Annotated in this window: 45 protein-coding genes and 1 tRNA gene (2 of these 46 running past the window's edge); 12 read left to right on the top strand and 34 right to left on the bottom strand. The window is 63.2% G+C overall.

What is annotated here, in order from left to right; genetic code table 11:
- The 4 genes from LAN61_00735 to LAN61_00750 all read left to right on the top strand — a co-directional run.
- Positions 1 to 13 carry the 3' portion of a cytochrome c gene (locus tag LAN61_00735; GenBank protein ID MBZ5539022.1) on the top strand. The gene continues 467 nt to the left of window position 1, outside the view, so 13 of the gene's 480 nt are visible here — the last part of the coding sequence; its start codon lies beyond the left edge, outside the window; it ends in the stop codon at positions 11 to 13.
- Positions 14 to 179: 166 nt separating this feature from the next.
- Positions 180 to 269: transfer RNA gene (locus tag LAN61_00740), tRNA-Ser, on the top strand.
- A 244-nt stretch (positions 270 to 513) separates the two neighbouring features.
- Positions 514 to 2,322, top strand: a complete 1,809-nt coding sequence (locus tag LAN61_00745) for a HAMP domain-containing histidine kinase (protein MBZ5539023.1) — start codon at positions 514 to 516, stop codon at positions 2,320 to 2,322.
- Positions 2,323 to 2,387: 65 nt separating this feature from the next.
- Positions 2,388 to 4,598, top strand: a complete 2,211-nt coding sequence (locus LAN61_00750; protein ID MBZ5539024.1) for a M20/M25/M40 family metallo-hydrolase — start codon at positions 2,388 to 2,390, stop codon at positions 4,596 to 4,598.
- 9 nt (positions 4,599 to 4,607) lie between these two features.
- On the opposite strand, the gene LAN61_00755 is transcribed toward LAN61_00750, so the two are convergent.
- The 6 genes from LAN61_00755 to LAN61_00780 form a co-directional block, all read right to left on the bottom strand.
- Complete coding sequence (locus LAN61_00755) at positions 4,608 to 5,702, bottom strand: glycosyltransferase (protein ID MBZ5539025.1); 1,095 nt, start codon at positions 5,700 to 5,702, stop codon at positions 4,608 to 4,610.
- Positions 5,699 to 6,388: an FkbM family methyltransferase gene (locus LAN61_00760; GenBank protein MBZ5539026.1), complete on the bottom strand. Its 690-nt coding sequence runs from the start codon at positions 6,386 to 6,388 to the stop codon at positions 5,699 to 5,701. Before LAN61_00760 ends, LAN61_00755 begins: the two co-directional genes overlap by 4 nt.
- Positions 6,389 to 6,500: 112 nt before the next feature.
- Positions 6,501 to 8,177 carry a carbamoyltransferase gene (locus LAN61_00765; GenBank protein MBZ5539027.1) on the bottom strand — a complete coding sequence of 559 codons (1,677 nt, stop codon included), beginning with the start codon at positions 8,175 to 8,177 and terminating at the stop codon, positions 6,501 to 6,503.
- Between the two features lie 6 nt (positions 8,178 to 8,183).
- On the bottom strand, positions 8,184 to 8,960 hold the full coding sequence (locus tag LAN61_00770) for a class I SAM-dependent methyltransferase (protein ID MBZ5539028.1): 777 nt from the start codon (positions 8,958 to 8,960) through the stop codon (positions 8,184 to 8,186).
- A gap of 349 nt (positions 8,961 to 9,309) precedes the next feature.
- On the bottom strand, positions 9,310 to 10,374 hold the full coding sequence (locus tag LAN61_00775; protein ID MBZ5539029.1) for a glycosyltransferase: 1,065 nt from the start codon (positions 10,372 to 10,374) through the stop codon (positions 9,310 to 9,312).
- Positions 10,375 to 10,396: 22 nt separating this feature from the next.
- Complete coding sequence (locus LAN61_00780; GenBank protein MBZ5539030.1) at positions 10,397 to 11,830, bottom strand: NAD-dependent epimerase/dehydratase family protein; 1,434 nt, start codon at positions 11,828 to 11,830, stop codon at positions 10,397 to 10,399.
- A 53-nt stretch (positions 11,831 to 11,883) separates the two neighbouring features.
- Here LAN61_00780 and LAN61_00785 point away from each other — a divergent pair, with 53 nt between their 5' ends.
- Complete coding sequence (locus LAN61_00785) at positions 11,884 to 12,234, top strand: hypothetical protein (protein MBZ5539031.1); 351 nt, start codon at positions 11,884 to 11,886, stop codon at positions 12,232 to 12,234.
- A 183-nt stretch (positions 12,235 to 12,417) separates the two neighbouring features.
- On the opposite strand, the gene LAN61_00790 is transcribed toward LAN61_00785, so the two are convergent.
- The 15 genes from LAN61_00790 to LAN61_00860 all read right to left on the bottom strand — a co-directional run bounded on the left by LAN61_00790 (position 12,418) and on the right by LAN61_00860 (position 35,758).
- Entirely contained in the window at positions 12,418 to 13,308 is an 891-nt protein-coding gene (locus tag LAN61_00790) for an FkbM family methyltransferase (protein MBZ5539032.1), read from the bottom strand.
- A gap of 187 nt (positions 13,309 to 13,495) precedes the next feature.
- Complete coding sequence (locus tag LAN61_00795) at positions 13,496 to 14,758, bottom strand: ABC transporter ATP-binding protein (protein MBZ5539033.1); 1,263 nt, start codon at positions 14,756 to 14,758, stop codon at positions 13,496 to 13,498.
- Positions 14,759 to 14,805: 47 nt separating this feature from the next.
- Complete coding sequence (locus tag LAN61_00800; protein ID MBZ5539034.1) at positions 14,806 to 15,651, bottom strand: ABC transporter permease; 846 nt, start codon at positions 15,649 to 15,651, stop codon at positions 14,806 to 14,808.
- Positions 15,652 to 15,820: 169 nt separating this feature from the next.
- Positions 15,821 to 17,203 carry a hypothetical protein gene (locus LAN61_00805; protein MBZ5539035.1) on the bottom strand — a complete coding sequence of 461 codons (1,383 nt, stop codon included), beginning with the start codon at positions 17,201 to 17,203 and terminating at the stop codon, positions 15,821 to 15,823.
- A gap of 275 nt (positions 17,204 to 17,478) precedes the next feature.
- Positions 17,479 to 18,486, bottom strand: coding sequence for a GDP-mannose 4,6-dehydratase (locus LAN61_00810; protein ID MBZ5539036.1), 1,008 nt, complete (start codon positions 18,484 to 18,486; stop codon positions 17,479 to 17,481).
- A gap of 9 nt (positions 18,487 to 18,495) precedes the next feature.
- The gene (locus LAN61_00815; GenBank protein ID MBZ5539037.1) at positions 18,496 to 20,841 is read right to left on the bottom strand and encodes a polysaccharide biosynthesis tyrosine autokinase; all 2,346 of its coding nucleotides are present in this window, start codon (positions 20,839 to 20,841) and stop codon (positions 18,496 to 18,498) included.
- Positions 20,842 to 20,846: 5 nt separating this feature from the next.
- Positions 20,847 to 22,103 carry a polysaccharide biosynthesis/export family protein gene (locus tag LAN61_00820; GenBank protein ID MBZ5539038.1) on the bottom strand — a complete coding sequence of 419 codons (1,257 nt, stop codon included), beginning with the start codon at positions 22,101 to 22,103 and terminating at the stop codon, positions 20,847 to 20,849.
- A gap of 49 nt (positions 22,104 to 22,152) precedes the next feature.
- On the bottom strand, positions 22,153 to 23,394 hold the full coding sequence (locus tag LAN61_00825) for an O-antigen ligase family protein (GenBank protein MBZ5539039.1): 1,242 nt from the start codon (positions 23,392 to 23,394) through the stop codon (positions 22,153 to 22,155).
- On the bottom strand, positions 23,391 to 24,428 hold the full coding sequence (locus LAN61_00830) for a hypothetical protein (GenBank protein MBZ5539040.1): 1,038 nt from the start codon (positions 24,426 to 24,428) through the stop codon (positions 23,391 to 23,393). The genes LAN61_00825 and LAN61_00830 overlap by 4 nt, the downstream gene beginning before the upstream one ends.
- Before the next feature lie 352 nt (positions 24,429 to 24,780).
- Entirely contained in the window at positions 24,781 to 25,401 is a 621-nt protein-coding gene (locus LAN61_00835) for a hypothetical protein (protein ID MBZ5539041.1), read from the bottom strand.
- A 281-nt stretch (positions 25,402 to 25,682) separates the two neighbouring features.
- The gene (locus tag LAN61_00840; protein MBZ5539042.1) at positions 25,683 to 26,372 is read right to left on the bottom strand and encodes a hypothetical protein; all 690 of its coding nucleotides are present in this window, start codon (positions 26,370 to 26,372) and stop codon (positions 25,683 to 25,685) included.
- A 1,522-nt stretch (positions 26,373 to 27,894) separates the two neighbouring features.
- The gene (locus LAN61_00845; protein ID MBZ5539043.1) at positions 27,895 to 29,370 is read right to left on the bottom strand and encodes a sigma-54 dependent transcriptional regulator; all 1,476 of its coding nucleotides are present in this window, start codon (positions 29,368 to 29,370) and stop codon (positions 27,895 to 27,897) included.
- The gene (locus LAN61_00850) at positions 29,363 to 32,194 is read right to left on the bottom strand and encodes a PAS domain-containing protein (GenBank protein MBZ5539044.1); all 2,832 of its coding nucleotides are present in this window, start codon (positions 32,192 to 32,194) and stop codon (positions 29,363 to 29,365) included. The genes LAN61_00845 and LAN61_00850 overlap by 8 nt, the downstream gene beginning before the upstream one ends.
- Before the next feature lie 252 nt (positions 32,195 to 32,446).
- Positions 32,447 to 34,189 carry a carboxypeptidase-like regulatory domain-containing protein gene (locus tag LAN61_00855; GenBank protein ID MBZ5539045.1) on the bottom strand — a complete coding sequence of 581 codons (1,743 nt, stop codon included), beginning with the start codon at positions 34,187 to 34,189 and terminating at the stop codon, positions 32,447 to 32,449.
- 6 nt (positions 34,190 to 34,195) lie between these two features.
- Positions 34,196 to 35,758: a GWxTD domain-containing protein gene (locus LAN61_00860; protein ID MBZ5539046.1), complete on the bottom strand. Its 1,563-nt coding sequence runs from the start codon at positions 35,756 to 35,758 to the stop codon at positions 34,196 to 34,198.
- A 534-nt stretch (positions 35,759 to 36,292) separates the two neighbouring features.
- Here LAN61_00860 and LAN61_00865 point away from each other — a divergent pair.
- Positions 36,293 to 36,748 carry an energy transducer TonB gene (locus LAN61_00865; GenBank protein MBZ5539047.1) on the top strand — a complete coding sequence of 152 codons (456 nt, stop codon included), beginning with the start codon at positions 36,293 to 36,295 and terminating at the stop codon, positions 36,746 to 36,748.
- A gap of 152 nt (positions 36,749 to 36,900) precedes the next feature.
- The gene (locus tag LAN61_00870; protein ID MBZ5539048.1) at positions 36,901 to 38,268 is read left to right on the top strand and encodes an RHS repeat-associated core domain-containing protein; all 1,368 of its coding nucleotides are present in this window, start codon (positions 36,901 to 36,903) and stop codon (positions 38,266 to 38,268) included.
- A 723-nt stretch (positions 38,269 to 38,991) separates the two neighbouring features.
- Here the strand turns inward: LAN61_00870 and LAN61_00875 are convergent.
- The gene (locus LAN61_00875) at positions 38,992 to 39,246 is read right to left on the bottom strand and encodes a hypothetical protein (GenBank protein ID MBZ5539049.1); all 255 of its coding nucleotides are present in this window, start codon (positions 39,244 to 39,246) and stop codon (positions 38,992 to 38,994) included.
- Positions 39,247 to 39,511: 265 nt separating this feature from the next.
- On the opposite strand from LAN61_00875, the gene LAN61_00880 reads away from it, so the two are divergent.
- The gene (locus tag LAN61_00880) at positions 39,512 to 39,979 is read left to right on the top strand and encodes a PCYCGC domain-containing protein (protein ID MBZ5539050.1); all 468 of its coding nucleotides are present in this window, start codon (positions 39,512 to 39,514) and stop codon (positions 39,977 to 39,979) included.
- Positions 39,980 to 40,081: 102 nt separating this feature from the next.
- Here the strand turns inward: LAN61_00880 and LAN61_00885 are convergent, their stop codons facing one another.
- The 5 genes from LAN61_00885 to LAN61_00905 all read right to left on the bottom strand — a co-directional run bounded on the left by LAN61_00885 (position 40,082) and on the right by LAN61_00905 (position 47,751).
- Positions 40,082 to 40,609, bottom strand: a complete 528-nt coding sequence (locus tag LAN61_00885; GenBank protein MBZ5539051.1) for a hypothetical protein — start codon at positions 40,607 to 40,609, stop codon at positions 40,082 to 40,084.
- A 315-nt stretch (positions 40,610 to 40,924) separates the two neighbouring features.
- The gene (locus LAN61_00890) at positions 40,925 to 41,296 is read right to left on the bottom strand and encodes a cupin domain-containing protein (GenBank protein ID MBZ5539052.1); all 372 of its coding nucleotides are present in this window, start codon (positions 41,294 to 41,296) and stop codon (positions 40,925 to 40,927) included.
- Positions 41,293 to 42,627 carry an amidohydrolase family protein gene (locus LAN61_00895; GenBank protein MBZ5539053.1) on the bottom strand — a complete coding sequence of 445 codons (1,335 nt, stop codon included), beginning with the start codon at positions 42,625 to 42,627 and terminating at the stop codon, positions 41,293 to 41,295. Before LAN61_00895 ends, LAN61_00890 begins: the two co-directional genes overlap by 4 nt.
- Before the next feature lie 121 nt (positions 42,628 to 42,748).
- Positions 42,749 to 43,933, bottom strand: coding sequence for an aminotransferase class I/II-fold pyridoxal phosphate-dependent enzyme (locus LAN61_00900; GenBank protein ID MBZ5539054.1), 1,185 nt, complete (start codon positions 43,931 to 43,933; stop codon positions 42,749 to 42,751).
- A gap of 218 nt (positions 43,934 to 44,151) precedes the next feature.
- Entirely contained in the window at positions 44,152 to 47,751 is a 3,600-nt protein-coding gene (locus LAN61_00905; GenBank protein ID MBZ5539055.1) for a carboxypeptidase-like regulatory domain-containing protein, read from the bottom strand.
- 323 nt (positions 47,752 to 48,074) lie between these two features.
- Between LAN61_00905 and LAN61_00910 the strand changes: the two genes are divergently transcribed.
- Positions 48,075 to 49,697, top strand: a complete 1,623-nt coding sequence (locus tag LAN61_00910; protein MBZ5539056.1) for a FecR domain-containing protein — start codon at positions 48,075 to 48,077, stop codon at positions 49,695 to 49,697.
- A 128-nt stretch (positions 49,698 to 49,825) separates the two neighbouring features.
- Here LAN61_00910 and amrB read toward each other — a convergent pair whose 3' ends face one another.
- Genes amrB through LAN61_00925 form a run of 3 tightly spaced genes read right to left on the bottom strand, consistent with a single transcriptional unit; the run spans position 49,826 to position 51,388 of the window.
- A complete protein-coding gene (gene amrB, locus LAN61_00915) occupies positions 49,826 to 50,632 on the bottom strand; it encodes an AmmeMemoRadiSam system protein B (protein MBZ5539057.1) in 807 nt (268 codons plus the stop codon).
- A gap of 16 nt (positions 50,633 to 50,648) precedes the next feature.
- Positions 50,649 to 51,038 carry a hypothetical protein gene (locus LAN61_00920; GenBank protein MBZ5539058.1) on the bottom strand — a complete coding sequence of 130 codons (390 nt, stop codon included), beginning with the start codon at positions 51,036 to 51,038 and terminating at the stop codon, positions 50,649 to 50,651.
- Positions 51,035 to 51,388 carry a hypothetical protein gene (locus LAN61_00925; GenBank protein MBZ5539059.1) on the bottom strand — a complete coding sequence of 118 codons (354 nt, stop codon included), beginning with the start codon at positions 51,386 to 51,388 and terminating at the stop codon, positions 51,035 to 51,037. Before LAN61_00925 ends, LAN61_00920 begins: the two co-directional genes overlap by 4 nt.
- A gap of 200 nt (positions 51,389 to 51,588) precedes the next feature.
- Here LAN61_00925 and LAN61_00930 point away from each other — a divergent pair, with 200 nt between their 5' ends.
- The 3 genes from LAN61_00930 to LAN61_00940 all read left to right on the top strand — a co-directional run bounded on the left by LAN61_00930 (position 51,589) and on the right by LAN61_00940 (position 54,163).
- Positions 51,589 to 51,840 carry a hypothetical protein gene (locus LAN61_00930; protein ID MBZ5539060.1) on the top strand — a complete coding sequence of 84 codons (252 nt, stop codon included), beginning with the start codon at positions 51,589 to 51,591 and terminating at the stop codon, positions 51,838 to 51,840.
- A 24-nt stretch (positions 51,841 to 51,864) separates the two neighbouring features.
- The gene (locus LAN61_00935; protein MBZ5539061.1) at positions 51,865 to 53,490 is read left to right on the top strand and encodes a methylmalonyl-CoA mutase family protein; all 1,626 of its coding nucleotides are present in this window, start codon (positions 51,865 to 51,867) and stop codon (positions 53,488 to 53,490) included.
- A 97-nt stretch (positions 53,491 to 53,587) separates the two neighbouring features.
- Positions 53,588 to 54,163, top strand: a complete 576-nt coding sequence (locus tag LAN61_00940; GenBank protein MBZ5539062.1) for a Maf family protein — start codon at positions 53,588 to 53,590, stop codon at positions 54,161 to 54,163.
- A 77-nt stretch (positions 54,164 to 54,240) separates the two neighbouring features.
- Here LAN61_00940 and tatA read toward each other — a convergent pair whose 3' ends face one another.
- The 4 genes from tatA to LAN61_00960 all read right to left on the bottom strand — a co-directional run.
- Positions 54,241 to 54,447: a twin-arginine translocase TatA/TatE family subunit gene (gene tatA, locus LAN61_00945; GenBank protein MBZ5539063.1), complete on the bottom strand. Its 207-nt coding sequence runs from the start codon at positions 54,445 to 54,447 to the stop codon at positions 54,241 to 54,243.
- A gap of 116 nt (positions 54,448 to 54,563) precedes the next feature.
- Positions 54,564 to 56,489: a selenocysteine-specific translation elongation factor gene (gene selB, locus LAN61_00950; protein ID MBZ5539064.1), complete on the bottom strand. Its 1,926-nt coding sequence runs from the start codon at positions 56,487 to 56,489 to the stop codon at positions 54,564 to 54,566.
- A gap of 143 nt (positions 56,490 to 56,632) precedes the next feature.
- A complete protein-coding gene (pyrF, locus tag LAN61_00955; protein MBZ5539065.1) occupies positions 56,633 to 57,373 on the bottom strand; it encodes an orotidine-5'-phosphate decarboxylase in 741 nt (246 codons plus the stop codon).
- Positions 57,370 to 57,671, bottom strand: the 3' portion of a protein-coding gene (locus tag LAN61_00960) for a septal ring lytic transglycosylase RlpA family protein (protein MBZ5539066.1). 121 nt of this gene lie beyond the right edge of the window; 302 of the gene's 423 nt are visible here — the last part of the coding sequence; the start codon falls outside the window, past its right edge — the gene reads right to left on this strand; its stop codon occupies positions 57,370 to 57,372. Before LAN61_00960 ends, pyrF begins: the two co-directional genes overlap by 4 nt.

Genomic DNA, 57,671 nt, shown 5'->3' on the forward strand with positions numbered 1-57,671 from the left:
ACCCGAACACTGAGGCAGATGAACAGCGAGCGCGCTATTCTTATCATCGAACCGGTCCGGTCACTTCCAGCTCGGCACACCATGCAATCCAGCTACACCCCTGCACCAAAATGCAGCAGTTCGAATCCAAAGTGCAGCAAATTGGCCGCTAACTCGAAGAATACGCTAGAATTAAAAACGGAGGAGTGGGTGAGCGGTTGAAACCGGCGGTCTTGAAAACCGTTAGACCCGAAAGGGTCTCGGGGGTTCGAATCCCTCCTCCTCCGCCAGAATGCACAGAGAGATCCCTCGAGGCACCCGCCTGTGGCGGGCTCTCTGGGGATTCCGGCAGCGGGCGCCCGCGGCACTCCTGCCCGCTACATGCCGCAAATCCGCATCGCGCGTCCGCCGCCCGGCGATTGCAGCGATTCGCAAAGGCCGCGTATACCTTTTTCGTTTATCCTTAGGCCATAGCGCGAGAACAGTTTTCTTGGATTTCCCCGCAGACGAATAGAATAGGGCACAAGGTCATTCTTGATGGCTTCGGCCCGCTCATACGGCTGGTTGATCGGCGCCTGGGTTGTGGTCCTGGGGGGGTACACCGCTGCCTTCCTGACGATCAAGCCCGGGTATTCGCTGACGGCGTTCGGGGATCTGACGCAGTGCGTTCTTCCGCTGCTGGTGAATGGCTGCCTGCTGCTCAACGCCGGGACGTCGCAGTGGCGGCGCAATATTTTCTGGATGTTGCTGGCGCTGAGCTGCACGCTGTGGATGTTCGGGCAGTTTCAATGGGCGTATTTCGAAGTCTATCTGCGGGAGCCGCTCCCGGACCTTTTCCCTGGCGACATCATCTTCTTCCTGCGCGGGGTACCGCTGATGGCAGCGCTGGCCCTGCAGCCGCACTGGCGGCGCGCGGAGCCGCAGTGGCGCTACGGATATCTTGATTTCGGGCTGCTGCTGGCCTGGTGGGTGTTTCTCTACGGGTTTGTCGTGCTTCCCTGGATGTATGCCGCGCCCTTGATCGGACAGTACAACTTCAACTACAACCTGCTGGCGAACATTCAGAATCTGTTGATTGGGGGCGGCCTCGGGTATCTCTGGCTGCGCACGCGCGGTTCCTGGCGGAAGATCTATGCGCATCTCTTCGCGGGCACCACGCTGTACATGCTGGCTTCCCTGGTGATCAACGTGGCCATCGACGAACACAAGTACCACACCGGCAGCTTCTATGATCTGCCGCTGCTCGCCTCCTTTCTGTGGCTGGGAACGGCGGGCCTGGTGGGCTACCGCCACCGCGCCGAACTCGAAGCGCCCGGGGGGGAAGGCGATGCAGACAGGAACAGCGAACTGCATCGCCGCGAAAATGTGGTGATATCGCGCCTGGCGATTGCTACCGTGCTTTCGCTGCCGCTGTTTGCCATCTGGGCTCTGCGTTTCAGCGAAGATCCCGGTCCGGTAATTGATTTTCGCCTGATGGAGGTGCTGCTGGCTTCTATGCCTCTCGGGGTTCTCGTTTTTTTCCGGCAACACCTGAGCGAGGCCGATCGCTCTCGCCTTCTGTCCGCATCCCAAAATTCCGTCGCGGATCTGCAGCGGATGCAGGCGCATCTGGTGCAGTCGGAGAAGCTGGCCTCGCTGGGCCAGCTGGCCGCGGGCGCTGCGCACGAAATCAACAATCCGCTTACCGCCATCCTGGGTTTTTCCGACCTGCTTGCCGAGGACACCACGCTGCCCGAAAAGCCGCGCCTGATTGCGGGCAAGATCCGTGAACAGGCGCGGCGCACCAAGACGCTGGTGGCCAATCTGCAGAGCTTCGCACGGCAGGTGCCCAGCGAGCGCGTGCTCCTGGACATCAACACCATCATCAGCAATGCCGTGCAATTGCGCGCGCTGGACTTATCCGCCTCCACACGCATCGACCTGCAGCTCGAACCCGTCCTCCCCGGCGTGCGCGGCGACGGCAATCAACTGCTACAGATTTTCTTCAACATCCTGAGCAATGCCTTGGATGCCATGGAGGCCGCCGGGGGCGTCCTGACCATCAAGAGCATGCGCGAGCGCGGCAACGTCGTGGTGCTCTTCTCCGATACCGGCCCCGGGATGCGGGAGCCGAATCGCGTTTTCGATCCCTTCTACACCACCAAGCCCGTGGGCAAAGGCACCGGGCTGGGCCTGAGTATCTGCTACGGATTCGTGCAGGAGCACGGCGGCACGATCACCTGCGCCAACCGCCGGGAGGGAGGCGCGGTCTTCCGCGTCGAACTGCCCGCGGTCCTGGCCTCTTTCCCCGTGCGCGATCACAACACGCCGGTACCGCTCCCGCTGGTGCCAAAGAAGTCCTGACGGGCGCTCCCGCACACTATCTCTCATGCCGGACCTCGCGTACAATTCCGGAAAAGGAGATTCCCTTGCGAAACATTCAATGGCCGCTGGTTTGTCTGCTCTTCCCGGTTCTGTTGCTGGCGCCGCGGGCCGCCGCCCAGGACCCCTTGGGGAGCCTCGGGAAAATGCAGGGCACGCCGGCCGTGGCGGGGTATGAGCAGGAGCTGGCCGCGGAACTGCGCGAGAAATTACAGGAATTTTCGCCGCACACGGACAATCTGGGCAATGTCTACGTCACGCTGGGCAGCGGCGCGCCGCACCGGCTGATCGTGACCGCAGTGGACGAGCCGGGCTACGTCGTCAGTGCCATCACGCCGGAGGGGTTTCTGCGCGTGCAGCGGCTGCCGCAGGGCGCGCCGAATGCGGTGTTCGATCTGCTGCATGCGGCGCAGCCGGTGTGGGTGATGACGCGCGGCGGAAAGAAGATTCCGGGCGTGTTCGCGGGGCTTTCGGTGCACCTGCAGCCGGCACGGCAGAACGCGCCGAAGATGGCGCATCCCGATGAGATGTACGTGGACATCGGCGCGGGCAGCGCGGAAGAGGTGCGCGCCGCCGGGGTGGACGTGCTCGATCCGCTGGCCCTGCAGCGCAGCGCGTTCTCCGTGGGCGCGACCTCCCTGGCCGGGCCGGCGCTCGGCGACCGCGCCGGCGCCGCGGCACTGGTGGCTGTGCTGGAGAGCCTGGACCGCAGCCACGTCCACGGCACGCTGACAGTTGCGTTTGTCACCCAGCAGTGGACCGGCGGCCGCGGCTTGGAGCGTCTGCTGAACGAATTTCATCCCGACGAGATGATCTATGTGGGGCGCTTGTTTCCGCCCAAGGCGAATCCGGCCTCCGGAGCAGCCGCGTCTCCCGGCAGCGGGGTGCTGCTGGGAGTGGCGGACGCGGGGGCGCCGCTGGCGGATTTTCCGGCCGCAGTCAAGCAGCTCGCCGAAGCCAATCACATCCCCGTGCACACGATGACCGCGGCTCCTCCGCGCATCGCCGGCTACGCCAAGGCCAGCGCTTTTCCTGCGCGGTTCGCGCAGGTTTTCGTCCCCACGCTTTGGGCGGTCACGCCGGGCGAAGTGTTGAATTCTGGGGACCTCGCGCAGCTTGCGAACCTGCTGGCGCTGTATGCCGGATCCGCGCAGCCGCATGTCCTGCTCGGCAGCGGGCCGGCTGGGCTGGATAGTCCCGCGGCATTCTCCCTGCCGGCGCTGGTGCGGGCCTACGGGGCAAGCGGTCATGAAGGGGCGGTGCGGGAAAAGGTGAAGCAGCTTCTGCCCAAGTGGGCGAAGACGGAGACGGACGCGGCGGGAAACTTGGTCCTGCATCTCGGCGACGCCAAGGGGAAGGCCAGTGCGAAGACGCCGCGCATCGTGTTCGTGGCGCACATGGACGAGATCGGTTACCAGGTGCGGGCGATCGAGCCGGACGGGCGGCTGCTGGTGGACGTGCTGGGCGGGGGCTTCACCGAATATTTTCTCGGGCACGTCGTGCTGGTGCACAAGGCGGACGGTAGTTCGGTGGGCGGGGTGCTCGAGTTGCCCGCCGGCTGGGATCAGCCGGGGTTCGAATGGCCGCGCGGGATGAAGGCGATGGACGAGCCGTCGCATGTCTATGTGGGCACGAAATCGGCGGAGGAGACGCAGAAGCTGGGAATCCAGGCCGGGGACTGGATCACGATACCCAAGGAGTACCGGGCGTTGCTGGGGACGCGGGCGAATGGGCGCAGCTTCGACGATCGCGTGGGCTGCGCGGCGCTGGTGGAAGCGGTGCGGGCGCTGGGGCCGGAGCTGGTAGGACGCGATGTCACGTTCCTCTGGTCCACCGAAGAAGAGGTGGGACTGAAGGGGGCCGCGGCCGCTGCGGAGCGCATGGAGAAAGAGGGCCGGGCTCCGGATTTCATCTTCGCCATCGATACCTTTGTGAGCTCGGATTCGCCGCTGGAATCGAAGCGCTTTGCCGATGCGGAGACCGGCAAGGGCTTCGTGGTGCGCGCGGTGGACAATTCGAATATCGTGCCGCGGGAGTACGTGGACCGCGTTTTGGCGCTGGCGCGGGAGAACCAGATAGCGGCGCAATACGGAGTGACCGGGGGCGGGAACGACGGCGCGGTCTTTACGCGCTACGGAACGGTGGATATCGCGCTGGGCTGGCCGCTGCGCTATTCGCACTCGCCCGCAGAGGTGATCGACACGCGCGACGCGGACGCGCTGGCGCGGATCATCGCAGTGCTGGCGAAGAGCTGGTAGGGGAACTCGTCAACCAGAGTTGCGCAGGGCTTCGGCATAGCGGGCGGCGATGGCGCTCCAGGAAAAATAGTTCTGCTGGGCACAGCGGCTGCGCTCGCGCAGGGCGCCGCGCAACCGCGCATCGCTGAGGACGCGCTCCAAAGCGGCGGCGAGACCTTCGCTGTCGCCTTCCTTTACCAGGACGACTCCGGCTTCGGTGATGGGCGCGGTGGTGTCCGGGCCGCTGTAGGCGACGACCGGGAGGCCGCAGGCAATGCCCGCCAAAGCGCTGCTGCGACGCGTGGAGACCTGCCCGCGCGCAAACAGCAGCACATCCGCTTGCGCCAGCGTGCGCGCTACCTCCTCTGCGGGCAGCACGCCCAGCGTTTGCAACTCAATGCGGGAAGCGTCCAGCTCCTTTTCGAAGGCGCTGCGGGCTTCCTGGGAGTGGCGGCCGAGGACCACGAGGCGCAGGCGTCCCGCCGGCGGGGTGGCAAACCGCACGGCCTGGGCGATCACACGCGCTTCCCGCGCAATGTTGGCCCCGCCGGTCACGCCGAAGACGGCCACGCAGAGCGGCGCAGCCGGATCTTTTTCCGCGGTGCACCAGAAACGTTCCGGCGCATGCAGATTGGCGCCCACGGGAATGAAGAGCGCTTTGTGGGGCTGATCCGGAACCCACGCCAGGGTTTCCGGGAGAATCGTGAAGAAGGCGAGATCCGCGAGGCGAAAAGTTTCGCGCATGGCATGGTGCTGGAAAGTCTGGCGGATGCTGTCGACCACCCGGCCGCCGGAATAGGGGTGGACGTCGTGGAAGACCACGCCGCAGCGCGCGCCGGATTTTTTCAGTAAGCGCAGGAGGCGCGGCACACGCAGGGGAAAGCCGTGGCGCGACCAGGCGAGAGCGGTGTATTGAAGAAGGACCCAGGCGCCGCGCCACCCGGCGGCCTGCTGGCGCAGTTCCGCGAGCGCGGCGGACCAGCCGCGTTCCGCCCACGGCACGCGCACCATCTCGCAGGCGAAGCCGTGCGGCTGCAGGGCCGCGCCAAGATAGCCGCAGTACTCCTCGATGGCGTCGGTCGGCGCGTCGCGATGGCCAAGCAGCGCAATGCACTTTTGTGTCATCGAGGAAGCGCCAGTACATGGTGTTCGCCGCAAGGCTGGCAGGCATAACCGTGGAGGGAAAATTCTCCGAGTAGGATGCGGCGATTCTCTTCGCTATGCATTTCGCACAGAATTCCAGGGCGCCTCTCCTGCAGCAGGTTCTGTGCGCCGCGGAAGACTTCGACTTCGGCGCCTTCGACGTCACATTTCACAAAATCCGGAGGTCCGGACGTCCGCGCATATTCATCCAGGGATACGGCGTTCACCGGAATCGTATTTCCGGCGCCGGCGCTAACGACGCGTCCGAGACCCCGATCGGGTGAGCTGCGCGGATCCGTGCGCTCAAATAAAACCCCGCATGACTCCGACCAGACGGCCCTCTGCTCCACGGTGACCTGAGCGCAAGCGTTGCGTGCAACATGTTCGCGGAGTCGTGCGGCAACCTCGGGATCAGCTTCGAAAGACGTGACGCGGCCTTCCGGACCAACAAGGCGCGCAGCGAGGATCGTGAAGAAACCCACGTTTGCACCGATATCGTAAAACACCATCCCGGGACGCAATTGCTGCTGGAGGACGCTTTGTACTTCTGGCTCGACTTGACCCTCAAAATAGGGCCGGCCGGTGCGCGGATTCAAATGAAGCCAGAGTCCTGCGGCCGGACCGCGCTGAACCTGCACCCAGGTCCGCGCATTGCGCGGGACAAACATCCCACTTGCCCAGCTCACACACGGGCCGATCAGAGGAAGACGCCGAAGCCCCGCGAGCGGCGAAGCGTATCGCAAGAAAAGCCGCGCCAGCCGGTCGCTCGAAGCACTCACGTTATTTCTCCACCAGGAAGCTGCCGATGAGCAGCGCATCCATGCCGGAGCTGAAGAAAGTGCGGATGGCATCGGTCGGCGTATGCACGATGGCTTCGCCGCGCAAATTGAAGGATGTGTTCATCACCACGTAGACTCCCGTGCGCTTGCCGAATTCGTCGATCAGCCGCCAGTACAGCGGGTTGATCGCCTTCTCCACGGTTTGCGGGCGCGCGCTGCCGTCCACGTGTGTGACGGAGGGAATGACACAGCGCTTTTCGGGCTTCACCTGCGCGGTCAGGATCATGAACGGAGAATCGGTGGCGCTTTCGATGTATTCGGAGGCTTTCTCGGCGAGCAGGGAGGGCGCAAAGGGCCGCCACCATTCCCGGAACTTCACGGCGTTGTTGACCTTGGCGTTCATCTCCGGATCGCGAGGGTCGGCCAGGATGGAGCGGCTGCCCAGGGCGCGCGGGCCAAACTCCATGCGCCCCTGAAACCAGCCGAGAATCCGGCCCTGGGAGAGAAGCTCGGCGGCGGTGAGTGCGGGATCGGCCAGGGCGCGGTAGCGCAGCTTGTAGGTGCGCAGCGCGGCTTCGATCTGCGCGTCGGTAAACGCCGGCCCCAGGTAGGCATGCCGCATGGGCTTGTTGGGCAGGCGGCCGCCGTTCTCGAGGTACGGTGCGAGGGCCGCGCCGAGCGCCACGCCGTCGTCGGCCGCGGCGGGCTGCACGAAGATTTTGTCCACGAGGCCGGAAGCGGCGATCTTGCCGTTGGCTTTGGAATTGAGGGCCACGCCGCCCGCGAGGCAGACGTTGCGGCTGCCGGTTTTCTCCACGGCCATGCGCACCAGGTTGAGCATGGCGGTTTCGCAGGCCTCCTGCACGGCGTAGGCGACGTTCTTGTAGTGGTCGTCAATTTCGCTCTCGGGGATGCGCGCCGGGCCGAGGCGGGTGACGATGCCGTCAAGCGAACCGGAAGCGCTCTCCTGGAAGAGTTTGGTATGCACGCGGTATGGCGCAGCGTGGAGGTCGATGAACGCGCTGAGGTCCACGCCGGGCTTGCCGTACGGCGCCAGGCCCATGACCTTCCATTCGTCGCTGTATTTCTGAAAGCCCAGGTACTGCGTGAATTCGGCGTAGAAGAGGCCGAGCGAATTCGGCCAGAGGATGGTGAGCACGTGCTCGAGGCGGCCGTCGCGGCCGTGCCAGAGGGAGGTGGCTTCCCACGCGCCGCGCCCGTCCATGACCACCACGGCGGCCTCGCCGTAGCCGGAGTAGCCGAAGGTGCTGAGGGCATGGGCGAGATGGTGGTCCACAAAGCGCATGCGGGCCCTGGTGCGGCCGAAGTGCTGGGTGAAGCGCTTGGCGCCGCCCTGCTGGTGCCACATGCTGAGGAAATAGCGGGTGGAATTGAGGAGATTGAGATAGGTGAGGGGCTGGCGGCCGGTAGCGTAGCACTTCAGGTCGTGCCGGTAGAGCGGCCCCGGCGCCTGCCAGCCGAAGCACACTTCGTCGAGGTCGCCCGGCTGGGCCTGGGTGAAATCCAAGCAGGCGCGAATAGCCAGGTGCGGGAAGCCCGGGTCATGCTTGAGGCGGCTGAGGCGCTCTTCGGCGACGGCGAAGAGCAACTCGCCGTCGCGCACGATGCACGCCGAGGAATCGTGCATCTGCGAATAGTTGATCCCCAGGGTCAGCATTTGGTCTCAGGCCTTTCCCGCGGCTTTCACGCCGCAGCACCACGCCATGGGAGTATTCTCCCCGGCCATCTCCCGGACCTCGCCGCCCGCGGCGCGCACCAGCTCGGCAATGCGCGGTGCGGCGATGGCCGCGCCGCGCCAGCTTTTGCCGGCCGCGCTGGAGTCCAAGCCGAGGGCGGAGGCCGCGGCGCGGCTCACGGCGCCCAGATTTGCCGACCACAGGGCGTCCACGATGCCCCAGGCCAGGCGCCCGCGCCAGTTCATGGTGGGGGCAAAGCCGCCGTTGAACTGGAAGAGGATGGTGCCGCCGGGGCGCAGCACGCGCAGCATCTCCCGGATGTACTGGAGAACGAGGGTTTCCTCGGGGAGATGTTGCAGCACCAGATAGCTGAAGACGAAATCCATGGAGCCGGAAGCGACGCAGGAGAGATCGGAGCCGTTGCTGAGCAGCCAGAGGATATTTTTCTGCTCGCTGTGAATCTGGCGGGCGCGCGCGAGCATTTCGCGGGAAAGGTCGAAGGCGTAGACGCGCGTGAAACGGCGCGCGAAGCTGTGAGTCATGCGCCCCGCGCCGCAGCCCAGCTCGAGCATCCGCTGGCCGGTGGCGGGCAGGCCGCAGCGCGCGAGCGCGGGCACGACTAGCCGCTGGAAGTCCTCTTCGCCGGAGGCCAGGAAGGAGGCCAGGTCCCATTCCTTGCGCCAGGAAGCGATGTAGTGAAAGGCGTTTTTCCGGGCGCGTTCGTCCCAGTCCCGGCGCATCGTCTTGGTCACGGGTGAACTCACCAGCGATTCCTTTTCTGCACGAGCTCTGCACGGCCGGCGGTGCATCCCGGAAGCTCTTCAAAACGGGAAGTTGCGCCATCCCAGGTGTTCCGCCGCCGGCGCGCCTGCGCGGCCCGCCCGGGGCACTCGCTCAGTTCGCACGAAGCACTCACGAGGGTCAGGCGGAGTGGCTCCGCTACCGCCTGCACGATTTCCGTAACACAGCTCACCGCTTCGGCTGGAATGCCGCGCGCCGGAAGCCAGCCAGAAAGAGCCGCGGCGCAGACCAGGAAGCGGTGCTGGCCTGAAAACGGCGGCAGCGCTGCGCGCACTCCACTTACCCGACCGAAACACCCGGCTCCGAGCCTTTTCACGTGTCCATCCATTTTTCCAAAACAGGCGCGGCGGGCGTTGCTTCTCCGAATAAACTCCTGATTCTGCTCAGGCCCTTCACCGTGTACCAATTTCGCAGGCGATAGAAGCTGCGTGGCGGGAGAAGCAAAGAAATTCCGAGCGCCATCGCCTGAAAAACGCGGTAGCCCGCACTGCACTTCCGGTAGGACAAGCGGTAAGCCGTGCGCTCTGCTTGAAAGGTCCGCCACGTCGCGCCGCCGTCGAGCGAGAGCCGCATGCGCTCGGCATCCACCCAGATGGATTCCAGCACAGCACGCACGACCGTCTCCGGACATCCGGCTTCGGCTAACTTGGGTGGAAGGACGCGCAAGAGGGCCGACAGCACGGCTTCCTTCCGGCGAAGTTTGGCAGAGTCCTGTGAATTGAACTGGTAAAGATTCTCGGAATGCATGCGGTAGTAAAACAAAGGTGCGTCGAGAACCAGCACCGTGCCGAGGGCCGTAGCCAGGGTGAAGAGGAATTCATCCGCTTCAATGATAAGTTCTTCCGGCACGGGCAGGATGCGTTCCAGGAGGCTGCGGCGGAGCGTCAGCCGGCTGGTTCCGAGAAAGGCGCGAAGGTGCGAGAAAAGACGCGCAGCCGTCACGTCCTTCAAGGACAAGCGAACCGTTTTCTCCGGTACGACGAGAAGGGGCGCCCGCTCATCCGGAAAAACTTCGTAGAGACCGTGACCCACGGCACCGAGGCCGGGATTCGCTCGCAGGCATTCGCAGACTGTGCGCAGCTTCCCGGGGGCCCACCAGTCGTCTCCGTCGAGGAAGGCGATGATCTCGCCGCGGCACTCGGCAATGCCGGCATTGAAGGCCGAAGCCTGGCCGCCGTTAGCTTTGCGCAGGACGCGAATTTGCGGCGCAAAGCGGCGCAGGATCTCCGGCGTGCGGTCGGTCGAGCCGTCGTCCACGACGAGAATTTCGCGGTCTTCGGCGGGAAAATCCTGGTCCAGGACGCTGCGCAGCGCCTGCTCGATGAAGCGCTCGTGATTATAGGTGTCCACCAGGACGGAGACGAACGGCCGCGTCATTGCTTTGCCTTCTCCATGTTGTTCATCGCGCGCCGGGCGCCGCGCGCAGTTGCTGCTCCTGGGATTCGATGATCTGCTGCAGGATCTCGTCGAGCCCCACGGTAATGCGCCAATTCGGGTAATCACTCTGGAACTTCTTCAGGTTCGAGATGTAGCAGATGTGGTCGCCCTTGCGCGCCTGGTCCACGTAGTTCCATTTCAGCTTCTTGCCGCTCATTCGCTCGATGCGCGCGATGGCCTCCAGCATGGAGACGCTGTTGGCACGCCCGCCGCCCAGGTTGTAGACCTCGCCGGGGCGGGGATTGGCGGCAAACTCCTCGATGGCGCGCACCACGTCGTGGCTGTGAATGTTGTCGCGCACCTGCTTGCCTTTGTAGCCGAAAACGGAATAGGTGCCGCCGGTGAGCGTTACTTTCACCAGGTAGGAGAGAAAGCCGTGCAGCTCCACCCCGGAATGCGCCGGCCCGGTCAGGCAGCCCCCGCGGAAGATGCCCACCTTCATCCCGAAGTAGCGCCCATATTCCTGCGCGACGAGGTCCGCGGCGGCCTTGGAGGCGCCGAAGAGCGAGTGCAGGGTGCGGTCGATGCGGCAGGTTTCGGCGATGCCGTCGTAATCTTCCGGGCGCGCGTAGTCGTAGCGGGTCTCGAGCTCTTTCAGCGGCACCTCGTTGGGCGCGTCGCCGTAGACCTTGTTGGTGCTGAGGAAAACGAAGACCGCCTCCGGGCAGTGCTGGCGTGTGGCTTCCAGGAGATTCACCGTGCCCATGGCGTTCACTTCGAAATCGAGCAGGGGGATGTCGCGGGCCTTGTCGTGCGAAGGCTGCGCGGCGCAGTGCACGATAAGGTCGAAGCGGTGCGCGCGGAAGAGCTCGCCGAGCGCGTCGCGGTCGCGGATGTCCAGGTCCGCGTGCGTAAAATTCTTTGTCGCCCGTTTGAGCCGCTCGAGATTCCAGGTGGTGTCGCCGGGCGCGCCGAAGAAGACCCGGCGCATGTTGTTGTCCACGCCCACGACGCGGTGCCCCTGGCGGTCGAAATGCTCGACCGCTTCCGAGCCGATCAGCCCGCTGCTGCCGGTGACCAGAATGTTCCGGGCGCTCAACGCGTGGTTCCTCCTGCGTCGCCGGACCTCAGTCCCAAGCGGTGACGGATGGGGCGAGTCAGATCCAAGAGTGAAAACCACGCCTTGCTTGCCAGGGCCGCTGCTTTTTTCTTTCCCCCGGCCCAATGCCGCCAATAATTGCGGCGCAACCCGCGCGCCGACAGGCGGTGTGTAGCGTCCTCCATGGTGCAGAACTTTCTGCCGCGGTCCAGCAGAGCATAATTCTCCTGGGCCTCCTGGCCCTGCCACACGCCTTTTTCGCCATCCGGATGATAGGAATAGTCGTGATTTTGATGGACGGCGAGAACGGCGCTGGAAGCGTCCACCACCGGCGCGCCGGAAGCGCGGGCAAACCATACGAGCCAGTTATCCCAACCCGGCCGGCCGATCACAAAGGGCGGAATTCGGTTTTGATAGAGCCCGCGCGCAAAAACGAAATAATCGATCCACTGTGGCGGGCGCCGGCGATTGGCAGCCAGAGCGCGGCGACGGATGCGCTCCCGGCAATCGGGCTGGGCAAAATCGAGCGGCTCCACGATGTCCGTATCCCAGCGCCGGCCGATCATCAGGAACCGTGCGTGCTGCGCGAGCAGGGCCTCAAGCGCCAGCCGGAAATCGGCGAGCAGCAAAATGTCGCAATTGACGTAGCAAAGCAAGTCGTGCCGGGCAACCTCCTGTGCGCGGTCGAAAATCGAGCTCAGATACTTCGTGCCGTGCGCGTTGCGCCGCACCTCGGGAATGTAGGACACGCCAAGGGCTGAGGCGGCCTCCGCTGCTCCTGCCTCCTCTCCAAAAAGCAAAACCTCGGCATCGGGGTGCATGGATTTCCAGCTCTGGATGGCGTTGCGCTGGATCACGCCGATGTGCCCGGCGAAGGGTTTCGGTGTCGAGAAAAACGTCAGCATGGTGGTCCTATGGGCTCCCTGCGCATCATGGGCGCGCGCTCAGCCAAAACGAGCGCGCATCTCCGGGAATCGTTCTTGCGGCACAGCAACAAAATTCCCGTCGTACGAATCGCGATCCGCATCAACGGGCGACAGCCGGCCTTCTCCGTCCGGGGAGAACCACTCATAGCCCCGCATGGACAAGAACTGAATTATCTCTCGAGCGGGGTAACCCCACGCTTGTGTACGAAGATCCTGCACCTCGCATAGAACGAGTGGCCGCGGACGGCGATCCAGCAGCCGCACGGCGCCTTCCAGCACCCGGCGCTCACCCCCTTCGACGTCCATCTTGATAAAATCCACACGGTCAATCTGGCGCATCTCTAGAAAAGCATCGAGTCTGTCCTGCTGTACACGCAATTGGGACACGGCCTGGTTCACCCGTGGAGGTCGCAGGCTGTTGCAACCGGTTTCCGATCCGTCCACAACAAAGAGTGTCTCCTCTCCGTCATTGCTTCCCAACGCAACAGATTCCACGTGGACGTTCTGGCATCGGTTGAGGCGCAGATGAGCAACCAGCTTCTTTCTCTCGCGCGGGGACGGTTCGAAGGCAAAGACGATGCCTCCCGGCTGCACTCTTTTTGAGGCAAGAACAGCGTAGAAGCCGTGGTGGGCACCGATGTCCAGTACCACCATTCCCGGCCGAAGGAACCGGTCGGTGAAAGTAACCTCGCGGGGTTCGAAACTGTCGGACAGAAGAGCAAGGCCGCAGAAATCCGCCCGCGCCAGCCACCAACCGCCGTAGGGGAGTCGCAGGGGAAGTACGGCTCCGGGAAACCATCGGAAATAGCGAAAGCCAAACGACGCTCGTTGCTCTGGCCATGATTTCTGAAAGAACTGAATGAGCCGCCTCGCCATACCAGACTGCCGTACTGACAATTCTCGAATCATTGGGGGCTCCGCGCCGACCGTCGGCGGTAGAGGGTTCTCATTTGCGCGCGGGTCTCCCACGATGCGGCAAGCGTGTTCGCTCTATGTCGCCTCTGCACACTACGCGTTTGCGCGAGCACTCCCTCTCCGCCGGCATACCAGCAGTGAAATTCGGCCGAGCCTGTTCCGTTGAGTTGCCGCTGCCTGGTCATGTCCGCTTTCCGCCGGGAGGAGAAACCGCCGCGAAGTTCGGTTCGGCACACGCACCAATCTTCAAAGCGATAGGAATATTCATGATGCCACTCCACTCGTCGCGCGCATGCTGGTAGGACTCCGTGGCCACCAACATATCTGGGACGCTCTCCCACAGATCCACCTCGCCGGAGTCATCCCACAAGGTAACCAGCCAGGAATAGATCCCGGGCCGCAGTGGTAGCGAGGGGAATTCATAGACCACCTCGTGCAGGCCCGCTTCCAAGTCGAGATTGTCCGTGCCATAACCCCACATCAGCTGGCGTTCCGCGTTGTAGAGGGCGATGCCGTGGTGCGCGTGGCAGATCGGCTTATGAACTTCGAGCAGGAAGCGAACTTTTGCGGGACCCAGCGTCTGCAAGGCGTGGGGAGAGCTTCCTTGCGGTTCGGCAATGTCCCAGCGGACGAAGCGCGCCTTTTGCGTGGCACTATTTCCGCGGGCCGAAGACATGCGGTCGCCGGCGGTCATGGCCGCTTCGTAGGCGCTCACCACTCCCGCAGCCGGGCCGTTCTGGCGTACTGTGCCGCTGTCCAGCCAGATGGCGCGGTGGCAGAGGCGGCGGATCTGGTTGAGCTGGTGGCTCACCAGGACGACGGTGCGCCCGGCCCTCGCGACATCGCCCATCTTGCCCAGACATTTTTTCTGGAACTTGATGTCGCCGACGGCCAGCACCTCGTCCACCAGCAGGATCTCCGGCTCCAGGTGCGCAGCCACGGCGAAGGCCAGGCGCACGTACATCCCGGTCGAATAGTGCTTCACTTGCGTGTCGATGAACTTCTCCAGTTCGGCGAAGGCCACGATTTCGTCGAACTTGCGGTCGATCTCGTTCTTGCGCATCCCCAGGATCGCGCCGCTCAGATAGGTGTTCTCGCGGCCCGTCAAATCCGGATGAAATCCCGTGCCCACTTCCAGCAGGCTCCCGACATGCCCGTGGATTTCCGCCCAGCCGGCGGTGGGGCGGGTAATGCGCGAGAGGATCTTCAGCAGCGTGGTCTTGCCGGAGCCGTTGCGCCCGATCAGACCCAGGACTTCCCCCTGTCGCACTTCCAGGCTCACGTCCTGGAGCGCCCAAAAGGTCTCCTGCGGGGCATGGCGAAACAGCCGCAGCGGGGAGCGCAGCGTGCGCGTCAGCACTTCGCGGAGCTGCAGCGCCTCTTCGCGCTGGCCGATGCGGTAGCGTTTGCTCAGTTCGTGTGCGCGAATGACCACGTCGCTCATCGCGCGGTCCGTTTCCCGGGGCGAAATGTTTTCAGCGGCATCACGGTTCAGACCAGGTCCGCCACGGTGCCTTCCATGCGCTGGAAGAAGAGCATCCCGCCCACCAGGACCACCAGCACCATCCCCGCGGAGGCCACCAGGAGCACACCTGGCGCCTGCCCGTGCCCCGTCAGCGCCCAGCGGAATCCTTCGATCACGCCGGTCATGGGGTTGAGGCCGTAGAGCCAGCGCCAGCGCTGCGGCACGAGGCTGCCGGGGTAAGCCACCGGCGAAGCCAGCATCCAGAACTGCATCAGAAAAGGCATCACATAACGCACGTCGCGATAGAGCGCGTTCAGCGCGGAGAGCCATAGGCCCACGCCCAGCGCCGTGGCCACCGCCAGCAGCAGCAGCAAGGGCAGGTACAGCGCGGCAAAACCCGGACGCTGCCCATAGCCCAGGGTCACGGCAACCAGCACCAGGAAACCGATGGCGAAGTCCACCAGCCCGGAAAGGACCGCGGACATGGGCAGAATCAGGCGCGGGAAGTAGACCTTGGTGATGACCCGCTGATTTTCCACCACGATGTTGGTGGCGCTCAGCAACGCGGTGGAGAAGTAGGTCCAGGGCACCAGGGCCGCGAAATAGAAGACCGGATAAGGCAGGCCCTGGGAGGGCAGCTTGGCCAGGTGCCCGAAGAACAGCGTGAAGACCACCATGGTCAGCAGCGGCTGGAGTACCACCCAGGCCACGCCGATGACCGTCTGCTTGTAGCGGATTTTGACGTCGCGCCAGACGAAGAAATAGAGCAATTCCCGGTACTCCCAGATCTCGCGCAGACGCACTTCCAGCCAGCCGCGCGGCGGGGTGATGCGGTAGAGCGGCGCCGCCGCGGCGGCAGTTTCAACACCCATAGCGTTTGTGCTGAGGGAAGCCATGCAATTTTCGCATTCTCCGATGGAATGCCCCGCACCATTCTAGCCGAACCCTGCGGCCCGGCACATCGATTCCTGGTTGCTTATTCCTCCACGGAGCTTTCCGGTTTCTGCAGTCCCTCCCGCGCTGCGCCCTGTGCGGGAGGACTCAGTGGTGGCCTGGCGGCTGGCTTTCCATCAGTTCGATGTTCTTCCGCTCTATGCTCTGCATCATCGCGCTGCGGCGGAACAGATAGGTGCGCATATCGCCGCCCAGTTGCCGCGGTACGGCCACAAACTGGTTGTGCACCATTTTGCTCCAGGAGATGGGGCCGTGCGCCGGCACCAGTTGGGTGCCCCACTGATAGATGAACCCCAGATTCCACACGATGAACAGGGCGATGGCGGCGCTCGCTGCCCCCAGCGCCGCTCGCTCCCGGGACCACGCCGCCGCGAGCGTCTCCAGCAGTGCCGCCAGCCCTACGATGAACAGTGGCGTAAGGGAGACAAAGAAGCGGTTGCCGTAGGAGGAGAGTCCGTTCCAGGTGGGATAGCAGGCGATGAAGAGATAGTACGCCCCGGCTGCGGCCAGCAGCGCGCCCCCCACCCGCGGCTGCCGCAGGGCGAACACCACCAGCCCCGCGCAGGCCAGCAGAAGTACCGGGGTCCAGGAAAAAAGCCCGTGATTGGCGGAAAAGAGGACGGCCAGCAGTGCCGGTGAGCGCCACAGCCAGTGGCTCAGCGGGATATACCCGGATTCAAAGGGATTTCCGTAGATGATCTGGCGCGTGAGAAACGTCGGGAGGAGACAGAGAAGAGTGACCGCGCTGAATGCGACATGCCGGCCCAGGAGTTGTCCCGCGCCCCGCCACTTCGCCGCTGGTGCGCGCAGCCGCCGCGCATATTCCCGCAGGGCCTCGACGCCGGGCGCTGCCAGTAGCAGCGCGTTCGGGTAGTAGACATTCAGCATCAGCCCCGCCAGAGCCCCCAGCAGAAGCCATTGCCCCAGCGTGCGCTCGCCGGAGGTTTTGTCCCAGTAAAAAAGGAGCAGGGCCACACAGAAAGCGGAGTGCGCGTGCGACCAGGAGGGATTGAAGTACATGTAAACGGGCAGCGAGCTGGCCCCCCAGATGCCGATGGTCGCCAGCAGCGCCCAGCGCCAGTGCACGTACTTCACCGCCAGCCGGAACGAGAGCAGTAGCCCCAGGAAACCGTACAACGCCGTTCCCAGGGCCATGGCCCAACGGTAGGGAGCGGAGAAGCCGTCCGCGGCCACCGCCGAGCCCAGCGCGCGCGCCGCCAGCACGCCCGCGTGGGCGAGCAGCAGGAAGGGGCTCCAGAGTATCGCCGGGCCGGGGGTGAAGTGGTTGTCCAGATGGCCGGTGGAGGTGACCAAGGCTTGCCGGATCCGGCCGTTTTCATCCACGCGCGGCTCACGGAAGCTGGCATTGGCCCGCAGGTAGTCGTTCGTGAAATCGAGACGATGCTCGATCAGCGGTGCCCGGGCGAATGCGTAATAGCCCACGCCATCGCCCCGCACAAGGGGATTCATCAGGGGCAGCGAAAGCAGGAAGAATAAGACGAGGATTTTTTCAGAAGACCGCGCACGGTCCTTGCCTGACAGGTCCCCAGGTGCCGGCACCGGCATTCTCAACGGGCAGCTTCCTGCACGGCGGCGAGAGCGCTCCGCCGTTCCAATCGGGGCCCGGCCAGAAACGGCTCGTTAGCAACAGGCACCAGAACCGAAAGTGTTTTTCCGGCCTTCACAAGAAATTACCTATCTCCCGCTTCAGGGTTAGTGCCTCTGTCCGCAGAGCCACCCGCTGCTCAGCGGGCGGTGCTGGCCACCGTGCGCGGCGCAGCCGTGACTCCGTGCTTTTCCCGGAAGTACGTGCTCACCCGGTCCACGATTTCGCTCAGGGGCGTCTGCGGCCGGAATCCGGTGAGGGCGTGGAGCTTGTCCACACACGGCACGCGCCGCTGCATGTCTTCAAAACCCGGCTCGTAAGCCTGTTCGTAGGGAACGTAGACGATATCGGAACGGCTCTGCGTGCGTTCCTTCACCACCTGCGCCAGGCCCTCGATGGTGATCTCCTCGGTGTTGCCGATGTTCACGACCTCCCCGATGGCCCGCTCGCAATCCATCAGCCGGATCAGCCCCCCGACCGTGTCGCGCACGTCGCAGAAGCAGCGCGACTGCTTGCCCGACCCGTAGACGGTGATCGGCTTGTGCTCCAGCGCCTGGTTCACGAAGTTCGGCAGCACCATCCCGTAGCGCCCGGTCTGGCGCGGCCCCACGGTATTGAACAGCCGCACCACGATCACCGGCAGCTTTTTCTCTTTCCAGTAGGCCAGGGCCAGGAATTCATCCAGGGCCTTGGACGCCGCGTAGCTCCACCGCCCCTTCGTCGTCGGTCCCAGGACCAGGTCGGCATCTTCGTGGAACGGCACCTGGGTGTTCTTGCCGTAGACTTCGGAGGTCGAGGCGGTGAGCACCAGCTTGCGCTTCTTGTGCGCTGCTTCCAGGATCAATTGCGTGCCGTTGACGTTGGTCTCGATCGTGCGCACCGGACTTTCCACAATCAGGCGCACACCCACTGCCGCCGCCAGGTGCACCACGACGTCGGCGTCATCCACCAGCTCCGCCAGGACCTGTTTGTTCTCGATCGAATCGAGATGGTATTGCAAGCGCTCGAAGCTCTTCAGGTGCCGGATGTTCTCCATGCTGCCCGTGGACAGGTTGTCCAGCAGCACGACGGAATCGCCGCGCTCCAGGAGTTTCTCCGCCAGGTGCGAACCAATAAAGCCAGCACCTCCGGTTATCAGGTAGCGCACAAATCCTCCTTAGAGAGCCTGGGAATCATCGTCCAGCGAGTGGCGGTGCGAGCCATGTGGAGCGAACGGGGTGTTTTCCGAGGCATCCTTGCTTCCGTTCTCCTGCCCGTAGCCGTAAGAATAGGGGTAGTAGCGATAGGAGTAGTAGTAATCGGGTGCGCTGGCATCCACGGCGTTCAGAACCACGCCGAGAATCCGGCATTTCACGCTGTAGAGCAGGTCCCGCGTGCGCGTGAAGGCCCCCTTGGGCGTCTCCCCGCTGCGTACCACCAGCAGCACCCCGTCCGCGAGCACGGAAAGGATCACCGCGTCCGTTACGGCCATGACCGGCGGTGTGTCAATGACGATGAATTTGTACTTTTTCCGCAATTCGACGATGGCTTCCGCCATCTTGCGCGAGGAGAGCAGGTCGGCCGGATTGGGGGGCAGCGGGCCGGTGGGAATGGCCAGGAGATTCTCGATGCTGGGGTGTTGCACGGTCACCAGATCCAGGCTGGAAACCCCCGCCAGGTAGGAACTGAGCCCCGCGTACTTGCCGTCTGCCAGATTGAGGACGCGTCCCACGCCGGGTTTGCGCAGGTCGGCGTCCACCAGCACGGTCTTGTCTCCCAGTTGCGCCAGGGTCACCGCCAGGTTGGCCGCCGCCGTGGTTTTTCCTTCGCGGGGCAGCGCGCTGGTGACCATGATCACCTGCGGTGGTTTTCCGGCCTGCGAGAGCAGCAGCGCCGTGCGCAACGCGCGGAAAGCCTCCGACGTCTGCGACTTCGGCAGGTGGTGCGAGACCAGTTCGATATGCGGCTGGTTCACGCTCCCCGCCCCTCCCGCTAGCAGGCGCATGCCGCGGCCGTTTCCGTTGGAGCTCGCAAACGACGGCACGACCGCGAGCGACGGCAGCCGCGCCAGCATCTCAATGTCATCCGGCGACTTCACGGTATTGTCCAAATATTCCCGCGTCAGGGCCAGCCCGATGCCCCCGACCAGTCCCACCAGAATGGAGAGCGCAATATTGCGCGTCTTGGAGGGGCGCGCCGGCGTGGCGGGAATCATCGCCGGATCCACAATCCGGATGTTCGAGGAACGCAGTCCCGCGGATATGCTCGCCTCTTTCAGCTTGGTCAGCAGGCCCTCGTAGAGCTGCTTGTTGGCCTCGGCTTCGCGCCGCAGGATATTATACTGCACCAGGCGCTCGGCCTGCTGGTTGGCCTCCGCCTTCTGCTTGTCCAGGGCCTCGTTCAGGAGCAGTTCCCGTTGGCGCGCCGTGCGGTATTCACTTTCGATCCGGTTGAAGATGTTTTTCTTTTCCGTCTCCAGCAGTTGGTCGTATTCCTTGAGCTGCGCGCGCAGGCGCTGCACCCGCGGAAAATTCGGGCCGTACTGGTTCAGGGCCCCCGTGTAGTCGGTGTAGGCCTGCGTGCGCTGCTTCTGGAGGTCCCCCATGGCCGAGTTGTCTTGGGCCTGGGGCAGCGCGCCGAAGCTCCCGGTTTGCGCCAACTGGTAGAGCGCTTCCTTCTTCATGCGGTCGCTCTGCGCTTCGGTCAGCTCTTTGTTGATGTCCCCCAGGCGCTGCGTGGCGATGCTCTGCTTGTCATCCAGGGTCCAGATGGAGTTCTCGCGCTCGTAGGCGATGCGCGCGTCTTCCGACTTCTCCACTTTGATGCGCAGTTCGCTGAGCTGGTCGGAAAGCCAGCCGGAAGCCTGCGTCGTGGCCTCGTAGCGGCTGCGGAAATTCTGCTCGATGAAATTTTCCAGATGCGCATTGAGGATGCGCGCTGCCAGCTCCGGATCGGTGGATTCGTACGCCACGTCCAGCAACTGGCTGTTAATCACCCGCTTTACGCTCAGCCCGGCCAGAAACGCGGCCAGCTCCGGAGGGCGCTTCTGATTGGCCAGGCTGCCGCTGCGGATGGCCTCGGACACCTTGCCCGAGGGGGAAAGCGCCGGGTTCCCCCCCAGGTTTAGGTTGCGGATGGTTTGCAGCGCCAGCGTCTCGCTGGTTAGAATCTTGGACTGCGTCTCGATGTAATTGTCCTGATCGATCATGGCCGCATAGGGGTCGCCGCCCTGGAATCCCAGGGAGTTCGGGTTTTCCCGGTCAATCTCGATGCGCGCGGTGGCGATGTACACCGGCGACATGCGGAACGTCGCGATCGACACCAGCGTCACTACGGCCAGCAAAAACGAGAGAATCAGCCACTGATGCTTCCGCAGAATCATCACGTAGTCGTACAGGTGCGGTTCGCGGGGCAGCAGGTCCAGGGTCGGCATGCGCGCGGGCAGCGGGAGAATCTCCACGGCGCCATTCGTGCCGTTCAGTCCGTTCTCCAGGGGCACCAACTTCTGGTTTTCGTCCATCATTCTCCCTAATGAGTCACACGGAGAATGGCTGCGGCCGCACCGATTCCCAGCGCGACTTGCGCCAGGCGGAAGGCCGCGCGTTTCCCGTTGCTTTCGGGCACGTACAGAATGTCGTTGGGCAGGAGCGTCACATCCTCATCCTGCCGCTGCATGATCTTCTTCAGGTGCACGACCATCTCCCGCTGCTGTCCCGTCTGGTCTTTGCGGAGTATGACCGCGGAATCCGCCTTGGCGGTGCTCTCCAAGCCCCCGGCGAGGGACAGGATCTTGAGCGTGCTCATCTGCGTGCGGTCGCCCGCCAGGACGAATCCCCCGGGATGCCCCACCGCGCCGATTACGTAGACGATGCCCCCGTGCGGCACCGTAACCACATCCCCGCCCTGCAGCAACAGGTTCTCTTTCTGGTCCCCGGATTCCAGCAGGTTGTTGAGGTTGATCGTCAAGGTCAGCGGTGCCCCCTGGGCGGTAAGATCCTCTACCGGCGCAGGATCCTTGGCGGCTTCCGCGCCCGCTGCAGTGGGCGCGCTTGGCGATACCGGCTTCGCGGCCACCGCCGCACCCTCTGCTGCGGGATCTGTGCCCGCCGTGGGTCCGCTCTCCGGCTGGGATGTCGCCGGCGGCGCCGAATTCACCCCTGCTGCCGGAACATCCTCGTCCGCCGTGTTTTCCGGCGAGATCGGGTGGGCCGTGCGGGTCACGATCACCACACTGCCCGCATCCGCCGCGATCCCGCCCGCCTCGGCGAGCGCTTCCACCAGCGTGACCTCATGGTCGGCCTGAAAGACCGTGGGGTGCATGACTGCCCCCGTGACCGTGATCGGCTTGCTCTTTTTCTCTTTCACCGAGACGCTGACCTGGGGGTGCGTGATGAGGCCGTTGGCCTCCAGTACTTCCGCGATCTTCTGTTCCGCTTGGAGTTCCGTCAGCCCGGAAACATGCAGGCGCACGGGAAGCAAGGGCAGGGTGATCGTGCCCGTCTGGCTGACACGCACATCGCGCGTCAGTTCCTGCACGTCGAACACTTCCACCGACACGAGATCGCCATTGCCGATTACGTAGTCGCGCTTGACGCTCTGGGCCGCGGCGGAAAAAGCGCGGAGGCGTTCGTTGGTCTGTTCCGATGTCTCCAGGCCAGATTGCTGGGCCCGGCTCGCCGGGCCGCAGGCGAGAATCGCCAGCAAGCAGAGCAATAGCCTCTGCATTCCAGTCATCGGGATGCGGTAAATAAACTTCTCCCGCGCACCCAGGGTAGCTGGCTGCATCAGAGTAGATGACCCCCGGCCCATTATACAGAGAACCGCCGTGTGGGAATCAACGAGTTGCGGGAGAGGGACGGGGCGAGGGAAGGATTCCCGCCGTCGCCAGGTAGGCCAGCAGCAGGAATAGCAAGGCGTTTGATGGAATATGCAGATTGAAATCGACCAGGCTGTGCACCAGGATGCCCACGCAGCCCACCAGTCCTCCCGTTTGCAGCGCTGCCGCCGCGGAGTTCTCCTGTTTCAGCAGCCGCCGCAGCCCGCGCACCAGCAGCAACGACAGAAACAACCCGCAGCAGAGCCCGCCGAGGATCCCCGTTTCCGCAAGGACCTCGAGATAATCGTTGTGCGCGTGGTCCACGACCTTTCCGTCGTAAAGCGTGTCGTACTTCGGGAATATGCTCTGCAGCGTTCCCAGGCCCGTGCCGGCCAGCGGGTAGTCCAGGAAGATGCGCCACGTGTCCCGGGTCATGGAGACCCGCTTGTCCGAATTCAGTTCCAGCGTCTGCAGCGACGCGAAGCGCTGCAGCGCTTCTTGCACGCCCACCCAGGAAACCAGCAACAGCGCCAGCAGCAGCACCAGTCCCCCCGCCAGGGCGTGCTTACCCCCGCTGCGCCGCAGCCGCAGCAGCAGCGCCAGCACCACCAGCTCCACAAGAAAGGAGATGATTCCGCCTCGCGACGCCGACAGCAACAGCGCCACGATTGGCAGCAACGTGAGCAGCCCCACCATCATCCAGCGTTCCCGCCGCACTTTCCCGAAAACCAGCGGCGTCAACCCCACGGGGATCACCATCTCCATCAGGCCCGCAAAGTGGTTGCGGTTCACGTACGGCCCGAAGGGAATGCCCCCGTAGCGCATCTCCCGGAACCAGTACAGTTTTCCATTGAAGGTCAGATGCTGCAGAATCCCGAAGACCGCTACCGCGAATCCCATGGCCATCACGAACCAGACGAATCCCCGCCAGTCGGCCAGCGTGTGATACGCCTGTCCGGCCACGAACAACAGAATCGCATAGGCCAGCAGGAGCTGCACTTCCATCCGGGTGCGATAGGCGTACACCGTGGTGTGCAAAAGTATCTGGCCCACCCCTACTCCCGCGAGCAGCACCAGCGGCGGCAGCAGCGGGGGAATGTGCAGTTCTTCTTCCTTGCAGAAGAGCGAGCCCAGCGCCCAGGTCAGGAAAAGAACGCTGGCGCCGATTTCCAGGACGGCCGCCGACCACTCCTCGACGGCTCCATGCGTGAGCACCGCAAAAGTCAGCAGCGAACAGATGCCCACGCGCAGAAATTTCACGGCCGTTCCTTTGGCGCGGGTTCCGCGGGGCTCGCGGCGGAGGCCGCCGCGGGTGGCGCGCTCTCTGGTGTCAGCGTGAGGTCATCTACCCACACCGTTCCGGAAATCTGGTTGTCCAGTTTCTGGCTGGCGGCCCGCCCCAGGCACACCTGCGCGAGGTGCACGTCCTTGCCGGCCGTCCAGGGCACGGTCAGCCGCGTCCACGGCTGCGTTTCGCGCATATCCGCGCTCATCGCCGGGGGATTGCCGGGAAACTCCGGGGTCCGCACAATAATGTAAACACCCCGGTCGGTAGTGACCGATTTGGTGCGCATCCAGGCCGCGAGCTGATACGCCGTTTCCGGCGCCACGGCCACGAACTGGCAGACATTTTCGAACTGCACGTTTTGCCTGCCGTCGAAATGAATGCGCAGCGCGCGGTTTCCCGAATGCCGCACCTCGCTGTCGAAGTCCGTCTGCGCACCGTGCGCCGCTTGCACGCGCCACGCAAATCCGCCGCTCACTCCCGTTTCGAAGCCCCCGTCCCAGATCAGCGACTTCGCGGGATCGTCGGGGCGGGGAATGCCGGCAAAACCCAGCGCCTGCGTCCACACCTCGTGCGCCTCCGCCACCTGGCGCTTGGCCAGCAAGGCATCCACAAAGACGTTTACCTGCTTGAGCTCCAGCTTCGGCTGTAGCCCGGCCAGGCGGCGCCACACCTCTAGCGCTGCGTCCGTCTCCCACTGCTTCGCGAACACTTCGATCACGCTGAGATAGACCTGCGGCGAGGCCGGCAGGACCTGATCCAGGAGAACCCGGATGTCCGGCTTGGCCCGCCAGCAGACCGAGATGGCCTCGGCTGCGCGCCCCGGCTCCTCCGCCAGGCTGCGCCGAATCTCCGCGAAAGCCGCGTCCGTCTCCCCCTGGCGCAGCAGAAAATTTCCGTAGCGCCACGCCACGTCCGCGGACACCGGATAATTCGCGCGCGCCTCGAGAAACGCCGCGCGCGCCTGCGATATTTCACTGTTCAATTCATAGGATTTCCCTAGATCCATCCAAATATCGGCCGAATGCGGATTAACGTGCGCTGCATGAACAAAATAGTTGATGGCGCGTGAAAGATCAGGATGATCAGCATTCAGTCGCCAATAGAGCCCGAGATTATACCAATTGGCTGCGTTGTCTGGTTCGAGTCGAGCTGCCCGCTCCAAATCTTCGAGCCGCTCGGACCCTGCATAAAATTCTGCAACTCCACTCCGCAAACTATAGGAACAAAACGTCAGGGAGAGAAGGAGAGTTCCAATAAATATGCAACACCGCGCTCCGTAAGTGCTGATGCGAAATACCGCCATGCACAGAATCTGCTACGAAACCAGGAAACCTTGCAAGATAATTCATTTAGCTATGTTACAGCCCTGTATTCCGGGTGTCTGTCGTTTGGCGCAGAACTTCAACCTTCGAGGCGGGCACATTGCCCACCAGTTTCTCTGCCGGGACCGATTTTACTGGAGCGGACCCGTGGCTTAAATCGATCGCGACCGCTGCACCGTTGAATCCGATTGTAATTGCTGGGAAAGCCCACCAGCCCCATGTATCACCTCGGCGATCGCGCTTCCACTTTTGCGAGAAGTAAAACCCCGCTAGTGTCGGTGCCAACTTGATTAAGTAGATACGCGCGCGGGATGGATGTCTTCCGAAGAACGGATTCGACTCAACGCAAGTTGGATTGTGAGAACAGTGAGAAGTCAACTCCGCGTCTATAACCATTAACGCAATACCCGTTCCCCATGCCATCCAGAACTTCTTTCCGAGCTTTCCCCGAGCTGCTGGACGCGGCGGCCCATCTTCAAACGGTTTCTGTCGCCGAGCCTGCAAGTCCGCTTGATGCTGAACCTTCTGGTCAATTGTGGATGAAAGGTTTAAGGAATATGCTGAATTTGTTTCGGAGCTTACAGTCTGCGCCTGGGCCTGGAAGGCTTCAATGGAAGCCGACACGATTAGAACTGCCACAAAATATTTGGCAAACATGCACTCCCTCCCCTAGACTTTTCCTAGAGAGTTGAGTGCGAACTGAGGCGGGGGAGGTCGGGAAGGGCCAACAATGCAGTTCGCATTCAGCCGACTGGTCGCAGATGACGTTGCATTAATTGTTCCAAAGCGATCTTTTTATTGACTCTTACTAAGAAAAGGTCTTATCAGCTGGAGAATCTATCGACTGGAGGGTCTTCAGAACTTGTCAATCCATGCTCTATGCGGAAACTAAAATAGGAATAAGTTCCAAATCGGTACGTCTACTTGTGCGTTTGGAACTATGGTCTAACCGGACTGAGGAAATCTTGGTGCACCGCTGCGTAAATACCGAGACCTGCAGCCGTTCCACCAATCCCAACAAACAAAATTATAGCTTTTCGGCGGGTTCGCCCACCCTTCTTGGGCATGTCCTTGTTTTGATCGGCACCAGCGCCACGGGGTCCCTGGGGTTCCATCTCTATACGGTATGCCTCTCCAGCGGGAATCTCATAGGTCTCATCGTACACGGAGGCTTGAAGGACACCCGACCTGCAGCCGACGAGCACGACTGTTGGACTTAAGAAAGTAATTTGTCCACTTGCACTGGCGTTCGACAGGGATTTTATCAGGGCGTCCGAGGCTTGGACATTTATGGAATCACCTTTTTGAGAAGAGAAACCAAGGGTTCCTGAATTTAATACTGCCAGCGTGCTCGAATCTGATTGCCGCAGTGTTATTGAGCTGTTCTCGGAAAGGTGAAAGTTGGCACCGACCGCATCGATGAAGGCTTGGCCTGAGGATGAGGTCGAGACCGAATCGCCGCTGAACAGGGTCGTCCCCGGATGGACACCAAGCCCATTAAGAGACGCTCCCCGAGCGCCTGCGATAGCTCCAACAGACTTAGTAACTGCACTGTAGGCCGGGATGCATGCCAAAAGAAAACAAAGAATCCCAAGATACCAGTTCGACCTTGCCTCCAGTAACTTCATGGCAGCGCACCACCTCTTGGCAATCTACCACTCTTTTCCGTTTGCCAACATTATTGTTGGCAACCAGACGAAGCAATAATACGGCAGTTCTAGTACCTACACAACGGCTATATTAGACTAAGAAAAAAATACTATGGCGAAATAATTTGTGCAAGCCATTTATTGGTCAACAGAATATAAACCCTTCGTGGTTTATGGGCGAAGATTCTAACTCACACCCGCCGGCGGACAGCTCACGTTGACACCACCTTGTAGTAGCGATAGGTAACTCTTTGGTTCAAGACTCACTTTGTCTTGCACATCAGGTGAAATCATTCCGCTAGCATATTAGACGCAAGGGGGGATTTCCTATGGCAAGAAGGCACAATTGTTCAAGATGCGGAAGCGACGACGTGCATCTCTCTAAGAGAAGAGGCGTATTCGAGGCCCGCATTTTGAATTGGTTTCGTATCCGTCCATATCGCTGCAATGATTGCAGTTACCGTTATTATAATTTCACACCCGCAAAGCGAACAAGAACACCCGAACTCTTTAATACGTCCGCATCGACTGAATTTCGACAGATTTGAGCAGTGGGCAAGTTCGAGATCTGGCCGTGTCCTCAATGCGAACTGGGTCCAATATTATAGCATCCTAATAATATTTATTAGGAAATACTTGCCACATCTAAGTAGCTGATATATAAATAACACCCCGCGCTTTTATCGCCTACCTAGGAGTGTGTCAAGCAAATGGTCACTTTAGTCAAAGAACATCGGTATATCGCATATACCCACGTCGATACCCTCGTCCTCAGAATTGAGGAGTTTGTCTCAGGTCCTGTACGGTGGCCAGACCAGTATAGACTTAAGATGCCGGCAACGGCCGACCGACCGGCAAAAACATTCTATGGAAGCACTTCCCACGAGGTAGCGGAAAAAGGGGGTCAGTTTATTCAGGCCACGTGAAGCTTAAGAGATGCGCCTCCAGGTGGCCGGGGGGCCACGGCGTGAAATCGCGCACCATGAAAATCGCCAATTAAATGACGCCATTGACAATTGAACAATTAACAAGTAGATTTTCCCAGCATTTACTACGGTCGGCCCTCTGTTTTAGTCAAAACCACGCTTCGGAATTTGTTTTTCTATTCCAGGCGAATTGCGAAGAGGTCGCTATGCCTCCCTATGCAATCTGTTCAGACCCGAACTGTCCATTCGTGTTCGATATGCAAGAAGAGAAGGAAGGTAATACCAGGGTGCCACCAGCGACGTGTCCCAAGTGCGTGTCGCTGGTGGTCTTCCACTGCCCCTTGTGCCATTTGGCTATCTTCCACGAGCCACCTGAGCAAGACCCGCGATGCGAATTTTGCAGAGCACGCCTCAGACAATGGTCACTCCGAGGGATGGCGGGCTCGGTGCAAGCTAGCACTCACGGAAAACAGCACAGTCTGTTCTTAAGCGATGAGACGGAAGCCCGGTTGGTGGGTAGGCCAGACCTAAACCTGCGATCCGTTAGGCTGCCGCGGAAACACTACTGCCAGCCTTTACTTTCCGGGAGAGGCGCTGTAGGCGTCTTCCGCGCCCCGCCCGCGGCGGCGCACGTCGATTCCCAGGCGCTTGATCTTCTGGTTCAGCGTCGAAAGCGGGATTAGGAAGCGCTCCGCCGCTTCGGTCTGGTTCCAGCCGGAGCGCTCCAGCATGTCCACGATGATGCGCCGCTCGATCTCGTCCATGATCTGAAACAGTGAGGGCCGCGCGCTGTCCGCCCCGGTCCGCGCCCCCGGCTCCCCCGGCAGCGGCGGTAGAAATTCCGAAAGCTGCAGGCGCACTCCGCGCACGATCTCCTTGCTGCGCAGCGAGTCCGGGAGCAACTCCACGTCCATCTTTTCCTGCGTCGAGAGCACTACCGCGCGCTCCACCACGTTTTCCAGCTCGCGCACGTTGCCCGGCCAGTCGTAGTCCATCATCAGCTTCAGCGCCCCGGCGCTGAACTGCCGCGGCGGCTTGCCGTTTTCCTGGCAGTAGCGCTGCAGAAAGTGCACCAGCAGCAGCGGCACGTCTTCGCGCCGCTCGCGCAGCGCCGGCAGCTGCAAATGGATCACGTTCAGGCGGTGATAGAGGTCCTCGCGGAAACGCCCTTCGCGCACCAGCGTCAGCAGGTCCACATTGGACGCCGCCAAGATGCGCACGTCCACCTTGATCTGCTCCGTTCCGCCCAGGCGCATGAACTCCCGCTCCTGGATCACGCGCAGCAGCTTGGCCTGCGTCTCCGGGCTGATGGTGGCGATTTCGTCGAAAAAGATGGTGCCCTGGTCGGCTACTTCGAAAAGGCCCTTCTTGGAGGCCACCGCGCTGGTAAATGCTCCGCGCACATGCCCGAACAGCTGCGATTCCAGCAGGTCCGCCGGGATGGAGCCGGTGTTCACCGGAACGAAGGCCTTGTCCGCGCGCGGCGAGGCCGAGTGAATCGCTTTGGCGATCAGCTCCTTGCCCGTCCCGCTCTCTCCGCTGATCAGCACCGTGGAGCGCGCCGCCGCCACCTGGGTCACCAGGTCCAGCAGCGTCAGCATTCTCTCGCTCTTGCCGATGATGTTGGGGAAATTGAAGCGCTGCTTCAGCGCCCGCTTCAACTGCAGGTTTTCTTCGCGCAGCTTCTGCGATTCCACCGCTTGCGCCACCTGCGCCAGCAGCTCGTCGTTGGACCACGGCTTGGTGATGTAGTCCTGCGCGCCGCTCTTGAAGGCCTGCCGCGCCATGTCGATCGAGCCGTACGCGGTGATCAGCACCACTGCGAGGTGGGCATCCCGCCGGCGGATCTCGCGCAGCAGCTCCAGGCCGTTGCGGTCCGGCAGGCTCACGTCCAGCAGCAGCAGGTCGTAGGGTTGCTCTTCCAGCTTGGCCAGCCCCGCGGCGCCCGTTTCTGCGCTGCTCACGCGGTAGCCTTCCGACGTCAGCAGCAGCTCCAGGCCCTCGCGGATCTCCGACTCGTCGTCCACTACCAGGATCGAGCCCTTAGACATGCACCGGCTTTCTCGCTGCGGGGAACTCCAGGTGGAAGGATGTGCCCTTGCCGGGCGTGGAGCGCACGTCGATCTTTCCCGAATGTTCCTTGATGATTCCGTAACTCACCGAAAGCCCCAGCCCCGTTCCCCGCCCGTTGACCTTGGTGGTGAAGAACGGATCGAAGATGCGGTGGATGTGTTCGCGGGAGATTCCCGCTCCGGTATCCGCCACTTCGATCTCCACGCTCCCGTTGTGCGCCATGGTGCGCACTTCCAGCATGCCCCCCTCGGGCATGGCATCTTTGGCGTTGAGGAACAGGTTCAGAAAGACCTGCTGCAGCTTGTTCGACGAGCCGTGCACCGCGGGCAGCGCCTCTCCCAGGTGCCGCACCACCTGCACCCGGGACGTCTTCAGCGGATGGGCCACCAGCGACAGCGTCTCCTCCACCACCCGGTTGACGTCCACTTCCGCGAACTCCGCCGCTCCCGTGCGCGAAAAATTCAGCAGGTTGTTCACGATCTCGCTGGCCCGGAACGTCTGCTTCACGATCTTCTCGATGAGTCCCTGCCGCGGGTCGCCCGCGGGCATCTGCTTGGCCAGCATCTGGATGTAGTTGGAGATCACCGCCAGTGGAGTGTTCACCTCGTGCGCCACACCCGCCGCCAGCAGCCCCAGCGAGGTCAGCTTCTCCGTCTGCGTCATCTGCCCTTCCATGCGTTCGCGCACGGTCACGTCGTCAAACAGCAGCAACCGCCCGATATGCTCGCCGGATTTGCTCACCAGTGGCGTGATCGAGACGTTCAAGGTCAGGGAACGCCCACGGTGCTGCAGCCGGTGCTTGTAGATCCCGCTGACCTGCTCGTCGCCCGCCCGCGCCAGAATCTCCGCCGCCAGCTCCGCCGGCAGCAGCGCCGCCAGGGGTTGCCCCAGGGCCTCCTGCCGCGGCACCCCGAAGAGTTGCTCCATGCGCGTGTTCCACGATTCGACGCTGCCCTCCAGATCCACCGCCAGCACCCCGACGTTCAGCGACTCCACGATGTTCTCGCTGAAGTCCTTCAGGCGCGCGATCTCCAGGGCCTTCTGCTCCAGCGAACTGTAGAGCTGCGCGTTGTCCAGGGCCACCGCCAGATAACCCGCGATGGTCTGCACCAGTTCCACGTCGTCGCTGGAGAGGAAATCGCCGTCCACCGTCTTCCCCAGCCCCAGCACCGCCACGGTGTGCTCGCGGATGCGGCAGGGCACGTAGTAGTTCAGGTCCAGCTGCTCCAGCGTGCGCCGCACCCGCTCCGGCACATCCCGCGCGCTACGGGGCGACTCGAAAAAGAGCGCCCCGCGCGCGAACTCGGGCCGGGCCGGCTCGAGAAAGCTGAGATCCAAGGTTTCCGAAAAACGCAGGCCCTGCGAGCGCGCCAGACGCATCTGCCCCGGCTGCACCGCGTCTTCCACGAAGATCGCCAGGCGGTCCACCAGCAGGGTCTGCGACACGCGGTCCATCACCGAGCCCAGCATGGGCTCCACGCGCACCTCGTTGGTCAGTGTCCGTCCGAATTCGATCAGCGTGCGCCGGTAATCCAGCCGGTCGCGGTAGAAGAAGCGGTCCAGGCGCGCCTGCGTCCAGTCCCGGAACGGCTGGAACAGGAACGCCGCCATCACGATGGCGATGACCTCTCCGGCTACCCCCGGGGTGATCTGCGTGCGGAAGATCCACCCGATCAACCCGATCAGGCCGAAATAGGCCGCCACCACCCCCGCCGTCGCCGCCGTGTAGGCCAGGCCGCGCTTGAAGATGATGTCCACGTCCATCAACCGGTAGCGGATGATGGCGTAGCCGAAGCACAGCGGAATCAGCACCAGGCTCAGCGCCGAAAATTTCATCCACGGGCGCAGGGCCGCGTCGAAGACAAATGGTGTGATGTAGAACAGGGTGAAGGGCAGGCTGCCGATCAGCGTGCCGCCGGTCAGCCACTTCAGCTGCTGGCGCAGCACGCCGGCGGGCGCTTCCCGGTAGCTGCGGTGAAACACCAGCCCCGCCCCCAGAAACGCCAGCGCCAGGTAGGCCAACTCGATCTTGTCCAGAACCAGGCGCGCTCCCAGCCAGGGGATGAACCCCAGTGCGTTGATGGCCACGCTGATGTGCGCGCCCAGCAGCAGGGCCGGCACGATATACGCCAGCGCCACCACGCGCACCGGCGAGGGTACGTAGGACAGCAGCCGGTCCAGCAATCGCAGCGGCAGCGCCAGCAGCGACTTCCCGGTGACCGGGCCCAGGCGCACTTCCCGCTGGTCCGGAAAGACCAGCGCGAAATGCAGCAGCAGCGCCGGCGCCAGCAGCCGCCCGGCGATGCTCGACCAGTACACTTCCCAGTCGAACGCGTCCAGTTTCCCGCTGAAGTGGAACGAATACAGGATGAAAGAGACCAGGCAGAAAATGTAGAAGTGCACGGCGCGGGGCGCGTTCCATCGGCGCACGAAGATGAACAGCCCGATGAACAGGTACAGCAGGCCCACGAAGCGCAGAGAAGCTTCGATGGAGGCCGGCTTCTCTGCCGGCGCGGTCACCAGCCGGGTTTCATACTCCTCGCCACTGCGCTCCAGCCGGTAGCGCACCTGGGTCCACAGCCCCGCGCGCCACAGCCGCTTGGTCACCTGCACGGCCTTGCCGATGCCCACGCCCTCGATGGAGACCAGACGGTCTCCGGCGTGGATCCCCGCGCTCGCCCCGGGAGAATTTGCCGCCACCTGCCAGGCTTCCACGCCCCGCTCGGTGTCCAGCCAGGTCACCCCATCATCCGGGGTCTCGAAACGCGCCCGCTGGTTGAAGTTCAGGGCGGCAAAGATCATCGCCGCCAGCGTCACCACCGCCAGCAGCACTGCCCCCAGGCTCACTCGCAGGTTCTGCTTCATTGCTCGTACGGAACCGCTCCGTCCCCGCTATCCTTATAGGCGAGCAACTCCAGTTCCATCATTTGGTAGGTGGGCCTCAAGCAAATACCCCTGTTTTCAAGTAATTGAAGGCAGGCAGGGGATCTTGGCCTGGAATTATCCGCTTTCTGGTAGGTGCCATACAACTTTCCAAAGCCCCGCTCTTCAACTTCAGAATTGGACACTCACGCCGCCGCGGAAGCTACGGAACACCGGCACCACCACCACGCTGCCATCCCGCCCGCTCATCGGTACGTATCCTTGGGCCAGCAGGTTCTGGCACTCGGCCAGAGCCTCCCAGTGGCCCGGTGCAAACTTGGGCAGGGCTTGGCGCACGTTTATGTGCAGGTAGGGATCGTTCTGGAAGAGGGTCTCGCCGAAGCTGTCCGGCCGGGAGAGAATCCTTCCGCTGATCCACTTGTAGCCCGCGTTCACTTGCGTCCCCAGCCAGGGCACCCGGGTCTTGATGTCGGCGGAAAGCGTGTGCCGCTGCCGCGTGCGCAGCGCCTCGCGGAACTCCGCGCCGGGCTGTTCGTCCGGCGCCAGCGCGCCCGCAAAACCATAGACCACGGTGAGTTCGGTGTTCTCTCCCGCCTTCTCGCGCACCGCTAGCCGCGTGCCCCACGCGCTGGACGCACCCCCGTCGGTTGCCAAACCGTTGGAGAAAAAGTCGTGCAGGAAATTCTCACTGGCCAGGTCGCTGCCCCGCCCGAACAGCGCCACATGGCGGTTGTCGTCGTGGAACGCCGCGATCTGCAGGCTGCCCCGCGCGCCGAGTTTGCGCTGCGCCGATAGCTCTTCGTGCCAGCCGCCTTCCAGCACCGGACGCCCGTTGCGCCACAGCAGCGCCGGAAACGTATCCAGCTGGTCGAGCACGGAAACCAGCGCCGCGTTGCGGTCCTCCTCTCCGCTCGACGCCAGCGAAGGAACGCCGGGCTGCCCCGCGAATACCAGCGCCGCGCGCCAGTCCTCGTTCACCCGCACATCCACTTCCGTACGCGGGCGCAGCGAGGAAGCCGCCATTCCCAGTCCCACCAGAACATACTCCGCGCCGTAGCGCACAGCCACGCGGTCGCCCAGGGCCACCAACCCGCTCTGATCCAGGCGCACCCCGCGGAACGTCGGCCCATCCGGCCCCAGCCGCGCTTCGCGCAGCACCAGCGTCGTCTGCGGCCCGGTCTCTGCCGAGCCCGTGGGCCGCCAGATCGCCGCTAGGCCTCCTGCCGGCGCCCGCTCGTAACTCATCTGCCCGGCCAACAGCAGTTTGCCGGTTGCCCCGATCCTTTGCTCGTAGGCAAACGCCGTCCCCGCCGCATCCGCCAGATTCGAAATCGAACCGGGGCGCCGCGCCCCGCTGGTCAACTCCAGGCGGGCGTGCGGCAGCTCCGGAGTGCCGCCATTCGCGCCGTGCTGCCCCGCACTTCCGTTCTCGTCCATCCATTGCAGCACCGGCCGCATGGCCGCCGACGAGCGCAGCACCCATTTCCAGTCATCAGCATCCGAGGTCGTGGCGGGCTGGCGGCGCAGGCGGTCCAGCGAGGCAAACATCGATTCCAGCTCGATGCGCACCAGCGTGGTCAGTTGGGCGGTGACGCGGACGTGCTGTTCCACGGTGGGCAGATATCCGGCCAGCGTCACGCGTACCGTATACAGCCCCGGAGCGAAGCGTTCGCCCCGGAAAATTCCCTGCATGTTGGTGAGGTATTCTGCGGAAGACGCAAGGCCCGTCCCTTCCGGGACGATCTGGACGGTTGCGCCCATCTGCGGCGTTCCGGCCGTGTCGCGTACCACTCCCGCGACCTTGCCGGAAACGGGTTTTGTCTGCGCCCCCGCGGCCACGCAGAACAGCGACAGCAGCGCCGCGCTCAGGATCAGGGCCCCCGGGATGGTCGTCCGGTGCCGTCCGTTTTTCACGACGTTTTACCTCCCCGGAGTCGTGTTCGCCGCCGCCTTGGTTTCCGGCGCGGCTTTCACCGTAAACTCCGCCGACCGGGAAATGGTCTGATTCGCCAGTTGGTCCGTAGCGTGAATCTCCAGGGTATACTTGCCCGGCGCCAGCGTGCTCAATGGCAGCAGCCGCTCGATGGTCATCTGGTCGCCGCTTTGCTTCATCTCTTGCGTGGTCTCTTTGAACTCCAGCATCTGCTGGTCGCCCTTGCGCACCAGGTACTGCACCGTGCCGCTGGGCTTATGCGTCTTTTCGTCCACCTTCAGGTTGTATACCTGCAGGTAGATGCCCAGCTTGTCGTTCACCGTGAAGTCCGCCTCCAGGCGCGGCCGCACCTTCGATGAACCCAGCACAAACTGCCCCGTGCCGATCTGCTTCGCCGGCACGTGCTCGATCTGGTCCGCGAGGATCAGCGAGCTCGCCTGAATCTTGTCGTCCTCGTAGCGCGGCACGGCCAGGCGCGAATTCACCACCCCGATGTTGCCGCTCTGCACGTCCTTGATCACCAGGTCCAGCCGGTACAGCCCGGGACGCAGCGGCACCGCCTTCTGGTAGATCGAGGAGAGCTTGATCGACTGCTGGAACAGCGAATCCGGAAAATCGCGGCTCACGGAATCCTCGAAGGTCTGCACCACGCGCCCCGTCAGCGTGCTCACCCGCCCGAAAATGTTCAGCGTCGCGGAATGCACCCCGTCCTTGTCTTTGAAGGAGAGCTGCGTGTTGGGAATCTGGATGGTCACCGGCACCAGCACCGATTCGCTGGTCACCTTCAGGTAGTCCGTGCGCCAGTTGAAGTGGATCTGATCGCGCACGATGCGCGACGTCACCAGCGCCTCCAGGTCCTTGAACTTTACCGCCGGTGGCCGCTGGATATTCGTATACAGTTCCAGGCGCGTGAATTCGTTGTACTTCGCCGGCTGCGACCCGCCCAGCGGCGTCCCCATGTTCGTGCCGTCCGAGCGCGTGAAGCGGTCCGTCTTCGAGGCCATGCCCATCGCTTCCATTTGCGTCAACCCCGCGCCCGGCACGTGCAGCAGCGCGTCTTTTTCCGAGGGGTCCATCGTCAGGTGATATTCCCCCGAGCCCGAGGGGTCCACGAACTCCAGTTCGATGTCCTCGCCGATCCCGTCCAGGTGCCGGTAGCGCCACGTCTCCCACGGATAGGTCGATGTCGTTCCCCCGCCTTCGGCTGCCGGCCGGTCGTACGTGCCCCCCGTCGGGTGCGACTGCACTTCGTCCGCCGGGCCCCAGATGATATAGATGCGCCCGCGGTCGGTCTTCCACCCCGGGATTCCCGAAGCGAAATGTTCGTTGGCGTAGGCGATGCGCCGGTAATGCTCTTCCTTGAAATCGTTGTCCGGCAGATCCGGATTGCTGCTGCGGCGCAGCCAGAACTGCTCGATGAACTGCTCGCGCTCTTCGTTGGTGGAAAGCTGCAGAAACGCTCTGCGCTCGTCCGGCGAGATGATGTACACGACGTCTTCGTCGAGCCAGTGCTTGTAAGCCTCGCCCAGCTCCTTGTACACCTGCTTCATTTTTTTCCGGGCATCTTTGTCCGCCCTCGGAGCCGGTGCAGGAATCTCCTGTGCGCAGACCGCGCCCAGACCCAGAGCCATGAAAACCGCACACGCCGCGAAGGCGCGCGAGAACCGCGTCATAAAGACACCTCTACCCATAGGAGTACGAATTCTAACCGCATGGCAAGCCCACGTCAATCAAGGAATCCCCTTCATTATCTGCAACTTGCCCCCGATTTTCTTTAGAGGCCCGCCGCGCCGCGCGGGTTGCCTCGCCCCACACTTCCCCCGCGCCAACGGACAGCCTGCACACCCTGGCCTTCCGGGCAGGTTGGCTCCCAGCGAGTGGCCCTCGATAAGAGCGCAGGCCGCCCGGGACGGTGCCGTTTTATCACTCTAGGGTGACGTATGACAGTGGTATCCTCACCGTGCCTGCGCGGAACGAAATGCGCTCCGAAGAATGCGCCACCCGCCAGTGATTTGGGCCGAGCAATGGCATCTGCTGCCTTTCAAGATCAATTGAAAAAACACTGTAAATAAAAGGAATTAACTATGAGTGGCAAACTTGGCAGAGTGCTCCTAGTCACGCTCATCTGCTTGTGGAACTGGGCTTCCGGCGACGCCTGGGGAGAGAAGGTGTGCCTATGCCAGTTTGTGGCACCAAGGTATTCTCCGATAGCTCGCGCGGCACGGATTCAAGGCACCGTCAGGCTGACGGTGGATGTCGGCCCACAGGGGGAGCCCGTAAGTGTTAGTGTCGTCGAAGGGGACCCGATATTGGCCGAGGCTGCCGCACAGGCTCTTAGGAATTGGAAATTCTGCCCTCCCCCGGAAGCACGAGAGAATCAGCATTTGACCATCACGGTTCAATTTAAGCTAGACGGAAAAAGCACCAACGATTGGGCACCTACAGATGTGACCTTTCGTCCGCCTGCCACAGTGGAGGTGGTGGCTCCGCCTGCTATAGGACAGGTCGCGCCTCCGGATGTCGTGATTCCGAAGCCTTGAGGGTGTTTCCGTCCGATTAGATGACGGCGTCGGCTCCTTCGACCGAGTAGACTTGCTAGCTGTACGACGACCAAGGCTCGGAAGAGAGGAGCCGAAGGCGGGTGGCAGCCCCTTGATGAGTTGGCAAGGACTGGGTACCGTCCGCGAAAAGGGTGCGGTTTTGTCTTTCACCCGGCAGCGCTGCAGCGCAAACATTCACTTACGATCCCTTCGGCAATCTCAACAAATCCGGCAGCCCCAACAGCTTCCTGCCCACTTATTCGCCATCCACCAATCGCATGACCTCCCTCCCTGGAAATTTCACCCCGACCTACGACGCTAACGGGAACGTCACTAACGACAGCAGTCACATCTACACCTGGGACGCGGACGGCAATTCTGTCACGCTTGACAGCGTCGGATTGACCTTCGATGCCTTCGACCGCATGGTGGAACAGAACCGCTCCGGCGTCTATACTCAGATCGTCTATGCCCCCACGGGAGAAAAGCTGGCGCTGATGAATGGCCAGACGTTGCAGAAGGCTTTCGTGCCCCTGCCCGGCGGCGGCTCCGCTGTGTACACCAGCACGGGCCTCAGCTACTACCGCCATCCCGATTGGCTGGGGAGTTCGCGCTTGGCCTCGACGCCCACACGCACGGTCTATTCCACCACAGCCTACGCGCCGTTTGGCGAGCCCTATGCACAGTCCGGCACCGCCGACCTTTCCTTCACCGGCCAGAACCAGGACACCGCTGGCGGCTCCTACGACTTCCTCGCCCGCGAATACGCCATCCAGGGCCGCTGGCCGTCGCCCGATCCAATGGGAGGCAATATCGGGAATCCACAGTCCTTGAATCGCTATGCGTATGTGATGAATAATCCGCTCGCACTGGTTGATCCGTTGGGGCTGGCGTCTTGCACGCGTGATGACACCTGCGACGATAAGTATGACCGCTACCACCAATTCAGTGACGCGGTTGGCACCGGGAATTGTCTCCTGAACTTCATGCCCGCCCCCTGCCAGGTGGCCAATTATTATCTACAGACTGGATTAGGCTACATAGACTTCGGACCTGATTGGAAGTTCAAAGGCAACCTTGCCTACGGAACCAATTGCTATGTCGGCGTCATTGTGGATGCGGCATTTTGTTTAGGTGATTATCCGACTCCTAATCCGGGTGGGCAGGGCAGTACTCTTTGGTTGCAAACGAAGGTTTTCTTCCAAGCATGGGGAAGAGAAATGAAAAAGGAAACGTTCCAGCCTGGTGGATGTGCCTATTTGTTCGGCACGACATTCGTTGGAGGAGGGGAGGCAGCAGGTCCTGGACCAGTCGACGTAGGGAAGGCAGCTACGGACAGCATGAAGATTGGCTACGTTGCGGAGAAAGGTTTAGCGGTGCCAATGAGATCCTCCATTTTTAGGAGTATCACCCGATTGGGGGAGATGTTCGATGGACTTGCAGCGGCAGATTTCTTTGTTACTTCTGTAGAATCAACAGTAACCGAGATAAAGGCTGCAGTCTCTGGTGAGTGCAAATGAAACAGCACAAAATCCGTGACGCGATGATCTATGCGGGAGTGAGCATCCTCGTCATGGCAGGAATCATTCTGTGGGCACTGTACGTACCTGCTAACTCGGGCATTTCAGCAAAAATACTTCGTCTAACGGTCGCGACGGCCATATTGTACGGATATATCGTTCGGTGGTACTGGAAGATGCGCAATAGTATCAGATTTTGGCTTATCATCTCAGGATTTATCGTACTGCATTTATTTTCTTTTCAAATTATCTTGCGGAACATGCAAAACATACCTCTTTTTTGGTTCATCCTGCCATGCTTATTTGAAGGTGGTTTGATTATGTTAGTACTTAATTTTATTCTTCACGTCTCTCCTCCCTAGCCAGAGATCTTTGTTTCGAATTGATGGCCGTAACCTCATTCGAATGCCCCGCCTCCCCCCCGGCCATTTCCCCCCAATCCCTTCTTGAAGCGCATGTACTACTGTGCTAACATGTGCCGTGAGTACGCAGCAGCCACCCCGCGCGCCGCACCCCTCGCCCGCTAACCCTTGCAGAATCTGCAGTTCCGAAAAATCCGTCCGCAACCCCTGTAGAATCTGCAGTTACAAATCATTAGACTTAAAGTCCTTTATCATCTGCACTTACAGAAAACACCGGGGGGTGGGGGTCATTCTGTTAACTTCGCGCCCTCAAAACCGGGCTGGGGCGTACCGATCGGTGAGCAATGCGGGAGCAGGAGGGCTACTGCAGGCGGTGCGGGCGGCCGTCCGTGCCTACCAGGGTGTCGAAAATCGCCAGGACGTGGCGGCGGTATTCGATCATGCGCGTGAAGAGGTCGCGCAGCTCCGGCTGGCGCTCGGCCTCGCGATGCCACTTGGCCAGCACCACGGGCGGCACGGAGATGTCCCGCCGCAGCTCTTCCGGGGAATGCCCGCGCAGAAACAGCCCGTAGAAAAAGGCCGCTTCGCGCTGCGGGAGATCGAAATCCAGCAGCATTTCCGGGGGCACGATTTGGAGCTGTGTGGCCATAAAGAAAAAGCAGTTTACCGAAATCCATCGCCGCGTCAAGTAGTACCCCCGTACGGGTGCCCTCTTGCGCATCCCGCCCCGCCCGGGAGAGGGCCGGGAACCCGGCCGATGGCCTTCGCGCGGCAACGTCCGCTGACGTCCCCGAACCTTGGCGGCACGCTCCGCAACACTGGAAGCTGGAAATTTCGCCGTGGTGGCCGTAAAGTAGGGCTGCAGCATGGAGGTTAATCCGATGCGTGTGATGCGAACTTTCCTCGGCGGTACGATCCTGCTGGCGTCCGGGCTGGGGCTGTTGCTCCTGCCGCCAGGCGCCGCCTCCGGCTCCCCGCAGGAGCCCGGCGCCGTGCCCGCGCATCACCGCCAGCCGCCCCAGGGCCCGCTCCCGGCCACGCTCAGCCCCGCGCAGTTCAACGATCCGGTGGTGAAAAACGCTTACGCCGCCGCCGCGCGCATCAAGAAAACCCTCTACCAGCAGCCCTGCTATTGCCACTGCGACCGCAGCGTCGGCCACGGCAGCCTGCTCGATTGCTACGTCTCCCAGCACGCTTCCGGCTGCGACATCTGCATACGCGAAACTTTTTACGCCTCCGAGCAGCAGCGCAAGGGCAAGACTGCGGCGCAGATCCGCGCCGGCATCATCCACGGTGACTGGGAAAGAATGGACATCTCCCGCTACGATACCTATCCCCCCGCCAAATAAAAAAGGCCGCGAAAATGGCGTGGCCAAAATGCCAGGGAAGCAAAAAAGGCGCCCTACCGAGGGCGCCTTTCTCGTTTTTGCACGATTGCAACAACCAGCGGCTTAAGCGCCGCCTAGTTTGGCTTGGAGGTCCTGAAACAGGCTCTGCAGCAGGACCTGGTCGTATCCCAGGAAATCGGCTCTCATCACGCCCCTGCCATCTACGTTCGTCACTTCGCCGGAAACCTGCAGGCGGACTTTCTCGACACTCGCCGGCACGGGCGGATTCGCCTTGGGATCGCCAGGCGTCGAGACGAGCTTGATGCTGATCTGTACTTTGTAGACCCAGTTCGTGTTCATCGTGACGATTTTCGAGTTCGGGAGGGTCCGGAAATATCCCGAGTCCTTATCCATCGTCGCGATGTCGAAGTTGTGTTCGAGGACCGTGTTGACAGCCGTCTGCCAGACCTTGTCGTAGTTTTTTTGGAAGTCTGCGCGAACCGGCAGTTCGCGCCAGACGGGTTCGCCGGTCACGAAACGCGCCTCCAGCACTTTCGGAACCTTTTTGTAAGAGCCGAAAAGCTGAGCGGATACAGTGGATGACGTCAACACGAGCACGGCCAGCACGGCCAGCAACCGTCGAATATTCATAGCGATTCTCCTGTCTGCTGCGGGCCGCGCATGCGACATGCGCGGCGCAATATAAATCCAAGTCTGATTGTGCCAGTTTGAGTCCAACCTCGAATTTCAAAACGGGGAGGCGATGGCCTAATTGACACCCCATTAATTTGATTGGGCCCGAATTTCAGAGTTTAGAATCGCAAAGCTGGCCAGCATACTCCATAGTACGAGCGAACTACGCATGTCCAAACCACCAAGTGTGAGTTCGGGCACAAATTCACAACCAAGCTGGAGCCGCTAAAATACAAGGATGAATCCTGGCCAGAAAAATTAAGTTGAGGATGCTCAGCGGCCGCCGCGCAGGTAGGCGTCCGTGCCGCTCAGCCAGTCCTCGCGCGGGGGCATGAAGATGTCCAGGTCCACGGTCTCTTCCACGGCCCAGGCCTCGTGCGGCATGTTCGGGGGAATGGCCAGCACCTCGCCGGCGTGCACCACGATCTCCTTGCCGTCGATGGCGAACTTCAGCGCGCCCTCCAGGATGTAGGTGAGCTGCTCGTTGTGGTGCTGATGCAGCGGCACGTGCGCGCCCTTCTTCAGCAGCACGCGCGCCATCATCATCTTGTCGCCGACGATCATCTGCCGGTCGATCAGGGGATTTAGGTGCTCACGCTTGATGTCGTCCCACTTGAGGTACTTCAGCACGGCCGGTGCGCTCATTTCAGGTCTCCATAGAGTTTCGCTGCGTTGTCGTGCAGGTACAGATGCGCCAGTTCCAGCGCGCGTGTTTCCGTAATGGCGCCTTCGCTCACCAGCTCCGCCAGCGCCGCGGCCAGCGCGGTGCGCGCCGAGCGCACCGCCAGCCAGAAGGTTTCCTCCGCGCCCACGGCGTCGTTGAACGGAAAGGCGTCCGAAGCGAACATGATCTTCTCCGGGTAGAGCGAGATCCACTGCTTCAGAATCGTTTTCAGCTCCGAGGGGTAGACGTAGTAGCCCATCAGCGAGGAGTCGGTATACACGTTCTTGGCCGCGGTCAGCCAGATCATGTCCAGCGTGTAGGGATACCCGCCGTGGATGAGCACGAAGTTCACGTTCTTGTAGCGCGGGTCGCGCAGCACGTTTTCCAGGTTCAGCGGATGCCCCTGGCGCAGGCTGAAGTAATCGCCGATGCCTACCGCGCTGTGGAAGTGCACCGGCAATTTCAATTTCCCGGCTTCGTCCAGCAGCACGCGGAAAATGTAGTCCTGAAAAAGCGTGTACTCCTTGGCCGCGGGCACCCCGCCCGTCCGGTAGCGCGCATAGATCTGCGCGGCCTGCTCGCGCGGCGGGTCCTCGAAATGCAGCGAGCGGAAATAGGCGGCTTCGAACTTCATGGCCACGCCGCCGCGCTTCTGGTTCTCCGCCACCGTGCGCCGCACGAACTCCTCATAGCCGGCGAGATCCGCGGGCAGCGCCGCGACGTTCTCCTGCTTCCTGTAGCGCTGCAGCATCTTCTCCTGCAGCGGGATGTACACGCCCATGTCGCCATTCTTCCCGGCCTGGTCGCGGTTATCGAAGGGATAGAGGAAGGAATCCACGAAGAAGACCCAGTGGAAGCGCTTGGGATCGAGATAGGGAGCCAGCGCCACGCGATTGGCCAGGCAGATTTGCACGCCCACCTTGTCCAGGATGCTGTCGAAGTAGGCCGTGCCGCCTTCCTTCTCCCAGGCCTTCTTCTTGTCGATCAGCCATTGGGCATGCGCGGGCTTGAAATCGTCGTAGGGGTAGCCGAAGAGCGCTTTGGCCGCCGCCACAAATTCCGGATTGGTGTCACGCAGGCGCAGCACCGTGCTTTCCTCCGGCGGCGAGGCCATGGCGTCCATGTCCATGTCGTCGGGGAAGGTGGCGTGCGAATGGTTGTCGTAAATGGGAATCTGGTCGATCTTCTTGAGCAGGCGCTCGTAGATCACCGGCATGTCCGGGCCCGCGAAAGGTTTGGCTTGTGCCACGGCCGGGGAGGCAGCAGCGAAGAAGAGAACTGCGCACAGCAGCAGGTGAATCATTTGTTTCATTTTTGTGCACCTCACCGAAACAAACAGTTATTCCACACCGCAGCGAGTTTGTCGAGGCCGCAAAACACAATGCGCGGCGGCCACGCCGAGGCGGAAATCCTTCCGGCAATCGAAAGCCCGCCTACCGCGCCACTGCGGCGCGCCAGCGCGCGGAGACGCGTTCGATCCGCTCCAGCGCTTCCTCCAGCAGATTCCGCGCGCTCACCAGCGAAAAGCGCAGGTACTCCGCGCCCCCGGCGCCAAACGCCGCTCCGGCAATCCCCGCCACGCCGCCCTCTTCCAGCAGCAGCGCCGCCACCTGCTCGGCCGCGAGCCCAGTGTCCGCGACATTCACCCAGGCGTAAAACGCGCCGTCGGGCGCGAGACAGCGGAAGCCCGGGATGCGGTTGAGTCCGGCCACGAAGAGGTCGCGCCGCTTGCGGTACTCCGCGACCATGGCGTCCACGGCGTTGCTCGGGTCGCGCAGCGCCTCGATGGCCGCCACCTGCGTGAACTCCGCCGCGCACGTAAACGTGTTCAGCACCAGCATGTCCAGCGCGTCCACCACCGCCACCGGGGCTACCGCGTAGCCCAGCCGCCAGCCGGTCATCGCGAAGCTCTTCGAGAATCCGTCGATGATCACCGTGCGCTCGGCCATCCCCGGCAGCGACGCGATCGAGCGATACTCCCCGCGGAAGAGAATCCGCGCGTAAATTTCATCGGCGATCACCCACAGGTCGTGCCGCGCCGCCAGCTCCGCGATTCCCGCGAGCGCGGCATCGCTGTACACCGTTCCGGTGGGATTATTCGGCGAATTGAAGATCAGCAGGCGCGTTTTCGCCGTGATTTTCCCGGCGATTTCCGCGAGATCCGGCTGAAAGCGGTTCTTCTCGATCAGGTGAAACGCCACCGGCGTCGCGTCCAGGCCCCGCGTGAACGACGGATAGATCGGGAAGCTCGGATCGGGGTAGAGCACTTCGTCGCCCGGCTCAATCAGCGCCATCATCGCCAGCGCCAGGGCCATCTTGCAGCCGGGAGCGACGAGCACCTCCTGCGGCGTCACCTGCAGCCGCCGCGTCCGCCCCAGATAGTCGGCCACGGCTTCGCGCAGCGCCGGCACGCCGCGCGTCGAGCAGTAGCGGTCGCGGCCCGCGGCCACGGCGGCGCGCACCGCGTCCACCACCGGGGCCGCCGGATGAAAATCCGGCTCGCCCAGCTCGAGATGAATGATCGAGCGGCCCTGCCGCTCCAGTTCCTTGGCGCGCGTATAGACGGCCAGTGCGCCCTCTCCGGTCAGTTGGGAAATGCGTGAGGCGATGTGTCTCATAGTCGGTTTTCCGATGCTATCACTCCGCCGCGGGCAGCGCGCCGTACACCGCGGCGATCTCCGCCATCACCACAGCGCGCTCGAGCAGCCGGACCCGGGATGTTTCGCTCATGGGAAAGCTTCCGTGGGGAGATTTTTCAGCCCGTAAATGTTGCCCGCAAAAAACGCAGGGGCACGAACATTCGTGCCCCTGCGGATGCAGGATGGTCGCCGCCGCGTTAGAACGCCCAGCGCAGCGAGAACTGGATCAGCCGCGGCGTGCCCTTGGCCGTGGTGATCTGCCCGAAGTTGGCCTTGCTCTCCACGTCGGTGAAAGTCGGGTTCGAGAAGTTCACGTGGTTCCAGATGTTGAAGAAATCGGCCGTGAACCGGATGGTCTGCCGCTCGCCGATCTTGAAATTCTTGATCAGCGAGAAGTCCCAGTTCTGCTGGCGCGGACCGCGGTAGATATTCCTTCCGAGATTGCCAAAGTCCGTGGTGCAGAAGTTGGAGTTCGGAAAGATGGTCGGATCGAGCTGATTCGGATCGCACTGCGCCGGATAGAGCGGCAGCGCCTTACTGAAGTTGTTGAAGTCCACATAGCCGCCTAGCCGCGCGTGCACATCGCCGGATGTGTAACCCTGCGAGATGCTCCCGCCGGACGCCAAACTGGCTCCGAGGAGCGGCGTGCTGCCCAGCCCGAGGAAGCCTGAGCCTGCGCCGGAATCGAAAATGGAGAATGGCGTGCCGGATTGGAAGATGGTGATGCCGCTGATGGACCAATTGGCCAGCACCGCGCGCTTCCAGCCTTCCTCCTTCTCGAAGAACGGCAGGTCATAGACGTAGCTGACCACCAGGCGGTGCTTGCGGTCGAAATCGGAAAGCCCGCGCGAGGCGTTGATGTTGCTCTGGTCGTTGTACGCGGTATTGAACGCCGTGTTGCCCGTGGAAGTGGCGTCGGTGGATTTCGACCAGGTGTAGGCGGACTGGAAATAGCCGCGCGCCCAGCGCCGCGACACCGTCGCTTGCAACGCATGATAGTGCGAGTAGGCGTCGTTGGCGAAGAGCTGGTAGCCGGAGTAGCCGTTGAGGCCCGGCGTAGGCGTCCGCGCCACGGCGTTGGCGAAGGTGTTCGCGGTGATCTGGTAGGTGTTGTTGAAGGCGTCGGTGACGACGACGGGATTGGCCACCGAGGCGCGCCGCGACTGGATGCCGTCGCGCGTCTCGCGGAGATGCACGGCGTGCGTGCCGATGTAGCCGACCTCCAGCACCCACTGTTTCCCGAGCGAGCGTTGAATCGTGAGGTTCCACTGCTGCGTGCTGGGCACCTTGAAATCCCGAGGCACTTCCAGAGCGAAGATGAGATCCGATTGGACACCGGGTCCGCTGCACTGGTAGATCCCGGCCTGGGTGGTGTCGTTCCCCGGAAAGCCCTGGAGAGTGGACAAACAAGGGATGTAGGCGGGATTAATGACGCCTGCGGGCGGCAGGCCGTTGGGGTTGGACCCGATGGCCGCGCACCACGGATTCTCCGGCGCGGGATTCGAGGGCGAGCACGGCGCAAAGAAGTTGGTCAGGCTGAGCGGCCCCGCCGCGTTGAAGAAGACGATCGGCAGAAGCGGCGATTGGAAGCTGAGCTGGTCGATCACGCCGACATCCTCGCGAGCGTAGTAGATGCCGTAGCCGCCGCGCACCGTCGTGGTATGGCGGTTCAGGACGTCCCACGCCAAGCCGAAGCGCGGCCCGAATCCCGTCGCGATCTGGTTGCGGAAGGTGGAGGAAGTGGCGTTGCCCGTGAAGCCGGCCACGCCGAGCGAACCCGCGCAGCTCGGATAGACCCAGGGATATTGCCCCTGCTGCGTCAGACGCGATTCCACGTTGCCGATGTGGCAGGCATCATCGTGAAACGCCCCGAAAAATTCCGTGCGCATGCCCAGGTTTAGCGTGAGGTCGCGCCGCACTTTCCAGTCGTCCTGCGCGAAAAGCGAGAAGTTCTTCTGTCTGTATTTGTGGTCGAAAACGCCGCCGCCCCCGAAGCTGAAGTCCGGCATGCCGAGCAAAAACTTCTGGAAATCGGTCAGCCCGGGGGTGCTGACGAAGAAAAGCTGGCCGTTGAAGACCTGGGGGAACAGCTTGTCCAGGTTGACGAGAGAGAGGTCGCCGCCGAAGCGGAGGACGTGGGCACCATGCACCCAGGACAAGTTGTCCACGAAGTTGTAGTTGTTCTGTTCCGCGAACTGGTCGGCCATGGGTGTCGGCCCGATCTGGTAGCCGGAGCTGGCCAAGGTGAACTTGTAGATGCTGTCGGTGATGTTGCTCATGGGCCGGTTGATGCCCAGGTCCGCCGCCGTAACCGGCGGCTCATTGATGGAGCTGTTGTTGATGTGCACCAGGCCGAATCGAAACTCGTTTACCAGGGTCGCGGAAAACAGGTGCGTTTCCGCGACGCTGAGGAAGCGATCCTTGACCGGAAGAAAATAGGGGAAGTTGAGGTCCGTGCCGCTGATGCTGCCGCCCAGAGAAGCCTGCAGCCCGCCGGCCCCGAAGGGCACGTTCTGCTCCGAATTCGAGAAGAAGAAGCGCGTGGCAATCTTGTCCGCGCCGCCGCGGAACTCCCGGTCCCAGTTCGCGGTGAACTGATTGTCGCTGTATTTTCCGGGACGGCTGACGGCAAACGCCCCGGTCGCCGGATCGCCGCTGGGAATCAGGTAACCGTTCGAGGTTCCCCCGAATTGGTCGCTCTTGAAGTTGAGCAGGGCGACCGCGACCGGGTCCAGTGCAACACTCGGATCACCGAAAAACACATTCGCCAGGTTGCCCATCGAGCGGTCCGCAGGCAGAACCGGAATCGTCGTGCTGATCAGGGTTCCCGGCGAAAGTCCGCTGCGCTGCCGCGTGCCCTGGTAATTGAAGAAAAAGAAGCCCAACTTCTCCGTGCCCACCGGGCCGCCGAGGCTCACGCCAAAGATGTTCTGCTTCAGCACCGGGCGCGGATTACCTCCGGCATTCTGGAAGAACTCGTTGGCGTTCAGTTTGTCATTGCGGAAAAATTCGTACACGTCGCCGTGGAAATCCTTGCTGCCGGACTTCAGGATGGCGTTGACGTTGCCGCCGCCGTTGCGGCCCTGGCTGGCGTCGTACAGCGACGTCTGCACTTTGAACTCCTGGATGACGTCAGGGTTAGGCAGCGGCGTGTTGGTCAGCTCCGCGACGTTATAGTCCGTCGCGGTGATCCCTTCGATCAGGTAGTTGTTGTTGTCCTCGCGCTGGCCGTTCACGATGATGCGCACGTCGCCGCGCCCGAGCTGCCCGGAGGCGTTCAGGTCGCTCTGTGCGCCGCCGGAAAGCGTCAGCAGTTGCTGGAAGTTCTGCGTAGCCAGCGGCAGAGTGCGCACCGTCGCCGAGCCGATAGACTCGCCCGTCGTCGCGCTGGTCGTGTTGATGGTCATCACTTCCGCGGTGATCTCCACCTTTTCGGTCACGCTGCCGGCCTTGAGCGCGATCGTGAGCGACGTCGTCTCGGTGACCCGCACTTCGATGTTGGAGACCGTGGCTTCGGCAAAGCCCGTTTTGTTGACGACGATCCGGTACGTCCCGGGCGGCAGCAGGGTCATGGTGATCGTGCCGTCCGCGCCCGTCTGCACTTTGCGAGCCACCATATCGGTGCGCACGTCGATCACCTGCACATCGGCAGCGGCAACCCACCCGCCGCTCGAATCCACCACGCTCAGATTGATTGCGCCGGTGGCGCCGCCCTGTCCGTAAGCGCGCACTCCGGCCAGCGATACGGCCATCACCAACAGTGAAACCAGCAGCAAAGATTTCAACGTGACTCGCATATGTACCTCGTTTGGTTTTCTCTCGAAGTGAACAATACACCCGTGCCCTGGATGAACCCGCCGATTAAGAAGCGCAATCTTTCCGGAATCTGCTGCGGGAACCCCTGTGCTAATCCCTATGAAACTAACGTTTCAATCCCATCCTGTCAAGAATTCCGTGCTCCTTTTCACGGGCGGCCGCGAAGCGGCCGATGGGGCGGGCTGGCCATTACGGGCTGCGCCGGGCCGCGCGCCCTTTCTCTGCTTGACGCCGCAGGCCCGCGGCGCGACCATTTCATCTATCCAGCAGCTGGCTGGGCAGCGTCCCCTCCTGGAGGTGGACCATGAAGTCCCGCTCGGTTTTTTCGTTTTTGGCGCTCGGCGCGCTGCTCCTGCTCTCCGCTGCCGCCCGCCCCGCCGCGGCCCATCCCAGCCACGCGCGCATCGTGCGCCTGAGCCTGGTGCAGGGCGATGTGCGCTTCACGCGCTCTGCCCAGAAGAACGATCCCCTGGCCGATCAGAACCTGGCCTGGGAATCGGCCATCGCCAATCTGCCCATCCGCCAGGGCTACGTGCTTTCCACCGCGCACGGCCGCGCCGAAGTCGAATTTGAAAACGGCGCCACTGCCTATCTCGACGAGAATACCGTCGTCGAATTCTACGATCTTTCCCTGGACGACGACGGCGCGCGCACCACCCGCCTGATCCTCCGCCAGGGCAGCGCTTCCTTCTACGTCAATCCGGCCCGCGGCGACCTCTTCAGCGTTACCGGCGGAGACTTCACCGCCCAGGCCGGAGCCCGCGCCGCCTTCCGCATGGACAACTACGACGACGGCAGCACCATCGGCGTCGAGAAGGGCCGCGTCACCGTCCTCGCCAAATCCCAGACCACCGCCCTCGAAAAGGGCCAGAGCCTGAGCCTGCGCGCCGGCGACGACGCCCGCGCCAGCATCGGCAGGCTCCCCGCCGGCGATGCCTTCGACCAGTGGGTCTCCGCACGCTCGGAGAGCGTCACCTCCGCCTCCAATTCCGCGCTGCAATACGTCAGCTCGCCCTACTACTCCTCCGGCTTCGCCGATCTCTACACCTACGGCTCCTTTATTTCGTACTCCGGCTATGGCAATTGCTGGCGGCCGTTCGGCATGGGCCTGGGCTGGTCGCCCTTCAGCAGCGGCCAGTGGGTCTTGGATGCCTCTCAGGGCTGGAGCTGGGTGAGCTTCGAGCCCTGGGGCTGGCTGCCCTATCACTTCGGGAGCTGGGTTTTCTCTCCGGCCTACGGCTGGCTGTGGGTGCCGGGAGGTTTCGGCACGGGCACGCTGAACTACTGGCGGCCAGCGACGGCGGTGTGGGTGCGCTCGGGCAACAGCGTCGGCGTGGTGCCCGTGCATCCCCTGGACACGCACGGAAAAACTCCCGTCAATCTCGCGCAGGCCGGGATTTCGCCCTCCGGCAGCGGCGCGGGCGACAAGTGGAAAGTGCTGAAAGCGCCGCCGCCGGGGGCCCTGGCCTCCAGCCTGGCGGCAACCGCGCCGCCTGTGCGCCTCACGCGGGTACTGCTCACGGGCACCTCCGGCGTGCGCGCGGTGAGCATGGACCGCGTTTCCTCCATCGTCTTTGATCCGCGCGAGCACCGCTTCGTCAATGCGGCGAATTCGCCGGCGGACTCCGCAACCGGCTTCGCCAGCCCTGCCGGCGCTGTTGCAGCCGGGGCCGGGGCCACAGCGGCCTCCGGCGCGGCACCCCGTGGCGCAGCGCGAACGACAATGCGCTTCGACCAGCCCCGCAGGACTACTCCGCCGGCCGCGCGAACCTTCACTCCGCCACCGGCTCGCAGCTATGCGCCGCCAACCCCATCGCGGTCCGCGTCCACACCGCGCGGCCCCTCGCCGCGCTCCGGGCCTTCGTTCGGGACGCGTTCCGCGCCTTCCTATGCGCCGCGCTCCGCGCCTCCTCCCCGTCCGCACTGACCTGCGGCAGCCCTCTGCAAAACAACAGCGGCTCCGCACCCCGGAGCCGCTTCTGTTTTTCTTGATGGGATCGAGCCCTGATGAAATTTTCCTGAGCTGGGTGGCCCCGGCAGCGCGGGCAGCCCCCGCTACCCGAAAATCATCCCCGCGTAGCCCACCACCGCGCTGCGGTCGCCGCCGGCCTCCGCTGATGTCGCATAACGCACCAGCTCTGCGCGCGCCGCTTCCAGGGCGCCCAGCGCCGTCAGCATGGCCACCGCCGGACCCAGCCCGCACATCGAAATCTCTTCCCGGATGCACACCTCGAACAGCCCGCGCGCATCCCGGGCCAGCAGCCGCTCCACCGCCTTCCCGTCCTTCACCCGCGTGGTGGCGTCGTCTTCGTAGTGATTCAGGTCCGAGGTCGCCACCAGCAGCGTCTCCGGCTCCGCCGCCAGCACCCGCCCCAGCCCCTCCCCGATCTGCGCCCATTCCTCGAAACGCAGCGTCCCCAGCGCGACCGGCACAAAGGAAAACTCCGGCGCCAGCACCTGCAGAAACGGCAGTTGCACTTCCAGCGAATGCTCGCTGCGGTGCGCCACTTCGTCCTCGCGCAGCAGCGGGCAGGCCTCGCGCAGCGCCGCCGCCAGCGCCGCATCCAGGGGCGCGTCGCCCAGCGGCGTGCGCCACGCCCCGCTCGAGAGGATCGCGGCGTTCGCTCCCCGCGGCTGGTGGCGCACGCCGAGAATCACCATGCGCCGCGGCAGCTCGATCCGCGCATACACCGCCCCCGCCACCGCCCCGGAATAGAGGTAGCCGGCGTGCGGCACCAGGCACGCGCGCACCCGCGCGCGCTCCACGTTCGGCTCGGCCACGGCGGAGTGCCGCACGAGTCTTCTCAGTTCCTCAGCTTGGGAGGGATAAAAGCGTCCGGCTACGGCAGGCAGGCGAAGCATGATGGCGCCCCGCGCTTCAGATGGGCTTCGACGGTTTTCCCTTGATCTTGACGGCTTGCTGGGTCACCGGGTCGAACACGATGGTCACTTTGTCCCCGTACTGGTAGCCGCCGCGCTCGATGATCTGCGTCATCTTTGCGGAAAGTTGCTGCGAGAGCGGGAAGGTGCGGATGGCCAGTTCGTTTTCGATGCCGCGCACGGTGATTTGCGCAGCGTTGGCGTGCATCACCGTTCCCTGAAATTTGGCGTATTGCCCTTTGCTTTTTTCCGGCTTGCTCTTGATGACGATCGGTTTGTCCAGCGGAACCGATTGCTGCGCCGCGGCCGGCAGCAACGGCAGGAGCGCCGCCAGCAGCAGCGCGCCAACTCCCCGCCGCCATACGCCGCCTTGTATGCGCTGTTTCATTCTTGGTCGTCCACGGCAATCCGCAGGGACTTGAGGAAACGCACGTCCTGCGGCGTCATAGCCAGCTTGGCAGGCACGCGGCGGTCCCGCTCCTCATCCAGCGCCTCGTGGTCTACTTGAATGCGCAGGGATTCCAGGAAGCGCTTGTCCTGGTTGGTCAGCTCCGGCTCCGGCGCCCCGGCCTCACGCCGCGCCAGACCGATGGTGGCATCCAGCTTCAGAATGATGTCGTAGCCGTGCGCGCGCACTCCGGCGATCGCTCCGGTAATGCGATCGGATTCGCTCACCGTGTCGTTGATCGCGTGCCCCAGCTCGCGCAGGAGGTTTTTCAGGTGATCGTCAAGTTGCAAGGTTGGCTCTCCTGGTACCCTAACGGCAATTCTAGAACTGCACTCCTTTGGATTCAAGAGTACTGCTTGCGCGTTGTCTCCAAAGGCGCATGACAGGCACTTCCCCCGGGAACAGGCTGCCCGCCCCGTAACCCGCATTTCTCGTGCGCCAGCCGCGCTGGCTCTCCGCGCCGCCGTCCGTTTTGCGTTAAGATGCTCTCGTGGCCACTCTGGCATCTGCGGCGCCCGCGCGCGAAGGCGGTTTTCGACGCCTGGGGCGGGTTCTGCGCCAGCTCTTTCACGAGATGACCGGAGCGGTCTTCGGAGTCCTGGCGCTGGGCTGGGCCAACGCCACGCTGCGCTCCTGGACCCACGATGTGGCCCGCTGGCTGCTGGCCACGGCCGTGGCCGTGACCCTGCTCATGGTCTTTTTTTCCTGGAGCTCGTTCCGCCGCGCCCGCCGCATCCGCTAGGCGAATTGCGAGTTGCGCACTCTTATGGCTGACACCAAAGCACCGGCCCGCGAATCCAAGGAGCGCAAGCCGCGCTTCACCACGCTCTCCGGCCTCCCCGTGGAGCGCCTCTACACCCCGGAGAGTCTGCCCGCCTGGGATCCCGAGGAAGCTCTCGGCTATCCCGGCGAATTCCCCTACACCCGCGGCATCTATCCAACCATGTACCGCGGCCGCCTCTGGACCATGCGCCAGTACGCCGGCTTCGGCACCGCCGCCGAATCCAACCGCCGCTACCGCTACCTCCTGAGCAAGGGCCAGGCCGGCCTGTCCGTGGCCTTCGATCTCCCCACGCAGATCGGCATGGATTCTGACGCCCCCCTGGCCCACGGCGAAGTCGGCAAAGTCGGCGTGGCCATCGACTCCCTCGAGGACATGGAGACCCTCTTCGACGGCATTCCGCTCGAAAAAGTCTCCACCTCGATGACCATCAATGCCAGCGCCGCGATTCTCCTGTGTTTGTACGTCGCCGTGGCCAGGAAGCAGGGCGCCAGCCCCCAGAAACTCACCGGCACCATCCAGAATGACATCCTCAAGGAGTACATCGCCCGCGGCACCTACATCTATCCGGTGCGCCCGGCGATGCGCATCGTCACCGACATTTTCGCCTGGTGCCGCCGCGAGCTGCCCAAGTGGAACACCATCTCCATCTCCGGCTACCACATCCGCGAGGCCGGCTCCACCGCCGTGCAGGAAGTGGCCTTCACCCTCGCCGACGCTATCGCCTACGTGCAGGCGGCTCTCGACGCCGGCCTGGCCGTGGATGAATTCGCCCCGCAGCTCTCGTTCTTTTTCAACGCCCACAACGATCTGCTCGAAGAGATCGCCAAATACCGTGCCGCGCGCCGCCTGTGGGCCAGGATCATGCGCGAGCGCTTTGCCGCGCGCGACCCGCGCTCGCTGCTCCTGCGTTTCCACGCGCAGACCGCCGGCTCCTCGCTCACCGCGCAGCAGCCGGAAAACAACATCGTCCGCGTGGCCATCCAGGCGCTGGCCGCGGTTCTCGGCGGTTGCCAGTCGCTGCACACCAATTCGCTCGACGAAGCGCTGGCCCTGCCCACCGAGGATTCCGCGCTCATCGCCCTGCGCACCCAGCAGATCCTGGCCCACGAAACCGGCGTCGCCAATACCGCGGACCCCGTCGCCGGTTCCTACGCCATCGAGCGCCTCACCGACGAAATCGAAGCCGGCGCGCTGGCCTACATCGAAAAGATCGGCGCCATGGGAGGAATGTTGCGGGCCATCGAGGCCGGCTTCGTGCAAGGCGAAATCCAGAAGGCCGCCTACGACTACCAGCAGGCCGTCGAGCGCAAAGAGCAGATCGTCGTCGGCGTCAACGATTTCGTCGCCGCCGAAGAGCGCCCCATCCCCATCCTGAAGGTCGCTCCGGAGCTGGAACGCGAGCAGGTGGCCCGCCTCCGCGCCGTGCGCGCCCGCCGCGACGCCGGCAAAGTCCAGGCTGCGCTCGGCGAGCTCACCCGCCGCGCCACCGGCGCCGAAAACCTGCTCCCCGCCATCCTCGCTGCCGTCGAAAGCTACGCCACCGTCGGCGAAATCTCCGACACTCTCCGCCGCGTCTTCGGCGAATACCGCGAATCCGTCGTCATCTGATTGCCCGTCGCGGTTCTCCTGACTGGTTTTTCACGGGCCACGGAACGCGAGTCACGAGCATCCCCGCCTGTAGTATCCTTGCCCTCAACGGCCGCATATGAAGCTGGTTCTTGCTTCCGCCTCGCCCCGCCGCGCGGAGATCCTCCGCGACGCCGGCTTCCATTTCCACATGCTCTCTTCCGCCGTGGACGAAACGCCCATCCCCGGCGAATCCCCGCACGACATGGTCCTGCGCCTCGCCACGGCCAAAGCCGAGCTGGTTGCCGCGCGCGCCATCGGCCCGGCCATTGTCATCGCCGCGGACACCGTGGTCGAAATCGAGGGCCGCATCCTCGGCAAGCCCCGCTCCACCGACGACGCCCGTGCCATGCTCGAGCAGCTCTCCGGCCGCGCCCACGCCGTGCACACCGCCATCACCCTGATTCGCCTTCCCGACGCCGAGCGGCGCTCCGCCGTCGAAACCACCCGGGTCACCGTCGCGCACCTTGCGCCCGAAGTCATCAGCCGGTATCTGGCCAGCGGCGAGCCCTTTGACAAGGCTGGCGCCTACGCCATCCAGGGCCGCGCCGGCCGCTACATTCCGCGCATCGAGGGCTGCTACTTCAACGTCGTGGGTCTGCCCCTGGCCCGCCTCTGCCAGCTCCTCCACGAACTCGGCTGGAACGAAGAATAGCGGCGCTAAAAATAAAAAGGGCGGCCACACAGGGCCGCCCTTGCAAATTCTTGCGCAGGCCAATCCGCGCTGCGCCGCTACTTCTTCTCTTCTGCCGGCTTTTCCGCCGGAGGCGCCGGAGCCGCAGGAGGCGGCGTCGGTTGCGAGGTCCCCGCCATGCCTTCCTTGAAGCTGCGGATGCCCTCGCCGAGCCCGCGCATCACTTCGGGGATCCGCCGCCCGCCGAAGAAAATCAGCACGATGGCCAGCACGATCAGCCAGTGAAAAATACTAAACTCACCCATGGACTACCTCCGTGCGCCCTTACCGCTAACGAGTACGTTGACCACTTCGCGGTCACACATACTTTGTACCCTATCCCAGGACGCGATTTGCGGCAAGCGCTCGCCGCCCTTTCACCTTACAGGATAACACGCTCGTCCCCCGCGCGCCGAGTCACTCCTTGGCGGTCCAGGTATTCCAGCAGGGGGATAGCGTATTTCCGGCTGATCCCCGCCAGCTCCTTGAACACCGGCACCGTGATGCGTGCCCCGCGCGTCTTCTGAAAATGGCGCAGCCGCGCGCGCAGCTCCCCCAGCGCGTCGCGGTGGAACACCAGTTCCGCCGTCACCCGTACCAGCCGCTGCTCGCGCAGCAGGATTTGCAGCAGCTTTTCCGCGCGCCGCGCATCCACCGCCAGCTTGCCCAGCACCTCTTTCACCGACGGCGCCGCCAGCCCCGCGGCTGCAAAGGCCGCCTCGATCTGCTCCTTGGCCCGCGCTTCCTCCGGCTGCAGCGCAATCTCCGTCCCCGCGCGCTTCACGAGCTCGCCCGCCAGCTCGATCTTGCGCCGCTGCGCCAGCTCCTCCAGCGCCGCGCGAAACGTCTCCGCGCGCACCCGCCGCCCGGCCTTGGCCCGCAGATCTTCCCGCGCCATCCCCGGCAGCAGCGGATTCTCCTTGTGGAATTTCTCCACCCGCGCCAGGAGATCCGCGCACAGCTGCTCGAACACTTTTCCCGGCACCACCACCGCCGGCTGCTCGCTCACCCGCCGCAGCTCTCCCGCGGCCGCCAGCTTGGCCGCCTCGGCCTGCACTTCGCGGTCCTGCCAGCCCGTCCGCGCCACCGCTTCCGCGAGCGGCAGCCCCGCCGGCACGCGCTCCGCCATGGCCGCGAGAATCTCCGCCGCGTTGCCCCGCTCCAGCATCTCCAGAAATTTTTCCCGCGGGCTTTCTTTGCGCTGCGGCCGCGCCGCCAGCGGATCGAGCACCGCGCCGCCGCCGATGGTCACCACCGGAGAGAACTGCCGCAGGATGAAGCGGTCGCCGCGCAGCGCCAGCAGCTCGTCCTGCAGACGCAGTTGCGCAAACGCCGCTTCGCCTGGCTTCAACTCCGTGCGCCCGTAGAGATGCACCTCGGCAATCGTCTCCGCCGTGCCCTGATGAAAATGCACCCGCGCGCGGTTTTTCAGCTTTGGCGCCGAGGCCAGCAGCTCGATCCGCGCATCCAGCCGCTGCGTCGCCCGGAACAGCCCCGGCGCCGCCAGCACCATCCCGCGCCGCACTGCCGCATGCTCGATTCCCGCCAGATTCACCGCGGTGCGCTGCCCGGCCAAGGCGCGCTCCGCGGTCCGGCCCCCGGACTGCACCCCGCGCACGCGCAGCCGCTCCCCGCCGGGAAACAGCTCCACCTCCTCGCCCGCCGCCACGCTGCCCGAGATCAGCGTTCCCGTCACCACCGTGCCGAAGCCTTTGACCGCAAAGGCGCGGTCGATGGGCAGACGGAAATGCCGCGCGGCGTCCTTCCCCGGCACGCGCTGCGCTTCCTCCACCAGCGCCCGCTTCAGCTCCGCCAGCCCCGCGCCGGTCTTCGCGCTCACCGCCACGACCGGCGCGTTTTCCAGAAACGACCCGCGCAGAAATTCCGCCACTTCCAGCCGCACCAGGTCCAGAAATTCCGGCTCCACCAGGTCGCTCTTGGTCAGCGCCACCACTCCGCGCTGCACGCCCAGCAGCCGGCAGATGTCGAAATGCTCGCGCGTCTGGGGCTTGATGGATTCGTCCGCCGCGATCACCAGCAGCACCAGGTCCACCCCCGCCGCGCCCGCCAGCATGTTGCGCACGAAGCGCTCGTGCCCCGGCACGTCCACCAGGCCGAAGCGCACCCCGCCTTCTTCCAGAAAGGCGAAGCCCAGGTCGATCGTGATGCCGCGGCGCTTCTCTTCCTCCAGGCGGTCGGGATTCGTCCCCGTCAGCGCTTCCACCAGCGACGATTTGCCGTGGTCGATGTGCCCAGCCGTGCCTACGATGACGCTTTTTCCGGATGCCGTTGTGCCCGGCGGATTCATGAATTACAGGATGCAGCGAGTTGCCGGGCAGGGTCAATCAGAGATCAATCGCTTCGCGGTTGTGCGTGGATCGACCGCTTCGCGGTCGTGCATGAAAAGGAAGGGCGAGAAGGAAGGAACGGAGGAGAACCAGGCAAAGTGCTTCAGGCGGCGTCGATCTCCTGCAGGATGGCCTGCACCGCGGCGCGCGGATCCGCGGCCGCAATAATCGGCCGCCCCACCACGATGTAGTCGGCGCCGGCCCGGATCGCTTCGGCGGGCGTTGCCGTGCGCGCCTGGTCGTCGCGCTTCCGCCCAGCCCCCGGCTCTTTCGGCCGCACTCCCGGCGTGACGATCAGAAAATCGCTCCCGCAGGCTTTGCGAATGGCGCGCACTTCCCTGGGCGACGCTACCACGCCGTCCACCCCGGCCTTGCGAGCCAGCCGCGCCAGTTTCAACACGCGGTCCGGCGGCGGCCCGGCAATCCCCGCCTCGCGCATCGCTTTGTGGTCCATGCTCGTCAGAATGGTTACCGCCAGCAGCCGCGGCCGGTCCGCATCCAGCGGCTGCGTCGCGCGGATGGCCTGCGCCGCCGCCGCCATCATCGCTCGCCCGCCCAGCGCGTGCACGTTTACCAATTGCAGCCCGGGCAGCCCCGTGGCCGCCAGTACCGCTCCCGCCACCGTATTCGGAATATCGTGGAATTTCAGGTCCAGGAAGATGCCCGTCCCCAGCGCCGCCACCTTGTTCAGCACGCTGGGTCCCTCTGCCGTGAACAGCTGGCTGCCGATTTTGAACATTCCGACGACATCGGCAACTTTTTCGGCCAAACGCAGGGCGGGAACGACGGAATCGAAGTCGAGGGCGACGATCAGACGGCTGCGCGGCTGGGTCTCGAGGTTCACCGTTGCGGCAGTGCCATTAGCTCCAGACGTACCTGGCTTACTCCGGGATGAATCAACCCAATCTTGCGGGCTACCGCATAGGATACATCAATTTCCCGCCCTTCCTGATAGGGACCTCGATCATTGATGCGCACCAGCTCGAAACTCCCGGTGCGCACATTGACCACCCGCAACACCGCCCCGAAGGGTAGCGTGGGGTGGGCGGCGGTCAGGGCCTCACAGTCAAACTTTTCGCCATTGGCCGTCTTCCGGCCATCAAACTCCTGGCCGTACCAGCTGGCGTTCCCAACCCAAACCC

The organism is Terriglobia bacterium, assembly GCA_020072785.1.
In the GTDB taxonomy this organism is placed as follows: Bacteria; Acidobacteriota; Terriglobia; order Acidiferrales; family UBA7541; genus Acidiferrum.

What these genes read in the sequence shown, in the direction of transcription:
- LAN61_00755 (MBZ5539025.1), bottom strand. Translation starts at nt 5,702, where the DNA reads ATGACACAAAAGTGCATTGCGCTGCTTGGCCATCGCGACGCGCCGACC.
- LAN61_00760 (MBZ5539026.1), bottom strand. Translation starts at nt 6,388, where the DNA reads ATGTTTGTCCCGCGCAATGCGCGGACCTGGGTGCAGGTTCAGCGCGGT.
- LAN61_00765 (MBZ5539027.1), bottom strand. Translation starts at nt 8,177, where the DNA reads ATGCTGACCCTGGGGATCAACTATTCGCAGATGCACGATTCCTCGGCG.
- LAN61_00775 (MBZ5539029.1), bottom strand. Translation starts at nt 10,374, where the DNA reads ATGACGCGGCCGTTCGTCTCCGTCCTGGTGGACACCTATAATCACGAG.
- LAN61_00780 (MBZ5539030.1), bottom strand. Translation starts at nt 11,830, where the DNA reads ATGGTTTGCCCGCGCTTCCGGCGCGCCGGTGGTGGACGCTTCCAGCGC.
- LAN61_00790 (MBZ5539032.1), bottom strand. Translation starts at nt 13,308, where the DNA reads ATGATTCGAGAATTGTCAGTACGGCAGTCTGGTATGGCGAGGCGGCTC.
- LAN61_00795 (MBZ5539033.1), bottom strand. Translation starts at nt 14,758, where the DNA reads ATGAGCGACGTGGTCATTCGCGCACACGAACTGAGCAAACGCTACCGC.
- LAN61_00800 (MBZ5539034.1), bottom strand. Translation starts at nt 15,651, where the DNA reads ATGGGTGTTGAAACTGCCGCCGCGGCGGCGCCGCTCTACCGCATCACC.
- LAN61_00805 (MBZ5539035.1), bottom strand. Translation starts at nt 17,203, where the DNA reads ATGAATCCCCTTGTGCGGGGCGATGGCGTGGGCTATTACGCATTCGCC.
- LAN61_00815 (MBZ5539037.1), bottom strand. Translation starts at nt 20,841, where the DNA reads ATGATGGACGAAAACCAGAAGTTGGTGCCCCTGGAGAACGGACTGAAC.
- LAN61_00820 (MBZ5539038.1), bottom strand. Translation starts at nt 22,103, where the DNA reads ATGCAGCCAGCTACCCTGGGTGCGCGGGAGAAGTTTATTTACCGCATC.
- LAN61_00830 (MBZ5539040.1), bottom strand. Translation starts at nt 24,428, where the DNA reads ATGGATCTAGGGAAATCCTATGAATTGAACAGTGAAATATCGCAGGCG.
- LAN61_00835 (MBZ5539041.1), bottom strand. Translation starts at nt 25,401, where the DNA reads ATGTTTGCCAAATATTTTGTGGCAGTTCTAATCGTGTCGGCTTCCATT.
- LAN61_00840 (MBZ5539042.1), bottom strand. Translation starts at nt 26,372, where the DNA reads ATGAAGTTACTGGAGGCAAGGTCGAACTGGTATCTTGGGATTCTTTGT.
- LAN61_00845 (MBZ5539043.1), bottom strand. Translation starts at nt 29,370, where the DNA reads ATGTCTAAGGGCTCGATCCTGGTAGTGGACGACGAGTCGGAGATCCGC.
- LAN61_00850 (MBZ5539044.1), bottom strand. Translation starts at nt 32,194, where the DNA reads ATGATCTTTGCCGCCCTGAACTTCAACCAGCGGGCGCGTTTCGAGACC.
- LAN61_00860 (MBZ5539046.1), bottom strand. Translation starts at nt 35,758, where the DNA reads ATGAAGCAGGTGTACAAGGAGCTGGGCGAGGCTTACAAGCACTGGCTC.
- LAN61_00865 (MBZ5539047.1), top strand. Translation starts at nt 36,293, where the DNA reads ATGAGTGGCAAACTTGGCAGAGTGCTCCTAGTCACGCTCATCTGCTTG.
- LAN61_00875 (MBZ5539049.1), bottom strand. Translation starts at nt 39,246, where the DNA reads ATGCTGCTGGATTTCGATCTCCCGCAGCGCGAAGCGGCCTTTTTCTAC.
- LAN61_00880 (MBZ5539050.1), top strand. Translation starts at nt 39,512, where the DNA reads ATGCGTGTGATGCGAACTTTCCTCGGCGGTACGATCCTGCTGGCGTCC.
- LAN61_00885 (MBZ5539051.1), bottom strand. Translation starts at nt 40,609, where the DNA reads ATGAATATTCGACGGTTGCTGGCCGTGCTGGCCGTGCTCGTGTTGACG.
- LAN61_00890 (MBZ5539052.1), bottom strand. Translation starts at nt 41,296, where the DNA reads ATGAGCGCACCGGCCGTGCTGAAGTACCTCAAGTGGGACGACATCAAG.
- LAN61_00895 (MBZ5539053.1), bottom strand. Translation starts at nt 42,627, where the DNA reads ATGAAACAAATGATTCACCTGCTGCTGTGCGCAGTTCTCTTCTTCGCT.
- LAN61_00900 (MBZ5539054.1), bottom strand. Translation starts at nt 43,933, where the DNA reads ATGAGACACATCGCCTCACGCATTTCCCAACTGACCGGAGAGGGCGCA.
- LAN61_00905 (MBZ5539055.1), bottom strand. Translation starts at nt 47,751, where the DNA reads ATGCGAGTCACGTTGAAATCTTTGCTGCTGGTTTCACTGTTGGTGATG.
- LAN61_00910 (MBZ5539056.1), top strand. Translation starts at nt 48,075, where the DNA reads ATGAAGTCCCGCTCGGTTTTTTCGTTTTTGGCGCTCGGCGCGCTGCTC.
- amrB (MBZ5539057.1), bottom strand. Translation starts at nt 50,632, where the DNA reads ATGCTTCGCCTGCCTGCCGTAGCCGGACGCTTTTATCCCTCCCAAGCT.
- LAN61_00920 (MBZ5539058.1), bottom strand. Translation starts at nt 51,038, where the DNA reads ATGAAACAGCGCATACAAGGCGGCGTATGGCGGCGGGGAGTTGGCGCG.
- LAN61_00935 (MBZ5539061.1), top strand. Translation starts at nt 51,865, where the DNA reads ATGGCTGACACCAAAGCACCGGCCCGCGAATCCAAGGAGCGCAAGCCG.
- LAN61_00940 (MBZ5539062.1), top strand. Translation starts at nt 53,588, where the DNA reads ATGAAGCTGGTTCTTGCTTCCGCCTCGCCCCGCCGCGCGGAGATCCTC.
- tatA (MBZ5539063.1), bottom strand. Translation starts at nt 54,447, where the DNA reads ATGGGTGAGTTTAGTATTTTTCACTGGCTGATCGTGCTGGCCATCGTG.
- selB (MBZ5539064.1), bottom strand. Translation starts at nt 56,489, where the DNA reads ATGAATCCGCCGGGCACAACGGCATCCGGAAAAAGCGTCATCGTAGGC.